This is a genomic window from Myxococcus sp. XM-1-1-1 (assembly GCF_020037095.1).
GTDB classification, from domain to species: Bacteria; Myxococcota; Myxococcia; order Myxococcales; family Myxococcaceae; genus Myxococcus; species Myxococcus fulvus.
In genome coordinates, this window is record NZ_JAIQDH010000017.1 from 115,343 (window position 1) to 172,679 (window position 57,337).

At 71.0% G+C, this 57,337-nt stretch carries 49 protein-coding genes (1 of these 49 only partly in view); 20 read left to right on the plus strand and 29 right to left on the minus strand.

Features of this window, described 5'->3' with window-relative positions; genetic code table 11:
* Positions 1–117: 117 nt before the first annotated feature.
* The 4 genes from K8640_RS28550 to K8640_RS28565 form a co-directional block, all read right to left on the minus strand.
* Entirely contained in the window at positions 118–1,602 is a 1,485-nt protein-coding gene (locus K8640_RS28550) for a DEAD/DEAH box helicase (protein WP_223749945.1), read from the minus strand.
* Between the two features lie 390 nt (positions 1,603–1,992).
* Positions 1,993–4,101 carry an elongation factor G gene (gene fusA, locus K8640_RS28555; protein ID WP_223749946.1) on the minus strand — a complete coding sequence of 703 codons (2,109 nt, stop codon included), beginning with the start codon at positions 4,099–4,101 and terminating at the stop codon, positions 1,993–1,995.
* 467 nt (positions 4,102–4,568) lie between these two features.
* On the minus strand, positions 4,569–5,765 hold the full coding sequence (locus K8640_RS28560; RefSeq protein WP_223749947.1) for a cyclic nucleotide-binding domain-containing protein: 1,197 nt from the start codon (positions 5,763–5,765) through the stop codon (positions 4,569–4,571).
* Between the two features lie 155 nt (positions 5,766–5,920).
* Positions 5,921–6,412 carry an FKBP-type peptidyl-prolyl cis-trans isomerase gene (locus K8640_RS28565; protein ID WP_223749948.1) on the minus strand — a complete coding sequence of 164 codons (492 nt, stop codon included), beginning with the start codon at positions 6,410–6,412 and terminating at the stop codon, positions 5,921–5,923.
* Between the two features lie 190 nt (positions 6,413–6,602).
* Between K8640_RS28565 and K8640_RS28570 the strand changes: the two genes are divergently transcribed.
* The 7 genes from K8640_RS28570 to K8640_RS28600 all read left to right on the plus strand — a co-directional run bounded on the left by K8640_RS28570 (position 6,603) and on the right by K8640_RS28600 (position 12,252).
* Entirely contained in the window at positions 6,603–7,799 is a 1,197-nt protein-coding gene (locus tag K8640_RS28570) for a metallophosphoesterase (RefSeq protein ID WP_223749949.1), read from the plus strand.
* Between the two features lie 124 nt (positions 7,800–7,923).
* On the plus strand, positions 7,924–8,469 hold the full coding sequence (locus tag K8640_RS28575) for an RNA polymerase sigma factor (protein ID WP_223750037.1): 546 nt from the start codon (positions 7,924–7,926) through the stop codon (positions 8,467–8,469).
* Entirely contained in the window at positions 8,466–9,134 is a 669-nt protein-coding gene (locus K8640_RS28580; RefSeq protein WP_223749950.1) for a DUF1109 domain-containing protein, read from the plus strand. Before K8640_RS28575 ends, K8640_RS28580 begins: the two co-directional genes overlap by 4 nt.
* On the plus strand, positions 9,131–9,460 hold the full coding sequence (locus K8640_RS28585; protein WP_223749951.1) for a Carotenogenesis protein CarS: 330 nt from the start codon (positions 9,131–9,133) through the stop codon (positions 9,458–9,460). The genes K8640_RS28580 and K8640_RS28585 overlap by 4 nt, the downstream gene beginning before the upstream one ends.
* A gap of 43 nt (positions 9,461–9,503) precedes the next feature.
* Entirely contained in the window at positions 9,504–10,262 is a 759-nt protein-coding gene (locus tag K8640_RS28590; protein WP_223749952.1) for an RNA ligase family protein, read from the plus strand.
* Positions 10,259–11,455 carry a non-canonical purine NTP pyrophosphatase gene (locus K8640_RS28595; RefSeq protein WP_223749953.1) on the plus strand — a complete coding sequence of 399 codons (1,197 nt, stop codon included), beginning with the start codon at positions 10,259–10,261 and terminating at the stop codon, positions 11,453–11,455. The genes K8640_RS28590 and K8640_RS28595 overlap by 4 nt, the downstream gene beginning before the upstream one ends.
* Positions 11,452–12,252, plus strand: a complete 801-nt coding sequence (locus K8640_RS28600; protein WP_223749954.1) for a nucleotidyl transferase AbiEii/AbiGii toxin family protein — start codon at positions 11,452–11,454, stop codon at positions 12,250–12,252. Before K8640_RS28595 ends, K8640_RS28600 begins: the two co-directional genes overlap by 4 nt.
* A 12-nt stretch (positions 12,253–12,264) precedes the next feature.
* On the opposite strand, the gene K8640_RS28605 is transcribed toward K8640_RS28600, so the two are convergent.
* Together K8640_RS28605 and K8640_RS28610 are read right to left on the minus strand one after the other, a co-directional pair.
* The gene (locus tag K8640_RS28605) at positions 12,265–14,022 is read right to left on the minus strand and encodes a hypothetical protein (protein ID WP_223749955.1); all 1,758 of its coding nucleotides are present in this window, start codon (positions 14,020–14,022) and stop codon (positions 12,265–12,267) included.
* 61 nt (positions 14,023–14,083) lie between these two features.
* On the minus strand, positions 14,084–15,253 hold the full coding sequence (locus K8640_RS28610) for an AI-2E family transporter (protein WP_223749956.1): 1,170 nt from the start codon (positions 15,251–15,253) through the stop codon (positions 14,084–14,086).
* Between the two features lie 102 nt (positions 15,254–15,355).
* On the opposite strand from K8640_RS28610, the gene K8640_RS28615 reads away from it, so the two are divergent.
* The gene (locus tag K8640_RS28615) at positions 15,356–15,841 is read left to right on the plus strand and encodes a hypothetical protein (protein WP_223749957.1); all 486 of its coding nucleotides are present in this window, start codon (positions 15,356–15,358) and stop codon (positions 15,839–15,841) included.
* A gap of 30 nt (positions 15,842–15,871) precedes the next feature.
* Here K8640_RS28615 and K8640_RS28620 read toward each other — a convergent pair whose 3' ends face one another.
* The 7 genes from K8640_RS28620 to K8640_RS28650 all read right to left on the minus strand — a co-directional run bounded on the left by K8640_RS28620 (position 15,872) and on the right by K8640_RS28650 (position 22,205).
* Complete coding sequence (locus K8640_RS28620) at positions 15,872–15,988, minus strand: hypothetical protein (protein ID WP_046713536.1); 117 nt, start codon at positions 15,986–15,988, stop codon at positions 15,872–15,874.
* A 43-nt stretch (positions 15,989–16,031) separates the two neighbouring features.
* On the minus strand, positions 16,032–17,411 hold the full coding sequence (locus K8640_RS28625; protein ID WP_223749958.1) for a P1 family peptidase: 1,380 nt from the start codon (positions 17,409–17,411) through the stop codon (positions 16,032–16,034).
* Between the two features lie 104 nt (positions 17,412–17,515).
* Positions 17,516–19,762, minus strand: a complete 2,247-nt coding sequence (locus K8640_RS28630) for an ATP-grasp domain-containing protein (RefSeq protein WP_223749959.1) — start codon at positions 19,760–19,762, stop codon at positions 17,516–17,518.
* A complete protein-coding gene (locus tag K8640_RS28635) occupies positions 19,747–20,361 on the minus strand; it encodes an RDD family protein (RefSeq protein ID WP_223750038.1) in 615 nt (204 codons plus the stop codon). The genes K8640_RS28630 and K8640_RS28635 overlap by 16 nt, the downstream gene beginning before the upstream one ends.
* A gap of 23 nt (positions 20,362–20,384) precedes the next feature.
* The gene (locus K8640_RS28640) at positions 20,385–20,888 is read right to left on the minus strand and encodes a hypothetical protein (RefSeq protein WP_223749960.1); all 504 of its coding nucleotides are present in this window, start codon (positions 20,886–20,888) and stop codon (positions 20,385–20,387) included.
* Between the two features lie 74 nt (positions 20,889–20,962).
* Complete coding sequence (gene hemB / locus K8640_RS28645) at positions 20,963–21,931, minus strand: porphobilinogen synthase (protein WP_223749961.1); 969 nt, start codon at positions 21,929–21,931, stop codon at positions 20,963–20,965.
* A gap of 64 nt (positions 21,932–21,995) precedes the next feature.
* On the minus strand, positions 21,996–22,205 hold the full coding sequence (locus K8640_RS28650; protein ID WP_141331311.1) for a hypothetical protein: 210 nt from the start codon (positions 22,203–22,205) through the stop codon (positions 21,996–21,998).
* 249 nt (positions 22,206–22,454) lie between these two features.
* Here K8640_RS28650 and K8640_RS28655 point away from each other — a divergent pair, with 249 nt between their 5' ends.
* The 4 genes from K8640_RS28655 (at position 22,455) to K8640_RS28670 (ending at position 28,796) form a co-directional block, all read left to right on the plus strand.
* The gene (locus tag K8640_RS28655) at positions 22,455–23,399 is read left to right on the plus strand and encodes an ABC transporter ATP-binding protein (protein WP_223749962.1); all 945 of its coding nucleotides are present in this window, start codon (positions 22,455–22,457) and stop codon (positions 23,397–23,399) included.
* Complete coding sequence (locus tag K8640_RS28660) at positions 23,396–24,232, plus strand: hypothetical protein (RefSeq protein ID WP_046713530.1); 837 nt, start codon at positions 23,396–23,398, stop codon at positions 24,230–24,232. Before K8640_RS28655 ends, K8640_RS28660 begins: the two co-directional genes overlap by 4 nt.
* Before the next feature lies 1 nt (position 24,233).
* Positions 24,234–25,397 carry a hypothetical protein gene (locus K8640_RS28665; RefSeq protein ID WP_223749963.1) on the plus strand — a complete coding sequence of 388 codons (1,164 nt, stop codon included), beginning with the start codon at positions 24,234–24,236 and terminating at the stop codon, positions 25,395–25,397.
* Positions 25,398–25,547: 150 nt separating this feature from the next.
* A complete protein-coding gene (locus K8640_RS28670) occupies positions 25,548–28,796 on the plus strand; it encodes a fused MFS/spermidine synthase (protein WP_223749964.1) in 3,249 nt (1,082 codons plus the stop codon).
* A gap of 37 nt (positions 28,797–28,833) precedes the next feature.
* Here the strand turns inward: K8640_RS28670 and K8640_RS28675 are convergent, their stop codons facing one another.
* The 3 genes from K8640_RS28675 to K8640_RS28685 form a co-directional block, all read right to left on the minus strand.
* Entirely contained in the window at positions 28,834–29,628 is a 795-nt protein-coding gene (locus K8640_RS28675; protein ID WP_223749965.1) for a tRNA1(Val) (adenine(37)-N6)-methyltransferase, read from the minus strand.
* Between the two features lie 9 nt (positions 29,629–29,637).
* Positions 29,638–30,783 (minus strand): DUF1015 family protein, encoded by a 1,146-nt coding sequence (locus K8640_RS28680; protein WP_223749966.1) that lies wholly within the window; start codon positions 30,781–30,783, stop codon positions 29,638–29,640.
* Between the two features lie 69 nt (positions 30,784–30,852).
* Entirely contained in the window at positions 30,853–32,082 is a 1,230-nt protein-coding gene (locus K8640_RS28685) for a hypothetical protein (RefSeq protein ID WP_223749967.1), read from the minus strand.
* Between the two features lie 182 nt (positions 32,083–32,264).
* Between K8640_RS28685 and K8640_RS28690 the strand changes: the two genes are divergently transcribed.
* Positions 32,265–33,728, plus strand: coding sequence for a deoxyribodipyrimidine photo-lyase (locus K8640_RS28690; protein ID WP_223750039.1), 1,464 nt, complete (start codon positions 32,265–32,267; stop codon positions 33,726–33,728).
* 107 nt (positions 33,729–33,835) lie between these two features.
* Positions 33,836–34,156 (plus strand): polyhydroxyalkanoic acid system family protein, encoded by a 321-nt coding sequence (locus tag K8640_RS28695; protein ID WP_046713526.1) that lies wholly within the window; start codon positions 33,836–33,838, stop codon positions 34,154–34,156.
* A gap of 24 nt (positions 34,157–34,180) precedes the next feature.
* Here the strand turns inward: K8640_RS28695 and K8640_RS28700 are convergent, their stop codons facing one another.
* From K8640_RS28700 to K8640_RS28725, 6 genes are read right to left on the minus strand one after another with little or no spacing between them, the layout of a single operon-like run.
* Positions 34,181–35,965 (minus strand): CheR family methyltransferase, encoded by a 1,785-nt coding sequence (locus K8640_RS28700; protein ID WP_223749968.1) that lies wholly within the window; start codon positions 35,963–35,965, stop codon positions 34,181–34,183.
* A complete protein-coding gene (locus tag K8640_RS28705; RefSeq protein WP_223750040.1) occupies positions 35,959–36,963 on the minus strand; it encodes a chemotaxis protein CheB in 1,005 nt (334 codons plus the stop codon). Before K8640_RS28705 ends, K8640_RS28700 begins: the two co-directional genes overlap by 7 nt.
* Before the next feature lie 34 nt (positions 36,964–36,997).
* Positions 36,998–39,274 (minus strand): hybrid sensor histidine kinase/response regulator, encoded by a 2,277-nt coding sequence (locus K8640_RS28710; RefSeq protein WP_223749969.1) that lies wholly within the window; start codon positions 39,272–39,274, stop codon positions 36,998–37,000.
* Positions 39,275–39,313: 39 nt separating this feature from the next.
* Entirely contained in the window at positions 39,314–40,570 is a 1,257-nt protein-coding gene (locus tag K8640_RS28715) for a methyl-accepting chemotaxis protein (RefSeq protein WP_223749970.1), read from the minus strand.
* Between the two features lie 5 nt (positions 40,571–40,575).
* Positions 40,576–40,965 carry a Frizzy aggregation protein FrzB gene (locus K8640_RS28720; RefSeq protein WP_223749971.1) on the minus strand — a complete coding sequence of 130 codons (390 nt, stop codon included), beginning with the start codon at positions 40,963–40,965 and terminating at the stop codon, positions 40,576–40,578.
* Positions 40,962–41,444 carry a chemotaxis protein CheW gene (locus K8640_RS28725; RefSeq protein WP_141332955.1) on the minus strand — a complete coding sequence of 161 codons (483 nt, stop codon included), beginning with the start codon at positions 41,442–41,444 and terminating at the stop codon, positions 40,962–40,964. The genes K8640_RS28720 and K8640_RS28725 overlap by 4 nt, the downstream gene beginning before the upstream one ends.
* A gap of 170 nt (positions 41,445–41,614) precedes the next feature.
* Here K8640_RS28725 and K8640_RS28730 point away from each other — a divergent pair, with 170 nt between their 5' ends.
* Positions 41,615–42,484, plus strand: coding sequence for a response regulator (locus tag K8640_RS28730; RefSeq protein WP_223749972.1), 870 nt, complete (start codon positions 41,615–41,617; stop codon positions 42,482–42,484).
* 76 nt (positions 42,485–42,560) lie between these two features.
* On the opposite strand, the gene K8640_RS28735 is transcribed toward K8640_RS28730, so the two are convergent.
* A complete protein-coding gene (locus K8640_RS28735) occupies positions 42,561–43,865 on the minus strand; it encodes a radical SAM protein (protein WP_223749973.1) in 1,305 nt (434 codons plus the stop codon).
* Between the two features lie 204 nt (positions 43,866–44,069).
* Here K8640_RS28735 and ald point away from each other — a divergent pair, with 204 nt between their 5' ends.
* From ald to K8640_RS28755, 4 genes are all read left to right on the plus strand, one after another.
* Positions 44,070–45,194, plus strand: a complete 1,125-nt coding sequence (ald, locus tag K8640_RS28740) for an alanine dehydrogenase (protein ID WP_223749974.1) — start codon at positions 44,070–44,072, stop codon at positions 45,192–45,194.
* 245 nt (positions 45,195–45,439) lie between these two features.
* On the plus strand, positions 45,440–46,081 hold the full coding sequence (locus K8640_RS28745; protein WP_141331222.1) for a sigma-70 family RNA polymerase sigma factor: 642 nt from the start codon (positions 45,440–45,442) through the stop codon (positions 46,079–46,081).
* Positions 46,082–46,104: 23 nt separating this feature from the next.
* On the plus strand, positions 46,105–46,986 hold the full coding sequence (locus tag K8640_RS28750) for an anti-sigma factor (protein WP_223749975.1): 882 nt from the start codon (positions 46,105–46,107) through the stop codon (positions 46,984–46,986).
* Between the two features lie 166 nt (positions 46,987–47,152).
* On the plus strand, positions 47,153–48,925 hold the full coding sequence (locus K8640_RS28755; protein ID WP_223749976.1) for a response regulator: 1,773 nt from the start codon (positions 47,153–47,155) through the stop codon (positions 48,923–48,925).
* Positions 48,926–49,034: 109 nt separating this feature from the next.
* On the opposite strand, the gene K8640_RS28760 is transcribed toward K8640_RS28755, so the two are convergent.
* From K8640_RS28760 to K8640_RS28785, 6 genes are all read right to left on the minus strand, one after another.
* A complete protein-coding gene (locus tag K8640_RS28760; protein ID WP_141331228.1) occupies positions 49,035–50,177 on the minus strand; it encodes a hypothetical protein in 1,143 nt (380 codons plus the stop codon).
* Positions 50,174–50,944, minus strand: coding sequence for a type III pantothenate kinase (locus tag K8640_RS28765; RefSeq protein ID WP_223749977.1), 771 nt, complete (start codon positions 50,942–50,944; stop codon positions 50,174–50,176). Before K8640_RS28765 ends, K8640_RS28760 begins: the two co-directional genes overlap by 4 nt.
* Positions 50,945–50,975: 31 nt before the next feature.
* Entirely contained in the window at positions 50,976–52,001 is a 1,026-nt protein-coding gene (locus K8640_RS28770) for a biotin--[acetyl-CoA-carboxylase] ligase (RefSeq protein WP_255653554.1), read from the minus strand.
* 108 nt (positions 52,002–52,109) lie between these two features.
* Positions 52,110–52,763 (minus strand): hypothetical protein, encoded by a 654-nt coding sequence (locus K8640_RS28775; RefSeq protein ID WP_223749979.1) that lies wholly within the window; start codon positions 52,761–52,763, stop codon positions 52,110–52,112.
* Positions 52,741–53,655 (minus strand): HEAT repeat domain-containing protein, encoded by a 915-nt coding sequence (locus tag K8640_RS28780; RefSeq protein ID WP_223749980.1) that lies wholly within the window; start codon positions 53,653–53,655, stop codon positions 52,741–52,743. Before K8640_RS28780 ends, K8640_RS28775 begins: the two co-directional genes overlap by 23 nt.
* A gap of 67 nt (positions 53,656–53,722) precedes the next feature.
* Positions 53,723–55,915: an HTH domain-containing protein gene (locus K8640_RS28785; RefSeq protein ID WP_223749981.1), complete on the minus strand. Its 2,193-nt coding sequence runs from the start codon at positions 55,913–55,915 to the stop codon at positions 53,723–53,725.
* A 98-nt stretch (positions 55,916–56,013) separates the two neighbouring features.
* Between K8640_RS28785 and K8640_RS28790 the strand changes: the two genes are divergently transcribed.
* Positions 56,014–57,337, plus strand: the 5' portion of a protein-coding gene (locus K8640_RS28790) for a PQQ-binding-like beta-propeller repeat protein (RefSeq protein WP_223749982.1). Its footprint extends 875 nt past the window's final position; only the first 1,324 of its 2,199 coding nucleotides appear in the window; it begins with the start codon at positions 56,014–56,016; the stop codon falls past the right edge of the window.

Consider the following 57,337-nt stretch of genomic DNA (forward strand, 5'->3'; position numbering starts at 1 on the left):
AGCGCTCGCACCGTTGCACGAGGAGGCGCCTCCAGCGCGATGACGCGGGAGGCGACGTTCCACGCGGGCACCCGTCGCCCCTCAGGAAGGAGTCACGGATGCCACGGAGCAACTACCTCACAGCCACTTCGGCGCTTCGCGACGCGCGGGAGGCGCGTCAGCGGGCTTCGACGGCCCCGCGGAGGCCGCGGGCCTGGGCGAGGAGCCACCCGGTCCACGCGGCGCCTGCGCATTGCCACGGTTCGGACCCGAGCCACCCGGACGCGCCGAGCGATTGCCGCCCTCGGACCGACCCTGGCCACCGCCGCCACCGCGGCCACCCCGACGACGACGCGAGGCACCACCGGGCGCGTTGCCACCCCGGCCACCACCGCCGCCCTGCCCGCCTCGCGCCTGCGCGCCAGGATTCGGACCGCGCGACACCGGCGCCTCCACCGTGGCCGAGGCCCCCGGACGCGGCGGCGCCATGCCCGAGCGGTACGGATGGTCCTCCACCACCGGCACGCTGCGCCGGATGGTCCGCTCGATGTCGCGCAGGAACGCGCGCTCCTCACCGTCGCAGAAGGACACCGCGGTGCCCGTCGCACCCGCCCGGCCCGTGCGGCCGATGCGGTGCACGTACTGCTCCGGCACGTTCGGCAGGTCGTAGTTGACGACGAAGCTCAGCCCGTCGATGTCGATTCCGCGCGCCGCGATGTCCGTGGCCACCAGCACCCGCAGCGTCCCGGAGCGGAACTCGTCCAGCGCGCGCTCACGCGCGTTCTGGCTCTTGTTGCCGTGAATCGCCGCGGCCGTCACACCCGAGCCCTCGAGCTGCTTGGCCACGCGGTTCGCGCCGTGCTTGGTGCGCGTGAAGACCAGCGCCCGCGAGATCTTTCCGTCCTTCAGCAGGTGCGTCAGCAGGCCGCGCTTCTGCTCGCGCTCCACGAAGTACACCTGCTGCGCCACCGTCTCCGCGGTGCTGGAGACAGGCGTCACCTCCACGCGCACCGGGTCCGTCAGCAGGTTGCGCGACAGGTCCACGATCTCGGGCGGCATCGTCGCGCTGAAGAACAGCGTCTGACGCTTCGCCGGCAGCGCCTTGATGACCTTGCGCACGTCGTGGATGAACCCCATGTCCAGCATGCGGTCCGCCTCGTCGAGCACGAACACCTCGAGCGAGCGCAGGGACACGTAGCCCTGGTCCATCAAATCCAACAGACGGCCCGGCGTCGCCACCAGCACGTCCAGACCCCGCTGGAGTGACTGCACCTGCGCCGCCTGCCCCACGCCGCCGAAGATGACCGCGTGCTTGAGCGGCAGGTTCTTGCCGTACGTCATGAAGCTCTCGCCCACCTGACCGGCGAGCTCGCGCGTCGGGGTGAGCACCAGGCAACGAATCGGTCGGTGCCCGCCCGCGGGCGCCTTCGCGGACAGCCGCTGGAGGATGGGCAGCGCGAACGCCGCCGTCTTCCCCGTGCCCGTCTGCGCCACGCCGAGGACGTCCTTGCCCAGCAATGCGTGGGGAATCGCCTTCGCCTGGATGGGCGTGGGGGTGGTGTAGCCCTCCGCCTTGACCGCGCGCAGGAGGGTGTCGTGAAGCTGCAGTTCGTCGAAAGTCATGTCTTCCTGGGAAACAGTGAGCTCACCGCCTTGCGGTGGTGAGCAAGCCCGCGCAGCGCGCTCTTCCGACCCATGCCGGAGGCGCCTGGCGGTGCGCGGCCGGACCTCACTGGGTCCGGACCACTCGGGGAACGTCAGGGAACAGGGAGGCTGACCCACCCATTCCGACGTCTTGGCGCGAGACCCTGCCCGCTCCCCGGGCCAAAGTCCCGCGGAATCAACGGCGGGGTGTACGTTTTGCGCCACTCCCCTCGGGGGCGCCAGGACGCCCGCCTGGTCTCCTGTCTGACGAGAAGGCTCGCGGCTTGTACCCACGTACAAGCAAGAGAAATCGCTCGCGCTCGAAAACAACGAGACCCCGGGCCGATACGAGCCCCGGGGCCTCCTGCATCATGCGTGAGTCACGGCCAAGGACGGCTGGAGCGCGTCCGGCAGAGGCTCGTACTCACCCAGGCGCATGCTCGCCTGGGCCCTGCCTTGAGTCCGACCACGCAGGCTCGTCACGTAGCCGAAGAGGCTGGCCATGGGGACGCGCGCAGAGACGACTCGCGCGTTGCCCCGCTCCTCCATCCCCAACACCCTGCCCCGCCGCGCGGCGAGGTCACCCAGCACGTCGCCCAGGTACGCCTCGGGCGTCGTCACCTCAACCGCCATCACGGGCTCGAGCACCCGCACGCCAGCGGCCCTCACCGCCTCCTGCAGCGCCAGGGAGCCGGCCGTGGAGAACGCCTGGGGTGTGGAGTCACGCACGTGCGTGTCTCCATCCACCAGCCGGACCTCCACGTCCACGAGCGCCACGCCGTCGCGCACGCCCTTCTCCATGGCCCCCGCCACGCCCTTCTGGATGGCCGGCACCAGCTCCCTCGGGATGGAGCCACCCTTCGTGTCGTCCACGAACACGAGCCCCGCGCCCCGCGCCGCCGGAGCCACGTCCAGCACCACGTACGCATACTGACCCGGCCCGCCCGATTGACGGACGTGGCGGTACTCCTGGCGCACCGCGCGCTGGAGCGTGTCGCGGTAGGCCACCTTGGGCTGTCCCACGCGCGCCTCCACGCCGTACTCCGTCCTCAAGCGGTCCACGACGACCTCCAGGTGAAGCTCACCCATTCCGGACAGCAGCACCTGGCCACTCTCCGGGTCCACGCCCACGCGCAGCGACGGATCCTCCGCCGCCAGACGATGCAGGCCCTCCTCCAGCTTCGGCAGCTCCGCCGGTGACTTCGCCTCCACGGCCAGGTGCACCACGGGCTCCGGGAAGCCGAGCGACTCGAGCACCACGGGGGCCTCCACGTCGCTCAGCGTGTCTCCGGTGCGCACGCCCTTCAGGCCGAGCGCCGCGGCGATGTCTCCCGCATGGACCTCCTCCACCTCCTCCCGGCGATTGGCATGCATGAACATCAGCCGGCCCACCCGTTCCCGCTTGCCGGTGGCGGAGTTGAGCAGGACGGTGCCCGCGCGCAGCGTGCCCGAGTACACGCGCAGGAAGACGATGTTCCCCACGTTCTTGTCACTCATCATCTTGAACGCCAGCGCGGCCGGAGGACTGTCGTCCGCGGGCTCACGCGTGGTCCGCTGCTCCGTGCCGTACACGGAGCCCTCCACCGCCGGCAGGTCCGACGGCGCGGGCAGGTAGTCGACGACAGCGTCCAGCAGCATCTGCACTCCCTTCTTCTTGAACGCCGCACCGGCGAGCACCGGCACCAGCACGCGCGACAGCGTCCCCGCGCGCAACGCACGCACGAGCTCCGCCTCGCCAATCTCCTCCAGCCGTCCGTCCACGAACTTCTCCATCACCGCGTCGTCCAGGTCCGCCGCGGCCTCGATGAGCCGCAGCCGCCAGCGCTCCACCTCCGCGCGCGCCTCCTCGGGAATGGGGAGGCCGTCGCGGTACTCACCGCCGTCGCCGTCGAAGAGGACCGTCTTCATCCGGACCAGGTCCACCAGCCCCTGGAACTCAGCGCCCGCGCCCATGAGCGGCCACTGCACCGCCACCGGGCGAGCGCCCAGCCGCTCCCGGATGGACTCCAGGCTCATGACGAAGTCCGCGCCCACCTTGTCCATCTTGTTGATGAACGCGATGCGCGGGACGCCGTAGCGGTCCGCCTGACGCCACACGGCCTCGGACTGGGGCTCCACGCCCTGGCTCGCGTCGAACACGGCCACCGCACCATCCAGCACGCGCAGGGAGCGCTCCACCTCGATGGTGAAGTCCACGTGTCCCGGCGTGTCCAGGATGTTGATGCGGTGGGGCAAACCCGCCGAGGGCCCCGTGCGAGGAGACCAGAACGCGGTGGTGGCCGCGGAGGTGATGGTGATGCCGCGCTGCTTCTCCTGCGGCAGCCAGTCCATCTCCGTGGAGCCGTCGTGCACCTCGCCCGTGGAGTGGATGCGACCGGTGAAGAACAGGACGCGCTCGGTGAGCGTCGTCTTGCCCGCGTCGATGTGGGCCATGATGCCGATGTTGCGATACCGCTCGATGCGAGTGCTGCGAGGCATGAAGGACTCCCGTTCCCGTCAGGCAGCGAGGCCCGCGGGGGGTGATGAAGTGAGGAGCCGGTTGGTGAGGGACGACGGACGAGGCGCCGTCGAGGTGCCCGTCCACGCGCGACGCGCCAGAGGGGCGTGAAAGCCCGCTCAGGGACGCATGGAACGAAGGCACACGACGGCCCTCATCGAGCCAGGGCGGAACCGGACTTCACGACACACGGGAACCAGCAAACCCGCGCGCCGGAAGGACTCCGGCCCGCCTGCTCAAATGTCGAGCAGAACCTCGTGACGGGGGGCAAGGCACACGTCCGCCGCCGGCGCGGGGACGCGCATCAGCAGGGCTGTGAAGGAGACGGGCCTCATGATGGGATTGAGATAAAGCAGACGACTGTGATTGTCAATTCGCCCCCCCTGATACACGCGTCCAGGCGGGCACGCGCAACGTCCCGAGGAGCAAGGCATCCGCGAGGGCGCCGTCAGGTGCTGAGGGCCCGCACGCGCGCGGCGAGGTTCTGCGTGAACAGCCGGAAGATGCGCAGCGCGGCGCCCTCGTGCGTGTCCAGGTAGTGCTGGAAGCCCGCCCGGGTGATGCGCAGCGCGCGCACCGACGTGCGCGCCTTCACCCGCGCCGACACGGGCGCGTCCTGGACCAGGGAGATCTCCCCCAGGTAGGCCCCCGGCCCCAGCGTGTTGAGCCGGCGCGCGTCGTCCTCCGTGCCGGTGTAGACGTCCACGGTGCCCTCCAGCAGCACGAAGAGGCCCACGCCCGCCGCGCCCTTCTCCAGCATGACGGCGCCCGCCGGGATGAGGACCTGACGCGCCACGCGGTAGAGGTCCTTCATGTCCTCCAGCGACAGCTCGCCGAAGATGGGGATGGCCTTGAGGTAGTTGTACCCGTTGGCCTCCGGCGACGAGCTCTGCGCGGGGAGCCGGGCGATGACGGCCTCTGCCTCCGCGTCCATGCCCATGCGGCGCAGCAGCCGCGCCTTCTCCGCGGCCAGCGCCGGGTCTCCACGCGCCGTCTCCGAGGCGCGCAGCGTGTCCGCGAGCAGCGCCAGCGCCCGACGCGTGAAGCCCTCCGCGTCCAGCAGCATGCACATGCGCAGCACCGACTCGATGTGGCGCGCGTCCCCCGCGGGCACGCACCCCAGCGCCTCCACCTCCGCGTGGGGCTGGCCCAGCTCGCGGTACAGGAGCGCGCCCTCGTGCGGACGCCCCAGGCGGACCAGGCAGTGCGCCACCTGCTCGCGCGAGCCGAGCCCCCGGTACACCTCCAGGGCCCGCTCCAGCGCGCCACCCCGCTCGAAGGCCGCGGCCGCGCGCTCCGGCTCGCCCGCGCGCAGGAACGCTTCCGCCGCGTCCACGTACTGGCCGCCCTGGACGTAGAGCGCCGCCATCCGCGACTCCTCGCCACAGCCCTGCAACAGCCGCGCGGCGCCCGCGAAGTCACGCGCCCACGACAGGACCTCCGACAGTTGCTGGCGCTCTCGCGCGGGGGCCAGCGCCGCGTCCCGCAGCAGCCGCTCGCGCTGGGCCGCGCTCAGCTCTTCATAGAGCCGGGCGGCCGTCGCGGCGGACTCCAGCCCCATCAGGGCCTGCAGCGCCTGGAGCGTTCCCTCCGCCCCGGCCTTCTCCCCATTCCCCTCGACCACTTCCGACTCGGAACCCGACATTGCGTCCCCCTCGCCGGAGGATGAAACCCCCAAGTCGGGACTCCTCCTCGGACGACCCGACTCCCCGGCAGACGTGGGGCGGCTATATCACCCCTTGTTTCACCGAGGAGCCTCCGGGGCGCCCGTCAAGTGGACGCGAGGACGAGGCGCGGCCTTCAGCGGACCGAGACGAGCTCCGTGTCGAAGATGAGCACCGCGTAGGGGGGAATCCTCGGCGGGTTGCCCTCCGCGCCGTAGGCCAGGTCATACGGGAGGATGAGGCGGCGCTTGCCCCCCACGCGCATGCCCACGATGCCCTGATCCCACCCCTTGATGACGTACCCCGCCCCCAGGTCGAAGGCCAGCGCGGGCCCGCCCTCGGAGGTCGTGAAGCGCGTGCCGTCCGGAAACCAGCCCGTGTAGTGCACCTGGACGCGCCTGCCCGCGACGGCCTCGGGGCCCGTGCCCACCTCCTGGTCCAGGAGGAACAGGCCGCTGTCCAGGCGCGTCATCGCCGCCAGGTCCACGTTCAGGCTCGCCGCGTACGTCACCTTCGTCGGATCACCGTCGTCCGGGTTGCCCACCGGCGGCGTGGGCTCCTTGGGGTCATCTCCACACCCCACCAGCGGGAGCACCAGGGCACAGAGCAGCACGAAGCGACGAAGCATTGGAGGTCCTCGGAAAGGAGCGCGGGCCGCGAGGCCGGCGATGAACGACCCCAAGCCTGCCCCGATGCGTCCTTTCGCGAAAGCGGAAGTGCGACCGCCTGCCTGCCGCCAGGGGCGTCTGGAGCCAGTGGAGAGACCCCTGGCGAAATGCACGGGCACCGGCCGAGGGCTTCCGCTATTCAGGAGCGCGATGCCCCGCTGGCTCAGCCTCCTCTTGTTCTTCGTCCCCGTGCTCGCGCTGATGGCGAGCGCCCATGTCTACCTGTACCGCCGGCTGGTGAGGGACCTCATCCCGCGCCAGGCGCCACGGCGCGCCGCGCAGGTGCTCTTCACGCTCGGCTTCTTCGGCGCGGTGGGCTTCCGCTTCCTGGGGAGCCTGTTCCCCTCGGACCTGATGCGCACGGTGGGCATCGGCCTGCTCGCGTGGATGGGCCTGGTGATGTACCTGCTCTTCTTCACGCTGGGGGCGGAGCTGCTCGAGCGTGGCAGGCGCAGGCTCGCGCGCCGTGCCGCACCGCCCGCCGAGCAGCCCTCCTCGGGTCCGCCCTCTCCCGAGCGCCGCGCCATCATCACCGGTGGCCTGGCCTTGGGCGCGGGCCTGGCGGGCGTGGCGACGACCTCGTTCGGCGCCTGGCGGGCCTTCCATCCGCCCGACGTACGCGACACCCCGGTGCGCCTGCCCCGGCTGCCTCGGGCGCTGGACGGCTTCACCCTGGTGCAGCTCACCGACATCCACGTGGGGGACGTGCTCCAGCGCCACTTCGTGGACGAGCTGGTGGCGCGCACCAACGCGCTGAAGCCGGACGTCATCGCCATCACCGGGGACCTGGTCGACGGCACCGTGGCGGACCTGGGGGCCTACGTGGCCGGCTTCGGCGCCCTGCGCGCGCGACATGGGGTGTACTTCGTCACCGGAAACCATGACTACTATTCGGGCGCATCGTCATGGGTCGCCTACCTGGAGCGTCTGGGCATCAACGTGTTGCGCAATCGCGCCGTGTCCATCGGCGACGCGAGCGCATCGTTCATGCTCGCGGGCGTGGACGACTGGAGCGCGGACCGGATGGGTCTGCCCGGATACGACCTGGACGCGGCGCTGCGCGAGGTGAGCCCGGACCAGGCCTCGGTGCTGCTGGCGCACCAGCCCTCCAACTTCGACGAGGTCGCCCGGCGAGGCGTGGGACTCCAGGTCTCCGGCCACACCCACGGTGGCCAGATGTTCCCGGGCAACGTGGTGGGAGACCTCATCTGGCGGGAGCGCAACGCGGGGCTCAGCCGCACGGGCGACTCGCAGATCTACGTCAGCCGCGGCTGCGGCTTCGTGGGCCCGCCGATGCGCGTGGGGGCCCCGCCCGAGATCGCCCGCCTGGTGCTGATGCCCGGATAGGCCCTGGCGGGCTGGCGCGCCGCCTCGTCGGGCATCCCTGCATCGGGTGCCCGACACAGGCTCTCCGAGGGGCCTGGGGGACTCCGGAAACACATTTCAGGGTGGGCCGTCCATGAGCCGGGTGATGGGGAGTCCCTCGGACGAAGAGCTCATGGAACGGTTCTGCGCTGGTGCACAAGACGCCTTCGAGGCCCTCTTCGCCCGTCACTCGGGGCGGGTGCAGGGCTTCCTGACGCGGATGGTGCGCGACGGCTCGCTCGCCGAGGACCTCTTGCAGACCACCTTCCTGTCCGTCGTCCGGGCCCGCGGCCGCTATGAGCGCGGCACCCGCTTCTCCCCCTGGTTGATGACCATCGCCGCCAACGCCGCGCGCGATGCACTGCGCCACCGTCAGCACGTGGACGCCTACTCCTCCGGAGAGGGCACAGGCGCTCCTACATCCGCGCCCCCACCCTCCGGGGACCCGTCGCTGCGCCGGCACCTGCTGGACGCGTTACAACAGCTTCCTCCCGACCACCGCGAGGCGGTGGTGCTGAGCAAGGTGGAGGGCTGGTCGTTCGAGGAGATTGCCGCGCTCCGAGGCATCAGCGCCGGCGCCGCGCGGCTGCGGGCGCATCGGGGATACGAGAAGCTCCGGGAGCTGCTCGGAGGGCTGGGAGAGGCGCGATGAAGACGCCCATGGACATCGACGCCCTGCTCCAGGAGGAGCCCCGCCCGCCGGACACCGCGGCGCTGGAGCGCGCCCTCGCGAGCGCCCGGAGCGAGCTGGCGCTGCGCAAGCCCGTGCGGAGCTGGCGCACCCTGGCCACGTGGATGATGGCGTCCTCGGGAGGCATCGCGCTGCTGGCCGCCGGGGTGATGCTGGCGGTGGGCGCGGTCAGCGCGGCGGCCCTGTGGACGCGTGCGCCGCTGTTGCTCCTGTTGCTCGTGACGAGCGGCGTGTGTGCCTGGGGCGCGCTGTCTCCGCGCGGACGGGATTTGCGTCGGGCCGCCGTGGGACTGGCCATGGCCTGCGCGGCGACGCTGGTGCTCGCGCGCGGCCCTCCGACGACGCCTCCATCCCTGCCCGGCTGGGTGTGCACCGCGAGCCACCTGGCCGTGGGCATCATCCCCCTGGTGATGGCCGTGGTGGTGCTGCGCGGGGCCGCGTTCCAGCCGCTGCGCGCCCTGTGCGCGGGGTTGTCCGTCGGCACGACGGGCGCCTTCGTCGGTGAGCTGGCCTGCGAGCAGGACTGGCGCCACGTCGCGGGCTACCACCTGTTCGCCTGGGGGCTCATCTGTGTGGTGGCCCTCGTCGTTTCACGCACCCTCAAGCCCCGCTCCTACGCCCCATGAACGACCCCTCTCTCATCGTGAGCACGAACGTGGACGGCGCGCCGGTGAGGATTGGCGAGCGCGTGAAGGTCGTCGCCCACTCGTCCGACGGCACCATCAGCGCCGGCTTCCTGGGCCACACCGGCGTCGTCGTGGCGCTCGTGTACGACGACCCCGTGGCCCAGTACCCCGCGGACCCGCTCATCCAGGTGCGCGTCGACGGCCTGGGCGAGGACCTGTTCTTCATGGACGAGCTCGTGCCGGAGTGGGCCTCCGCGCCCCTGCCGCGCCCGCCTCGCGAGAAGAAGGCCGAGCGGCCCCGCCCCACCGTGTGGCGCGTGCAGTGAGCGCCCGGCACGGCGCACCGGAGCAGGGCATGATTCCGGGGTGGTGACACCGCCCGACGCTCCACTCCGCCCGCTGGGTCGCAAGGCCTACGGCTCGATTCCCCACCTGCCCGGCTCGCGCACGGGTCCCGCCGACCACCACCTGAGCACCGCGCTGGCCCGCGTCTGCACCGAGCGCCTTCGCGACGAGAAGGACCGCGTCATCGTCCTGGAGAAGCTGGACGGCTCGTGTGTCGCCGCCGCGAGGCTCGGGGATGAAGTCGTCGCGCTCGGTCGCGAGGGGCGCCTCGCGGCGAGCTCCCCCAACGAGGCCCGTAGGATGTGGGCGGACTGGGTCTGCCTCCATGCCGAGCGCTTCAGGGCCGTGCTCCAACCCGGCGAGTGGATGGTCGGCGAGTGGCTCGCGCTCGCCCATGGCACCCGCTACGCGCTGCCGCACGAGCCGTTCGTCGTGTTCGACCTGATGCACCAGGGACAGCGCCTGCCGTGGGAGCAGCTCACCGCCCGAGTCGGTGCGGGCGGCTTCGTCACGCCAGGGCTCATCCACGAGGGCGGCCCGCTCGACATCGAGTCCGCCCTGGGCCGCCTCGCGTCGGGAGGCTTCCATGGGGCGGAGGACCCCGTGGAGGGCGCGGTGTGGCGCCTGGAGCGACAGGTCGGCAAGGGTGTCAGGGTGGAGCTGCTGACCAAGTATGTCCGTCGCGACAAGGTGGACGGGAGCCTCCTGCCCGAGAACACCGGGCGACCCGCCCACTGGAACTGGCGCCCGTCGGCGCCCTCTGCGCGGGAAGTGCTTCCATGAGCCGGGCCCTCTTCGTCACCGGGAACCGCTTCAAGGCCGACGAGGTCGGCCGACTGCTGGCGGGACTCGACGTCTCGCCCAGGAAGCTCGCGCTGCCCGGCCTCTCCGACGCGGAGCTCCAGGGCCCGGGCCCGTTGGACCTCGCGAGCATCGCGAAGCGCAAGGTGCTGGCGGCCTCCTCCGTGCTGGGCGCGCCATGCTTCGTGGAGACCACCGCCCTGGAGCTGGATGATGGCACCTGCTTCACCGGCGCGCGCTTCAAGAAGGAGCTGCTCGAGCGGGGCATGCAGGACTTCCTCTCCGAGCACGGTGGCCGTCGTGGGCGCACGCGCGTGGCCGTGGCCTTCAGCGAGGACGGGCATCCGGACCACGTCCGCATCTTCGAGGACGCCATCGAGGGCATGCTGCTCACCGAGCCGCGTGGCAGCGGCGGCTTCGGCTGGGACAACGCGTGGCTGCCGGATGGCTATCAGCGCACGCTCGCGGAGATGGAGCGCAACAAGTTCTTCCTCAACATGCGCCACCGGCCCTACCTGGAGCTGGCCGACCTGCTGCGCCCCGCGTCCCCGGGCGGCGCCTACGAGGCCCACCTCACCGTCTCCGCCCGCTCGGAGGAGGACCTGCGGCGCTTCCGCGCGTCCTGCGACGCGGCTTCCGTGAAGTGCATCTTCATCGAGCTGGGCCGAGGCGCCGAGCCGTTCCAACCCATGACGGCCTCGTACCACCACGGCACGCTCCGCCATGCGCTGGAGGAGGTCAGGGACATGGCGCGCGCTCTCGCCAGCGACGGCTTCGACGTGACGCGAATGAAGCTGGAGGCCCTGGGCAAGAACCGCGACATGCCGGAGGACGACGCCGCGGCGCTCGCCCAGCCGTCCAACTACTTCGAGTTCCACGTGAAGGTCCTGCTCCCCGCGCACGGCGCGGACCTGGAGGCCCTGCAGGCCCGCTGCGCGAGCCATGGTGCCCACCTGTCCCGCAACGCGCGCAAGGTGCGCGAGGACGGCGCCTCCGAGCGCTTCGTCACGCTCCGCGTCCACGGCCTGGGCAAGGTGAAGGCGGACGCGCGCTTCGACGCGCTCTTGGAGGACCTCGCGGGGCTGGGTCTGCCGCTGACGCAGCGGCTGCGCGAGTACACCGTCTACGACTCCAACCACGCGCTGGACCGGGGCTGGCTGGAGACCTCGACATGAGCCCCCTGCCCTTCCCGCTCCGCGCCAGCGCCGCCGCGCTCCGTCGGCTCGCGCGCACGTCCCAGGCCCCTCACCTCATCCTGCGGGGCGGGCTGATGATGCGACTGTGGAGCGGCCCCGTCCCGCGCCCGGTGGAGGACCTGGACTTCCTCGCGGCCTTCCCCTTCCACGAGGGCGACACGGTGGACCGGTTCGTGGACGTGCTGGGCGTGGACGTCGGAGATGGCTTCGTCTTCGGCGCCCTGCGCTCGGAGGTCATCTGGGCGGAGACACCATTCCCCGGCGTGCGCATCCACGTGGAGACGTGGCTGCCCGGCGAAGAGTCCCCTCAGCTGCTGCGCATCGACACCGGCTTCGGCGACCCGATGAATCCGCCGCCCGCCTGGTTGGACTACGCGACGGACGACGGCACCACCGCGCGCGTGCTCGCGTGTCGTCCCGAGACGTTGCTCGCGTGGAAGCTCCACGGCCTCTTCGAGCGAGGCAAGGGACGCTTCCGCCCCAAGGACCTGTTCGACGTGTACCTGCTCACGCGTCACGCGCCGCTGGAGTCCGCGCTGTTGCCCGCGGCGCTGCGGCTCGCGTTCGACTCGCGCGGAGACTCGCTGGACGTGATGGAGCGGCTGGTGTCCGGCGAGCTGGGCCAGAGTCCGTGGAGCCTGGAGAAGTGGGCGCGCTATCGGGCCAGTCAGGCCGAGGGACGCCCCGAGCGACTCTCGGAGGTGGTGACGGCGGTCTCCGTCGCCATCCGTCCGGTGTGGGCCGCGGCGCGAGCGCTTCCATCCTCGCGCCCGTGATCCGCTCGGTCGTCAATACGACGCCGTGAGTCCCCAGTGGATGCTGGAGTACGTGTCCTCGGCCACGCCTCCGTTGTCCCAGCCGATGCGCGCGCCCGGGCCACTGAAGGTATCCTTGTAATGCGACAGCTTGAAGCGCAGCTGGTAGCCGAACGGGCCCCACAGCTCGCCGGCGACGCCCAGCTCCGCCTCCCAGCCGAACGTCGACACTGACGTACCGTAGTCACTCACCTCCAGGTCCAGCGCGCCGCCCTCGTCATCGAACCCCTGGCCGGGCTTCGGGCTGATGAAGAGCTGCCCCGCGGCCTCCAGCCGCACCTGACGAAGCAGCGGCACGGAGACCTCCAGGCCCACCGCCGGGTACAAGCGATGCGTGCTGGACAGCGGACTGTCCGCGTCCTCCTCCACGTCGAACGCGCGCGTGAGCAGGCCCGCCTTCACCCCGGCGTAGCCCAGCAGCTGGCGCGACGAGCCGAAGCCGAAGAAGTAGCGGTACATCGCCTGCGCGGTGAGCACCGAGTCGGTGGCCACCACCTCACGCGTGGCGGACTGGCCCACGTCGTTGAACAGCGTCACGTTGGTGGAGGCATACCCGCGCCGGTAGCCCAGCACCGCGCCCAGGCCGCGCAACGCGGAGGGACGGCGCGCGAAGGGCAACAGCTCCAGCTCCGCGGAGATGCCCAGGTACGGCACGGAGGACTCGTAGTCGGCGCGATCGCCCACCTGCTCCTCCTCGGGCTTGCGGTCGAACTCGCCGCAGGACTTCACGCCCGGACGCGTGCAGTACTTCCGCCACGTCGTCGTGCCGCCCAGCGTGAGCCGGGCCAGCGGCGGACGCGGCGGCTCCTCGCCCACGGTGCCACCCGAGCCCGTGTCCAGCTCCACCTCGAGGAACGGGTCCGTCGTCGTGTGCGACTCGGGCTCCTCGTCCATCGGCGGAGGTCCGTCCTTCGGCTGGGGGCCGATGGCCACCATGTCGGGCGCCTTCGGAGCGGGCTTCGGGCGCTCGGGCTCCAGCGGCTTCGGGCTCTCCACGGGACGCTCCGCCACGGGCTCCAGCGGCTTCGGCGTCTCCATCGGCTTCTCGGACGGAGGCGTCGGCGTCCGGGGCGCCTCGGCGACGGGCGTCGGAGGCGTCACGGGCTCGACGGGAGCGAGCGGCTCGGACGGGGTGACGGGCTCCTCGAAGGGGCGCGTCGCGCCACTCAGCGCCTCGACCACCGCGGCCACCGCCAGCTTCACGTCCGCGGGCGCGAGCTTGCCCCGCGTCAGCTTCACGTCCTGCTCCCCCAGCACGGTGCCGCTCGCGTCCAGCACGCGCACCGTCAGGCTCGAGCCGCTCACGGTGCCCGTGACGGCCGCGTCCAGCTTCATCCTCGGCGCCACCCGGGCCAGGGGCGCGTCGGTGAACAGGGTGTTGCCCTTCAGGCCTTCCTTCTTGCCGAGGGTGGCGTACTGCTTCAGCGACGCCACCTTCACCGGCTTCGCGCGGCGCAGGGCCGACTCGAGCTGTGCCCGGACCTTCCCGCCGCGATCTCCCTCCACCGTCAACACGACGAGCTGCTTGGGGGCCTCCCTGGGCGTGGCCGTCTTCCTGGACTTCGCCTCCCGCGCCTTGGCCGGCTTCGCCTTCGCCTTGGGCGCCACCACCTGGGCGGGCACCGCGCGCTTCTTCTTGACGACCTGCGCCAGCGCTCCCGGGGAGGCCAGCGTCACCGCCGTGAAGAGCACCAGGCCCCAGCGGACCATCGCGTGTTGGGAGTTCATCATTCGGGACTGGAAGGTTCACCCAGCCCGCACGCGATGTCCAGGCTTGCCCGGCGGTCCGCTCTCAGGCGTTGAGGTGCGCCGGGGCTCCCACCACCGAGGGAGCGGACACGGGCCGCCCCTCCGACTCAGGCTCGTTCCCTTCGTCGTCGGTGGCCTGCCGCGCCGACCCGGTGGACTCCGCCACGTAGGCCGCGCGACCGATGCCCAGGAAGTCGCGACGGTAGATGCGCACCATCGCCATGAAGATGGACGCGATGAGCGGCCCCACCAGGAGCCCCATCATCCCGAACACGGCCAGACCGCCGAACATGGACAGGAAGACGAGCAGCGGGTGCAGTGCCATGCGCGAGCCGCACAGCCGGGGGCGGATGACGTTGTCGATGGTCCCCACCAGGAAGGTGCCCCACGCGAGAAGGAAGACGCCCTCGCTCACCTTGCCCATGGCGATGAACACCACGCCGATGGGGCCCCACACCAGCGCCGTGCCGCCCACGGGCACCAGCGCCACCAGCACCATGGCCGCGCCCCACACCCCCGCGTGCGGCACCCCGGCGATGAGCAACCCCACGAAGCCCACCGCGCCCTGGATGAGCGCCGTGACGGTGTTGCCGTAGACGATGGCGTACGCGACGTCGGTGAACTCGCGCGAGAAGGCCTCGAAGTAGCGGCGGTCCAACGGAATCAGCCGCGTCACCTCCGCGACGAGCCGGCGACCGTCGAGGAAGAAGTAGTACATGGCCACCGTCATCAGGAACATGTTGATGACCAGCTCCGTGCCCGCGCCCACCAGGTCCTTGAGCAGGGCCGCGCCGCCCGTCACCGCCGCCATCAGCGAGCGCTCCGTCTGCGCGCTCTCCAGGTCGAACCGGATGTAGCGACTCAGGCCGCGGGGCAGGCTGGAGGCGAACTGGTGACGCAGGTCCACCCGCTCGAGCAGGTCCTGCGCCTGGCCGACGAACTGGAACACCTCACGCGCCACCATCCACCCGACGAGGGCCAGCGGCGCGAGGATGAGGAGGAATACCGTGAGGGTGGACAACCCGGCGCACAAGGGCTTGCGGCCCCGCAGCTTCTGACACAGGTAGTCCTGCACCGGCATGAACAGGACGACCAGGAAGCCGCCCAGCAACACCGGCATCAGGAACGGCAACAGAATCCTGGAGAAGAGAATCAACGCCAGCGCAAACAGCGCCGCGAACACGTAGTTCGACCACCGCCGCGAATCAGCCACCGCCCCACCCCACCCCGCCCGACGAGCCCACTGCCCGCTTCCAACCTAGGAATCGCGCTTCCCGCCGGGAAGTCCGACATCCCCCACATGAGGACACCACCCATGACTACTGGACGTTTGACGCTGACGGGCCTCGCGGTACTGGCCACTGCCCTGGGACTCGGCGCCCCGGGCTGCGGAGACTCCGCCGCGCCGTGCACTGACTGTCCGGCGATGGAGGGCCGCTATCGCATGGCCTTCGGCGACGCGGGGGTGCCCGCCGAATGCCTCAACCTGGGTGTGGAGCTGCCGCGCAACAGGCCCCTGGACGTCACCCGCTCGGCGGACCGTCTCATCGGGAACCTGGAGGGCGTGGGACTGTTGGGGACCATCTCCGCCGAGGGCTCCTTCTCCATGGCCGGCACGGGCCCGGGACAGGACGGCGGGAGGATGGACACGCTGAGCCTCGCCGGTCGCTACACGTCCCCCGAGGGGGACGGCGGCACGGCGCGACTCGACGGGACGTTCACGGGGAACTTCTCGCGCCCGGGCGTGGAGCCGCCCCAGCGGTGCAGCTTCGTCACCCCGTTCTCGGCGACCCGGGAATAGCGCCACGGGCCGCCAACGGGGCGGACCTGCCTACTTCTTCTTCTCGGCGGCGGCCTTGGCCTCCGCCTTGTTCTTCTTGGCCCGCTTCTTCCAGGCCTGCTTGATCTTCATCTGCACGCGGCGGTGCTTGCTCTTGCTGCGGGCCATCGTTGACTCCTGTGCTCCATGACGGAGACGTGAAAAGAGGCGCTTAACTATCAGAACCTGAAGGGCTCCCGGAAGAGGAACCCTCCGGAGGGGGTCCGGAGGCCGTTTCGGGGCCAGGGGCCGCCCCCTCGGCCACCTCGGGAGCGGGGCGCGTCGGGTAGGGAATGCCCTCCGCCCCCCGGACCTGGGTGGGTCTGGCGGCGGACACCGTCACCTCCCCCTCCCGGTCCTCGTCGGTGGGCTTCTCCCGGGAGGCGGGGGCGCTGCTCTGCTGGGGGCGCTTCTTGACCGAGGCGAAGATGGGCTTGAACGCGTCCAGGAAGCGGCGGACCTCGTCCAGGGGGAGCGCCGGGCAGTGGTTGCCGTTGGCGCCCGTCATGGAGGTGGCCATGCACATGGCGTTGAGGATGGCCTCCTCGGTGGCCTCCATCACCGCCTCGTAGAGGGGGTCCAGGCGCTGATCCAGCAGCAGCTTCAGCTTGTAGACCATCTTCTGCGTGCGGCGCGGGATGATGTTCGCGGTGGAGAAGCCCACCACGATTTCGCCCGAGCCGTGCGCCGCATAGCTGCCCACCCGGCCGATGCCCAGGCCCACGCGCTTGCACAGGCGGTTGATCTGATGGCTGAGCAGCGGCGCGTCCGTGGCCACCACCGCGATGATGGAGCCGTAGGTGGTGCCGCGCTTGGGAGCGCCCTTGAACTTCTCCGCCAGCACCTCGCCCATGGGCAGGCCGCCCACGCGCAGGTTGTGCATCTTCCCGAAGTTGGACATCACCAGCACGCCCAGCGTGTAGCCGCCCAGCACCTCCGGCAGCTTGCGGGACGACGTGCCGATGCCGCCCTTGAAGTCGCACGTCACCATGCCGGTGCCGCCGCCCACGTTGCCCTCGGCCACCGGGCCGGACGCCGCGTTGCGGATGGCCTCGAAGACGTGCTCCTCGCGCACGTGCCGGCCGGAGATGTCGTTGAGCCACGAGTCGTCGCACTCGCCGACGACGGGGATGATGACGTCGTGCTCGTCGCCGATGCCCGGGTAGCGCTCCACCAGGTGGCGGGCCACGCCGTCGGACACCGCGCCCACCGCCATGGTGTTGGTGAGCAGGATGGGCGTCTCGATGAGGCCCCACTCCATGAGCTGCGTCATGCCGGAGACCTCGCCCGCGCCGTTGAGCACGAAGCCGCCTCCCGTCATCCGCTCCATGAAGATGTTGCCCTTGTTGGGCATGATGGCCGTCACGCCCGTGCGCACCGGGCCGTGCCCCGGCCTCAGCGGACCGTCGCCCTGGATGAGCGTGCAGTGGCCGACGAGCACGCCCTCCACGTCGGTGATGGCGTTGTATTTGCCGGGCTTGAACCGGCCCAACGGAAGTCCCAGCTCGCGGGCGCGAACCCGCGGTCCCATGTACTCGGGGATGTGCACCATGCCGGGCACACTAGCGGACCATCACCCACCGTCAACCACTCCGACCGCGTAATATCTTCAGGCGCTCGAAAGGCCCTCCTCGGAGGGCCCCTCGAGGCCGCGCATCACGCCTTGGCTTCGATGCGCGGCACGCCGTCCGTCGACGCGGGCGCGGTGCTGGCATCATTCACGGGAGTGTTCGAGCCATTCGGCGCAGCGCTGCTCCCGGGCGCGACCGGAGCCGAGGTGGCGACAGACGCGGCGTGCTCGTCGAGCGCGGGGCCCTTGTGCAGCCCTGGCTGCACGACGGGATGCGGGTGCTCGCTGGCGGCGCGGCGCGACGCGCGCTCCTTGTAGCGGCGGATGGCGGGGGCCATGATCTCACCGATGAGCGCGCGGTAGTCCATGCCCGCGCCCTGCGCGATGAGCACCAGGTCGCTCCACCCGGGAGTGAGGCCAGGCAGCGGGTTGCACTCGATGAAGTAGATGCGCCCCTTGTCGTCCATGCGGAAGTCGATGCGCGCGACGTCGCGGCATCCCAGCGCCATGAACGAGCTGCGCGCGGCCGTGCGCAGCTTCTCCAGCAGCGCGGGCTCCAGCTTGGCCGGCGCGTCGTAGCGGATGCGGTCCGTCCAATCCAGCTTGTGCTGGAAGCTGTACACGGGGTTCTTCTCCCCCTTGTCCAGGAAGACGATCTCCATGGGCGGCAGCACGCGCGGGCGCCGCTCGCCGAGCAGGCCCACCGTGAACTCTCGCCCGCCGATGTACTCCTCGATGAGCGCGGGCTGCTGGTACTTGCTGGCGATCTCCCGCACCACCTCGCGCAGCTCCGCCTCGCTGTGGCAGACGCTCTTGGTGACGACGCCCTTGGAGCTGCCCTCCGCCACCGGCTTCACGATGAGCGGGAAGGTGGTGAACTCCTTGTTGAGCCGCTCCTTGCCCGTGGCCATCAGCTGGAAGTTGGGCGTGAGGATGCCCGCCTGACGGACGATCTTCTTCGCCAGCGCCTTGTCCAACGCAATGGAGAGCGTGGCCGGATCGCTGCCCGTGTATGGGATGTCCAGGAGCTCCAGCATGGCCGGCACCTGGCTCTCGCGGTTGCGGCCCTTGAAGCCCTCGGCGATGTTGAAGACGATGTCCAGCGGCGTGCTCGACAGCACCGTGGGCAGCTCCGCGGTGGCCTCCAGGTCGATGACCTCGTGGCCCCAGGACGCGATCGCCTCGCGGATGGCCTGCAGCGTGTTGGGCGAGTCGTACTCGGCCTCGCTGTCCTCCACCGCCTCGCCGTGGGCGCTCGGCTTGACGCGCTTGACGTTGTACGTGAAGCCGACGCGCAAGGGCCCCGTCTTGCGCGCGGGCTTGCCCTGGCGCCGGGAGGAGTCCTTGATCTTGTAGCGCTTGGCCGCGCTCTGGATGATGGAGTTGATGACCCCGTCCAGGTGCAGGCCGTCGAGCTCCGCGGAGGCGTAGATGCCCGCGCCCGGCTCCAGGCTGGGCAGCGCGTTGATCTCCAGGAAGTACGGCACGCCCGCGTCGCTCAGGCGGAAGTCGATGCGGCCCAGATCCCGGCAGTCGAGCGCCTGGTAGATCTTCTGCGCCATCTTCCGCACGTCCTCGGCGGTGCGCGCCGGGATGCGCGCGGGCGCGAGCACCGAGACGGCGCTCTCCTTCTTCGTCTTCAGCTCGTAGTCGTAGATGGCGTAGCGCCGGCCCGCCGTCACCGCCGGGTCCACCACGTACTCCACGGGCGTGAGCACGCCGTCGTAGTCGTTGTCCACCGCGGCCAGGAACGGCACCGTCAGATCACGCCCCGGGATGTACTCCTCCACCAGCACGCCGGCGGGGTACTTCTCCAGCGCGGCGGACACCTTGGCGCGCACCTCGTCCAGCGTCTCCGCGATGGAGTCCTGGGTGATGCCCTTGGAGGAGCCCTCGAAGTTGGGCTTCACGATGACGGGGAAGCGCAGGTTCTCCGCGGTCAGCTCGCTGAGCTTCTCCACGTACTGCCAGCCCGGGGTGCGGATGCCCTGCTTGGACAACACGAGCTTGGTGAGCTGCTTGTCCAGCGTCACCGCCAGCGCGTACGCGTCCGAGCCCGTGTACGGGAAGCCCAGCTCGTCGAAGAGCGCGGGATAGAACGCCTCGCGGAAGCGGCCGCGGCGGCCCTCGGCGGTGTTGAAGATGAGGTCGGGGCTGTACGCCTCCAGCCGCGCCACGGTGCGCGAGGCGGGACCGCTGACCTCGAAGCGCTCCAGCCGGTGGCCCAGCCGCTCGATGGCCGCCGCCAGCGCGTTGACCGTCTCCTGGGTGTCGAACTCCGCTTCTTCTTCCGAATCAGACAACCTGAGATTGTGGGTCAGCGCGATGCGCACGGTAGCCCCCTTCTCTTCTTGAGCGAGCGACCGCGGCGCACCTTCGCCGCGGACATGAGTCTGCCCGGCGCGCGCTGATGCGCCACCGGGTCGCGGGCTGCAACGGTTGCGCCCGCCACAACCTTCCCGTCCACCACCTGCGTCTGCGCCCAGGTGTCGCCGAGCCGCCAGCCGAGCGGATCCCTCACCACGCGCCACGCCTCGATGCCGCCGATGACGACCAGCCCCGCCACCGCGGCCACCGGCCCCAGCGGCTCCGGCATCATCCCCAACAAGACGATGAGCGACAGCGGCGCGTTGCGCAGCGTGCTGTCGCGGTGTCGCGCCGCCGAGCGCGTGGGCAGGTGCATCACCTTCACGCCGAAGATGCGCTTGCCCACGCTCTGGCCCTGGATCATCCCGTCCGCGAGCAGGAGGAACAGCAGCGCGACGACGGAGCCCGCGCGGCCGCACACGACATACAGGCCCCACGCCACCGCCACGTCCACCGCGCGCGCGCCAAGGCGCAGCCACAGCGACGCCTTCGGGTACGGCGAGCCCGGCTCGCTGTCCTCGACGACGAGCCTCAACGCGCGGCCACCGCCACGGCTGGCCGCCATCAGGATGCGCTCTGGGGGCGCGCTCACTCCTCGGGCTCCAACGTGAGACCCTCCTCGGGTGGCTCCGGCTCGTCCAACCCCGCCAGCCGCGCCAGCCGCTCATGCGCGCTCAAGGGATGGAACGGAGGATGGGAACCCTCGCCCGGCGTCCACGCATTCCCCGCCGACGTCGACCCCGACTCGGACAGGCGCAAGAGCTTCGCCCGCGCGGCGTCCTCGTCCGGCGCCGCCGCCACGCCTTCCCGGGTGAAGAAGATGAACGCCATGGCCGGCCGCTTGGAGGACTCGCGCATCGCGAACTGCACGCCGTCCAGGTTCCAGCCCTTCGCCGTCCACTCGTTCAGGGTGCGCTCCAGCGCCCCCTCGTCCACCGTGGACAGCTCGACCACTTTGTACTGCAACGAAGCCCCGGTACGAATCACGGGGGCGCGCCGGGTGCCGGAGCGCTTCGGCTTCGCCGGACCGCGCCGACGTTGGGGCGGGGGCTTCTCCGACTTGCGTCTGGGACGCTTCTTCTTGGTGGGCATCGTGCGCCGGCTATTTGGACGCAACGCCCGCGGCGGATCAAGCGCAACCCGCGCGCGGGCCCTGGTGGTGTTGGCTACAGGAGCTTCGCGGCTTCCAGCGCGTGGTAGGTGATGATGAGGTCGGCGCCCGCGCGCTTGATGCCGGTGAGCGTCTCCAGCATCACCCGTTCGTAGTCAATCCAACCATTCTGGCCGGCGGCCTTGAGCATGGCGTACTCGCCGGAGACGTTGTAGGCGGCCAGCGGCAGGTCGAAGCGCTCGCGCACGGCGCGGATGACGTCCAGGTAGGCCAGGGCGGGCTTCACCATCAGCATGTCGGCGCCCTCCTCCACGTCCAGCGCGGCCTCCTTGAGCGCCTCGCGCACGTTGCCCGGGTCCATCTGGTAGCCGCGGCGGTCTCCAGACTTGGGCGTGCTCTGGGCGGCCTCGCGGAAGGGGCCGTAGTAGCCGGAGGCGTACTTCACCGCGTAGGACATGATGGGGACGTCGATGAGGCGCACCTCGTCCAGCGCCTTGCGGATGGCGCCCACGCGGCCGTCCATCATGTCCGAGGGGGCGATGATGTCCGCGCCCGCCTGGGCGCAGGTGACGGCCATCTGCGCGAGCAGCGGCAGTGTGGCGTCGTTGACCACGTGGCCGTCCTCCAGCACCCCGCAGTGGCCGTGGTCCGTGTACTCGCACAGGCACACGTCCGCGATGACCTGGAGGTCGGGCTCGGCCGCCTTGATTTCACGAATGGCGCGCTGGACGATTCCGTCGCGCGCGTAGCCCTGGGTGCCCTGAGCGTCCTTGTGGTCGGGGATGCCGAAGAGGATGACCGAGGGGACGCCCAGGGACTTCGCCAGGCGGGCCTCGGCCACGGCGTGCTCGAGCGAGAGGTTGAAGATGCCCGGCATGGAGGCGATGGGACGGCGCACGTCCCGGCCCTCCACGACGAAGAGGGGGTAGATGAAGTTCCCCGGGTCGAGGCGCGTCTCGCGCACCATCTCGCGCAGGACGGGCGAACGACGGAGGCGGCGGGGGCGGTGGACGGGATGGGCCATGGTGCTCGCCGGTATAAACCGGCGCGCCCACGCCTTCATCGTTTCCGTCCGGGCGCCCGCCCGCTCACCCTGCGACGAGCCTCCAGCTGTGCTGATGACGCCGGCCTTCCCGGGCGTGGCGCTGGGCGCGGGCCTCCGCGAGGTCCGCCTCGTGCAGCGCCCGGGCGTAGCGCACGCGCGCCGCCTCCCCGCCGGACGCCAGCTCCTGCTCGGCGGCCGCCAGCTCCCGACGGGCCTCTTCACGCTGCTGCTCGACGCGTTCCGCGTACGTCATCCACTTCCTCCTGCCTTGGGGTGTGCCGGCGGGGATTGCACGGGACGGACCAGCGGAGGGCCACATCGCAAGGGGGCGAAACGACGAGGTGTCGCGGCGCGGCAGCGACCTCGGGCGTGCGAAACCGATTTCCCAGGGCCGCGAAAACGAGGTCGCGGGGATTCGAAGCGGGTGCACGGCCGCACGCCCCTCCCCCGGAGGACCGACACAGGCAATCGCCGCACGGCTGGCTCGTCTACAGTTTCGACCGTGACATCCCAGACGCCCGCCATCGAAGTGACGAACCTGCGCAAGACGTACCAGCGCGCCTTCCGCAGGACGGGGAACATCGCCCTGCGGGGCATGGACCTGTCGGTTCCCCAAGGAAGTGCCTTCGGCCTCATCGGCCCCAACGGCGCGGGGAAGACGACGTTCATCAAGAGCCTGCTCGGCATCGTCCAGCCCACCGAGGGCACCGTGCGCGTCCTGGGCGGCACGCCCGAGGATGCCCGCATCCGCGCGCGCATCGGCTACCTGCCCGAGCGCCTGCACCTGCCCGGCTCGTGGACGCCCACCGCGTTCCTCGCGACGGTGCGCCAGCTCAAGGGCCTGAAGCCGGACGCGCCGGGCCACCTGAAGCTGCTCGAGCGCGTGGGCCTCTCGGACGCCGTGGGCCGGAAGATTGGTGGGTACTCCAAGGGCATGCGTCAGCGCTTGGGGCTGGCGGCGGCGCTCGTGGGGGAGCCGGAGCTGCTCATCCTGGACGAGCCCACGGACGGCATCGACCCGATGGGGCGCATGGAGGTGCGGCGCATCCTCCAGGAGGAGGTCCGGCGCGGCACGACGCTCTTCCTGAACTCGCACCTCTTGGCGGAGACGGAGCGCGTGTGCGATCGCGTGGCCATCCTCGCGGACGGCCGCGTGGTGCGCGAGGGGCGGCTGGAGGAGCTGGTGCGCGGCGGCTCGCGGTGGGTGGTGCGCTTCGCGCCGGGCACGAGCGCCGAGGCGCTGGCCGTCGCGGGCTTCACCCAGGCGCGGGCGGACGGCGTGTACCACGTGGAGGCCGAGGACCCGGCGGCGCTCAACGGCGCGCTGGACCGGGCGCGGGCCACCGGGGCGTTGCTGGTCGAGCTGCGGCGGGACGGGATGGATCTGGAGTCGGTGCTGCTGGGGACGATGGGCGCCGGCGCGGGGCGGGCGGAGGTGGCGGCATGAGGCCGGTGGTGGGAATCGCGGGTTACGTGCTGCGCGAGGCGGTGTCGCGCAAGTTCATCCTCGCCTTCATGGTGGGCATCACCCTGGTGCTGGCGGTGGTGGCGCTGAGCCTGAGGCTGGAGGTCATCGACGGGGCGCTGGCGGCGTCGCGGCTGTTCGGTCAGGACATCCGCGCGAACATCCAGTCCGTCGACGTGGCGTTGCGGCCGGTGTACCAGGCGGCGGCGTTCATCGTGTTCTACGGGGGCATCCTGTTCGGCATCGTCGCGTGCTCGGACTTCGCGCCCAGCCTGATGTCGCCGGGGAGAATCGAGCACCTGCTCGCGCTGCCCATCCAGCGCTGGCACCTGCTCGCGGGGACGTTCCTGGGGGTGATGACGCTGGCGCTGGGCGGGACGCTGTATGGCACCACGGGGCTGGTGCTCATCTTCGGGGTGAAGGCGGGGTACTGGACGGTGGGGCCGCTCGTCGCGGGGTTGATGGCGTGCGTGGGCTTCGCGGCGGTGTACGCGGTGATGTTGACCACGGCGACGCTGGTGCGCAGCGCGGCCTTGTGCGCGGCGGCGGGCTTCGCCTTCATGGTGGGCGGCATCATCGCGGGCAACCGGCAGCAGATCGCCCGGTTCTTCGAGGAGGGGCTGAGCCGCGACGCGTTCCTGGGGGTGACGCTGCTGCTCCCCCGGCTGTCCGCGCTGGCGGAGGCCGCCGGGGACCTGGCCGCGTCGCTGCCCCTGGAGGTGAGCTCGCTGGGGACGCTGCTGCTGGGCGTCTTCGTCTTCGGGATGGCGGCGCTGGTGGTGGGATTCTGGCGGTTCGAGGGAAAGGACTACTGAGATGGAGAGGCGCCAGAAGCGAGGGGCGTGGTTGGCGATGGCGGCGCTGCTGTTCGTGGCCGCGGCGGTGTTGATGTTCCTGGGTCAGGGCGACAAGACCGAGACCGAGGAGCCCAAGGTGGAGTTCCCCCGACGGATGCGCGCGCCGGAGCGTGAGCGCGCGGAGCGGCGCAGGACGCAGCCGACGCCCGTCGCGCCGGACGCGGGCGAGCAGGCCGCGGTGCCCGCGAAGCCGAGGGATCCACTGCTCGCGGCGCTGCCCCGGGGTCCGGGCAAGACGGCGGTGGTCATCGAGGCCAACGCGCTGAGGCACTCGCCCATCGGCGCGCTGCTGCTGGACTGCATGATGCGCGACGGCGGCAAGCAGTTGGAGCAGTTCCGCCAGAAGAGCGGCGTGGATCCGCTCCAGGACCTGGACCGGCTGGTCATCACCGACGAGGGGATGATGCTGTCGGGCAACTTCAGCAACGCGCGCTACCAGGAGCTGTTGGGCGACCGCGTGTCCGCGGACTACGGCCAGGGCGCGCGCGTGTACGAGCCGGGCGAGTCCACCGACACGCTGAAGGACGGCACCACCGTCACGCGACGGGGTGGGCCCTCCATCGGGACGTGGAACAACCAGCTGCTCGTCATGGGCAGGTCCCCCGACGAGGTGAAGGCCGCCATCGACCGCGTCGAGGGGCGCGGGCCGGACGAGCCGCCCGCCATCTCCGAGAACAGCACGTACGGAGAGATGTACGGTGTGCTGTCCGTGGAGCACATCGCCCGGCTGCTGCCGAAGGAGCAGGCGGCGCTCGCGCAACGGCTGCGTGACGTGGCCCAGAACGTGGAACTGCACCTGGACGCCAGCTCGGACGTGGCGCTGGTGGCGGAGATCCAGGGCGCCAACGCGGACGACGTGACGGACCTGGGCAAGTCCCTCGGCGCCGCGCTGTCACTGGCGCGCATCAAGGCCCAGGCGGGCGAGGACAAGGACCTGGCCCAGCTGCTCGACTTCGCCAAGGTGAAGCCGGATGGCAACTCCTTCACCCTGGAGATGGCCGTCCCCCTGGCCGTCATCCAGGAGCGGCTGGCCTTCTGCAAGGAGGAGCGCCGCGCCGCCGAGGCCGCGGCCCCCACCGGGAGCGAGGCCAAGGTGGGGGTCGAGCAGGCCCCAGCGCCCTGATCCACGGCCGGACGCCCGGTGGGTGCATGCTCTCCGAGCGTCCGGAGGGCCGAGCGCCATGGCCAAGTCGCGGGGATCTCTGCGACACTCTCGCGCCGTAAGGCCTGTCTCACCCCCCTCGAGACAGTCCCCCGACGAGAGAACCGATTGATGATTTCACGTGTGTCGAGGGTCGCCCCGTTGCTGTTCGGCTCGGGGCTCTGCGCCCTTGTCTACCAGACGGTGTGGCTGCGGGAGTTCCGTCTCATCTTCGGCGCCAGCACCGCGGCGTCGGCGGCCGTGCTGGCCATCTTCATGGCGGGGCTGGGACTGGGCGGTGTGCTCCTCGGCGCGCGCGCGGACCGGAACCCACGCCCGCTGAACTACTACGCCAACCTGGAGCTGCTCATCGCGGCCAGCGCGGGCCTGAGCCCGTTCCTGGTGGAGCTGGCGCGCGCGGCCTACATCGGCGTCGGCGGCACGCCCAGCCTGGGGCTCTTCGGCGGCAGCGTGGCGCGGCTGGTGCTCTCCACGCTCGTGCTCGCCGTGCCGACGGTGCTGATGGGCGGCACGCTGCCGGCCGCCGCGCGCGCGGTGCAGTCGGATGAGGACCCCGCGCGTCGACACCTCGCCATCCTCTACGGCGTCAACACGCTGGGCGCCGTCACCGGCGCGACGCTGTCCACCTTCTTCATGCTGGAGGTGTACGGCAACCGCACCACGCTGTGGATCGCCTGCCTCCTCAACGCGGCCGTCGCCATCTGCGCGCGCAGCGTGAGCCGCTCCATGGAGCCGGAGGCCGCGACGGCGAAGCCCCAGGCCGCGTCCGAGCCCTCCGCCGTCGCGCAGGAGCCCGCGGCTCCGCTCGCGACGCCGTCCGCCCAGGCCACGCCCACCTCCCGCTTCGCCCTGGTGGCGGCGTTGCTCGTGGGCTTCGCGTTCCTGCTGATGGAGCTCGTGTGGTACCGGATGCTGGGCCCCATCCTGGGTGGCAGCACCTTCACCTTCGGCCTCATCCTCGCCATGGCCCTGCTGGGCATCGGCCTGGGTGGCGCGGCCTACTCGTTCTTCTTCCGCCACCGGCCGGCCACGTTGTCGGGCTTCGCCCTGACGTGCGCCGCGGAGGCCGCGTTCATCGCCCTGCCCTTCGCGCTCGGAGACCGGCTCGCCGTCTTCGCCGCGCTGCTGCGCCCGCTGGGCGGAGTCGGCTTCGGCGGGATGATGCTGGCCTGGGCCCTGGTGGCCTCGGTGGTCATCCTGCCCGCGGCGTTCATCTCCGGCGTCCAGTTCCCGCTGCTGCTCGCGCTCGTGGGCAAGGGCAGCAAGGACGTGGGCAAGCAGGTGGGCCAGATCTACGCCTGGAACACGGTGGGCTCCATCGTGGGCTCGCTGGCGGGTGGCTTCGGGGTGATTCCGCTGATGACGGCGCCCGTCACCTGGCAGCTCGTCGCGGGGCTGCTCGCCGTGCTGGGGCTCGCGTCGGCCGCGCTGTCGATGAAGGTGGAGCAGCGGATGTCCGCGCTGTTCGTGCCGGCTTCCGTCGGAGCGCTCGCGCTGGTGCTGCTGTCGGCCCAGGGCCCCTCGGCGGTGTGGCGACACGGCGGCGTGGGCGCCGGACGCGACATGCTCAACCAGTCGAGCATCAACCACATCGAGGCCTGGGAGCGGAACCGTGCCCGCGGCATGGTCTGGGAGAAGGACGGAGTGGAGAGCAGCGTCGCGCTCAACTCGAGCGTCGGCCTGTCCTTCATCGTCAACGGAAAGACGGACGGCAACACCATCGGCGACGCGCCGACCCAGGTGATGAGCGGCCTGCTCGGCGCGCTGCTCCACGAGGACCCCAAGAACTCGCTCGTCATCGGCCTGGGCACTGGCAGCACGGCGGGCTGGCTGGGCGCCATTCCCGGCATGGAGCGGGTGGACGTGGTGGAGATCGAATCCGCCATCCTGGAGGTCGCCCGGCAGTGCTCCGCCGTCAACCAGAACGTGATGGACAACCCGAAGGTCCACACCTTCGTCGCCGACGCGCGCGAGGTGCTGCTGACCACGCGGCAGCGCTACGACATCATCTTCTCCGAGCCCTCCAACCCGTACCGCGCGGGCATCGCCAGCCTCTTCACGCGCGACTTCTACCAGGCCGTGAAGCAGCGGATGGCGGATGGCGGCATCTTCGTGCAGTGGCTGCAGGCTTACGAGGTCGACGCGCTCACCGTGCAGAGCGCCTTCGCCACGATCGCCTCGGAGTTCGAGTCCGTGGAGACGTGGCAGGTCCACACCGGAGACCTGTTGCTCGTGGCGACGCACAAGCCCCTGGTCCATGACGTGGACAAGCTGCGGGCGCGCATCGCCGAGGTGCCCTACCGCGACGCGCTGCGCACCACCTGGCGCACGGACGAGGTGGAGGGCGTGCTCGCGCGCTTCGTGGCGGGCCCCGACTTCACCGCGAAGGTGGCGGAGCAGAGCCAGGAGTTCATCAACACGGATGACGTGTCGTTCATGGAGTTCGCCTTCGCCCGCAGCCTGGGACGCGACACCGGCTTCTCCATCCAGACGCTGCGGGAAGTCGCGAACGCGCTCGGCATGGGCCGCCCCGCCATCCGGGGGCAGGTGGACTGGAACCGGGTGACGCTCAACCGCGCGTGGAGCGCGATTCCGCTCTCGAACGAGGAGCGGCTCGGCGCCCCCGTGCAGGCAGTGGCCCCGACCATCGACGCCTACTACCGCAAGCAGTGGCCCGCCATCCGCGCACGCTGGCAGAAGGAGCCCTGGGAGCCTCGTGGCCCCCGAGAGCAGCTCGCGCTCACCCACGCTCTCGCGAACCAGGGCGATGACGCGGCCCTCAAGTACCTGGAGCCACTGCGCGCGACGCTGCCGGTGGAGGCGGACCTGCTGGAGGGGCTGCTGCGACTGCGCCAGCGCAAGATTCCGGAGGCCGCCGCGCTGTTCGAGCGAGGCTTCATCGCCCACCGGACGAATCCCTGGCCCGACCGCGACGTGGTCTCCGCCATCCTTCCCCAGCTGCACATCATCGCCCGCGCGGACAAGGCGCTCGGCCGCAGGCTGGTGGACGTCCTCGCCCAGCCGTTCGCCTCCCACGCGCTGACGATGGCGCGCGAGGAGACGCGCATCGAGCTGGCCCACGTGGTGGACTGGCTGGGCCTGTGCGTCTCCGTCCTGGAGCCGGTGGAGCCCAACACCGTCTGGGACAGCAAGCAGCTGGATGACCGCCGACGCTGCTACGAACACCACAAGCATGCCCTGGCGGAGCGGGCCAGCACCGAGTTGGAGCGCCTGCTCGCCAACGCTCCCTCCGTGTTCATGGCGGAGACGGTCGAATCGCTCCCGACCGCGCGCCCGACCGCCCCCGCCATGCCCGCGGCGCCCACCGCCCCGGGTCAGGCCACCGAGACGGCGCCGTAGCACGGACGCACCGAGGGCGGCCCACACCGGGCCGCCCTCACACCACCATGGCGCGCACCTCGTCCGTGAAGGCGTGCTCGTCCTCGGTGTGCACCACCAACGGTGGCAGGACGGTCAGCTCCGCGGGTCCCCCCTTCACCGCGTGCAGCAGCACCAGCTTCGCGGGCCGGTCCGCGCGCGGATGGACCCACCGCACCACGCGCGGCTCCAGCCCGAAGACGCGCAGCACCGTCACCAGCTCCGCGAAGCGTGACGCCGGGTACACCATGCACAGCCCTCCCCGGGGTTCGAGCAGGTGCGCAGCGGCCCTCGACACGTCCGACAGCTCGCACGCGAGCTCATGCCTCGCCAGCGCCTTCTCCGTGGACAGGCTGGTGTGCCCCGTCGCCCGCGCGCGGTAGGGCGGATTGCACAGCACCTGCGCGAAGCCGCCCGCCGGGAACTGCTCGTCCACGCGCCGCAAATCCCCCAACACCAGCGACACCTCGCGCTCGCAGTGGTTGAGCAGCACGTTGCGTCGGGCCAGGGAGAACAGGCCCGGCTGCAGTTCGAGCCCGAGGAGGTCCTTGCCGCGCCACCGACAGGCGAGCACCAGCGGGATGATGCCGCAGCCCGTGCCCAGGTCCATCAGCCGCCCGCGCCCCGCGCCGCCCACCGACACCGCGAAGTGCACCAGCAACAGCGGGTCCAACGTGAAGCGATAGCCCAGCCGGCGCTGGAGCACCCGCACCGCTCCGCCACAGATGGCGTCCAACGTCTCGCCGGGCCCCACCTGTAGCTCCGGCGCCGAGCGCCCCGACTCGTCCGGCGCGCTGTGCGTCAGCACCCTCACGCGGGCGGACTACGCTTCCGTGTCGAGGAACAGCAGGCCCGCCGGAGGCAACGGCTCCACCCGGAGCGTCCTCGGCGGCAGCGTGGCCTGGGCCTCCATCACCGCGCGCACCTCCCAGATGGGCGGCGGATTGAGCGCGAAGCCCACCTGGAACGTGCCCGACTCCACCCCCTTCACCAGCGTCTCCAGCCCCTGCACCGGGAACACCTGGGGATGTCCCGCCGCCTCGGGCTCGCGGATGCCCAGCACCGTCCTCAGCACCAGCGCGTTGAGCAGCGCCAGGTCCAGGCTGCGCAGCGTCGGGTTGCGCGGCGCGCCCTTCAGGTGAGCCAGGTCCAACCCCTGTCGGAAGCGCAGGATGCGCCCCCTGCCGCCCGGCAACACCAGCAGCACCGCGTGGTGCCCGGTGATGAGCGTCGCCAGCCGCTCCCGCGCGGCGACGAGCCCTCGAGGTGTGTCGAGCGGCTCGTCCAGTTCGTACACCCGCGCGTACGCGGTGACGAGGGTGAGGAAGGTCTCCTCCTTGAACGTGTCCACGCCCTTGAGCGCGCGGTGGATGGGGAGCACCTCCAGCCCCGGGTCCGACAGGGGCACCACCGCGGCCAGCGTGGGCCCGCCTTCCGCCAGCGCGCTGAGCGGGCGCATGGGGGCCTCGTCCAGCACGGCCTGGATGCGCTTGGAGACGGGCGAAGGTTCGATGCGGCGCAGCGACAGCGGGTGGCCGTCGTAGTCCCCCTCCCACACCAGGGTCGAGCGCTCGCTCGCCTCGGCCAGCAGGCCCCGGAAGACACCATGGTCGTCCGCGGTCAGCGTGACGGCGGGCTCGGCCTCCCACGCACGGGGCCGGTACGGGTCATCCTCCAGCGGGGTGCCCGCGTCCGGCCGCAGCGAGCAGAGCAGGTAGCGGACCGGTGGGCCGCCCAGCTTGCCCGCCGGGCTGTGGACCTCCACCACGTAGAGCGCGGGCCGGGCGTCGCGCAGCAACGTGCCCGACTCCCGCTGGCGTCGCAGTTCCGCCGAGGGGTTGGCGGCCTCCAGCAGGGGCCGGACGTGGGAAGGCTGGGGCACCGCGTTGCTGCGCGGCACGTAGCCGCTGGGCTCGAGGGTCCGAGCCAGCGGGGTCAGCAGGGCCGTGAAGGGATGGACGCGCGCCATGTCGCGAGGAAAGGTGGTGTCTGCCTCCCCTCGGTGCCACGACGCATGCTCGCCCGCCCCCCGGGCCGTCTACCACCAGACGTTGCGGTAGGGCCGGTCCTTGGCGGACTTCAGCGCGGAGCGGTCCACGCTCTCCTCCCACAGCAGGCTCACCGTGGTGATGGCGCCCGCGGAGCCGAGGAAGGACAGCACGTACGGCGTGGACTGGTCGAAGCCGCCCAGCACCAGGCCGGAGATGAGCAGCACCGCCGCGCCCACGCCCGCGCCGAACAGGTCCGCGCGCAGAATCTGCGAGGGCGTCGGGTTGTAGCGCATGGTGGCCAGCGCCAGCGCGCCCGCGCCGATGCCCGGCGCGAGCAGCAGCGTGTCCCGCCACGTCTTCGAGGAGATGTCCGTTCCGGAGAAGTGGATGACGGCCAGCAGCAGCGCCGCGTAGGCCGCGCCCCACCCCGCGCCGGAGGAGATCAACAGGCCGTCGTTCAGCGGGAGCTGCCCGCCGCCGAGCCCCGCCGTCAGCCACGCGCCCAGCTCCGCGCCCAGGAACGCGGACCAGGTGAGCACCCCCGCGTCCTGGGTGAAGAGGTCCATGAAGCCGGCCATGAAGGCGCCGCCCACGCCCGAGTTGATGATGGTGAAGGACGCCATGGGCTTGTCCACCCAGTTGTTGAATTGCCACCAGGAGGACGCGCCGAAGCCCAGGCCCGCGCCAATCAACGTGCCGGCCAGCATCGCCTCGCGCGAGCTCTGGTCGAAGTCGAAGTCATTGGCGAACGCCTGCGTGAAGAAGCCACCCAGCGCGCCCAGCGCGGTGTGATGCGCGATGAAGCGGAAGCTGCCCGGCCCCGACAGGAAGGGCCCCAGGCGCTGACGCCCATCCAGGATGGCGCCGCTGTCCACATACGGCGGCGGCGTGGCCGAGGCCGACGGCGTCAGCGACGCGGGCGTGCCGTCCTGCGTCAGCGGTGACTGGCGCAGGTCCGGCGCGTCCGCGCGCGGCACGTCTGACGTTTGTGGAGGGTTGTCCACGCGAGGCATCGTCGCCGGGTCCGGAGGAGTGGCCGGCACGATGTTCGACGGCGGCGGCTCGGCCATCCGAGGGTCGGCGTACGGGTCCACGGGCGGCAGCGGCGACGGCTCCGGCGGAGTCGAGGGCGCGGGATCCTGCGGAGGATACGCGGGCTGCGCCGGAGCCGGCTCCGACGGGTACGACGAGCCCACCTGGGCGCGCGCGCCTTCGGGCGTCGCGAGCAGCAGCGTGAAGACGGAGCAGAGACAGAGCCAGTTTCGCAGAGGTGACACGCAAGGACTCCTTGGGTCCAAACGACACAAGACCACAACCCAGGCCTGGGTGGTGTTTTTTGCGCGCACCTGGGCGGGTGGAAGTGTGTCTCGGTGGCTCGAAGCGTCACGGGCACGGCATTCGTGCACGGCTGCTTCAATTCCCTCGCGACCCGGAGCGACCTCGGGCATCCGTGCACATCATGCCCAACGGGTTCTCGTGGTCCGAGCTCGATGTCGACTCCGCTCGTGTGGTCGTCATCAAGGATGTCCCCCTGCCCTCCTCACGTCGGGACTTCGTCCTGTACTGGTGCATGGTCAACCATCGCGCCGAGGAGAACCACGCGCTCGATGCGGCCATCGCGCTGGGCAACCACCTGGGGTTGCCCGTCGTCGTGTATCAAGCGCTGCGTCCGGACTACCCCCATGCATCGGACCGGCTCCACGCGTGGGCGCTGGAGGGCATGGCGGACCTCGCGTCGGCCTTCGCGTCGCGCGGCCTGCCCTACTGGCTGGAGCTGCCGCGCACGACGAAGCAGCATCGCCCCCGACTGGCGGAGCTGGGACGGCGCGCGGCGGCGGTGGTGTCCGACCTCTTCCCCACGTACATCATCCCCGGCCACTTGCGAGGCGCGGCCAAGGCCCTGGATGTGCCGCTGTTCGCGGTGGACGCCTCGTGCGTGGTGCCCATGCAGCGCATCCCCACGGTGCAGGCCGGCGCGTACACGCTGCGCCCCAAGCTCCAGAAGCTGTGGCCCGAGTACCTTGGACGGACGTTGCGCGCGCGTCCGGTGAAGGCCGCGGCCGCGGGGCGCGCCCTGGAGCCGGACTTCGAGCTGGCCGACGCGAAGCAGGCCCGGCAGGAGCTGTCCGCCTTCCACATCGACCACAAGGTGGCGGCGCTCGAGGAGCGCGGTGGACGCAAGGCGGCGCTCAAGACGCTGGAGGCCTTCCTCCACGGCAAGCTCGACGGCTACGACACCGAGCGCAATGACCCCGGCCGCGCGCACCAGTCCGGCCTGTCCCCCTTCTTCCACTGGGGCAACCTCTTCGCGGGCGAGGCGGCCCGGGCGGCCATCCGCGCGCGTGGCACGGACCACCCCGCGGTGAGGAGCTTCCTCGAGGAGCTGCTGGTGCGGCGCGAGCTGGGCTTCAACTTCTGCTTCCACACGCCCGAGGACAAGCAGCTCTCCGTGGAGTCCCTGCCGGGCTGGGCGCGCGAGACGCTGTCCACCCACCAGAAGGACCCGCGCGAGCACCTGTACTCCCTGGAGCAGTTGGAGCACGCGCGCACGGCGGACGGCCTGTGGAACGCGGCGCAGCGCGAGCTCTTGGAGCGCGGCCGCATCCACAACTACCTGCGCATGCTGTGGGGCAAGAAGATCCTCGAGTGGAGCGCCACGCCCGACGAGGGCCTGAAGCGCATCGCCCACCTCAATGACAAGTACGCGGTGGACGGCAGGGACCCCGCGAGCGTGGCCAACTTCATGTGGGTCCTGGGGCTGCACGACAGGCCGTTCCAGGAGCGCAAGGTGCTGGGCAAGGTGCGGCCGATGAGCTCGCCGCGCACGGCGGAGAAGTTCAACCTGGCGCCTTACATGACGCGCTGGGGCCGGCCGGGAGATCCGCCGGTGAAGCTCAAGCGCTCACGCCGCGTCCAGGAGTGATGCGCCGGGCCGTTGACATTCGTGCGCTCAAGGGTGACTCGGCGGTTCCCTTCTCGGCCCGGCGTCGATAAACGAATGGCCAGGACACTGAAATCAGGAGCCGTGCCATGGGCATGCTGAAGTTCGATATCCCCCACTCCCTGCCGAAGGACCAGGTGAAGCAGCGCGTCGAGGAGCTCCTCCGGTACTGGGGTGGCAAGTACGGAGTGAAGGCCGACTGGCAGGGCGAGGGCGCCAAGATTGTCGGCAAGGTGATGGGCATCCAGTTGGACGCCTCGTTCGTCATCACCGACAAGGCCGTCGAGGGCGAGGGCACGGACCCGGGCATGCTCCTGCGCGGGCAGGCCAAGTCCTACCTCCAGAAGAAGTTCGGCGCCGTGCTGGACCCCAGCAAGTCGCTGGACCAGGTGAAGTCCTCGCTGGACTGAGGGCCCTCGGCCTCCGCGCGACACTCAGTGCGGAGGCTGCTCCTCCAGCGCGGCGAGCGCATAGCGCGCCGCGCGGGAGATGGCCTCGGCCGAGTCCAGCATCTCCGGGTAGTGCCCCGCCAGCGTGCGCTGGGGGAAGCGCAGCTGCGCAATCGCGTTGCGGTAGCTGCGACGGGCCGCCTCGGAGTCGTGGCTGCGCTCCTGCACCTGTGCCAGCAGGTAGTGGCCGATGGCGAGCGTGGGCTCCAGGAAGAGCGCCTTGCCCAGCTCCGAGCGCGCCTCCCGCAGCTCCCCGGCCTGCAGCGCGGCCACGCCACCGAACACGCGCGCCTCCACGCACAGCGGCTCGCGCTGGATGGCCTGGGCGAACGCCTCCCGCGCCTCGGTGATGCGGCCGGTGAGCGAGTAGAGATTGCCCAGCGTGAGCAGCGCGTCGAGATCACTCGGCTCGTCCACCAGCAGGCGCTGCACGCCCTGGATGGCGGCGGGGAAGTCCCCCTGCGTCATCTTCCGCACCGCCATGGCCAGCCGCTCCGCGGGAGGCAGCAGCTTGGGCCACGCGGTGGCGGCGGGAAGCTCACCGGTGACGGTGCGCGCGGGCGCGGACACCGCCGGCAGCTCCACGGTGGGACGCGTGCGGACCGCGTCCGCGGCGCTCACCGCCGGCAGCTCCACGGTGACGCGGGGACGGCCCAGGTCGTTGGTCTTCGTCGTCGCGGGCGGATGCGTGCCGGAGGCCTGCGTCGTGGACGCGGCGGGCAGCGGGCGCACGGCCGGGAAGGCACCGGAGAGCGCGCCGGGACCTCGGGTGGACGCGGTGTCCGGGGTGCTCGCGCGAGGACGGGCGCCCTGGGCCAGCTCGACCGCGGGGCGGGCGTAGACGGCCGGGGAGAAGGGCTCGGGCTCCGGCGCGCGGGCCGGCGGCTCGGTGGAGACGGGGTACGGGTGGATGCGCAGCGGCGGCGGACGGTAGCCCTTGTCGCTGGGCGGGCGCCGGTACACGAAGGCGCCGTCGACCTCGATCATCTCGAAGCGGTCATAGACCTTGAAGAGGCTCTCCGAGTACCCGAGGAACAAGAGCCCCCCGGGCCGGAGCGCGCTCAGGAAGCGGTCCATCAGCCCGCGGATGGTGGGCAGGTCGAAGTAGATGATGACGTTGCGGCAGAGGATGAGGTCCAGCGAGTTCAGCGCGACCTTGTCGAAGACGGGGACCGCCAGGTTCTGTCCATCGAAGCGGATGTACTCACGCAGCGCGGGCAGCGCCTCGTGGCCATCCTCGACGGGGCGGAAGAAGCGGGCCAGCCGCTCCGGATGGATGCTGATGCTCCGGCGCGTGGAGAACCTCCCCTGCCGGGCGGCCTCCACCGCGGCCAGGTTCAGGTCGGTGGCCCACAGGTCCACCTCCGCGGACAGCGCCCCCAGCTCCGCCAGCACCATGGCCATGCTGTAGGGCTCCTCGCCCGTCGCACAGCCCGCGGACCAGATGGACACCTTGCGCATCTCCCGCCGCGCGCGGGCGAGCAGGTCCGGCAGCACGCTCTTCTCCAGCGCGCGGAACTGCTTGGCGTCGCGGAAGAACTCCGTGTGCCCCACCGTCACCAGGGGCAACAGCGAGCGCAGCTCCTCCTCGCCCCCCACGCCCGTCAGCCTCTGGAGGTAGCGCTCCGGCTCCTCGATGCCGAGCACGGGCATCCGGGTGGACAGGGCCAGCCGCAGGCTGTGGAACCCATCCGGGGTGATCTTCAGCCCCGCGCGCTCCAGGAGGAGCGCGGCGAGCTGCTGAAGCACTTTGTTGCTCACGTTCAGCACGCTTCCACCCACTGCACCAACGTGGGGCCGATGCGCTCCAGCGGCAGCACCTCCTGCGCCGCCCCAAGCAACACCGCCTCGCGAGGCATGCCCCACACCGCGGACGTGCTCTCATCCTGGGCGATGGTCCGCCCTCCCCGCTCCCGGATCTCCTTCATCCCCCGAGCCCCATCCCGCCCCATTCCCGTCAGGATGACTCCGACACAGCGCGAGCCGAAGGACTCCCCGGCCGAAGTGAGCAGCATGTCACACGAGGGCCGGAATCCACGGAGCGCGGGCCCCGAGTCCAGCTCCAACCTGCCCTCCGGTCGCACCAACAGGTGACTGCCCGACGGGGCGATGTACACCGTCCCGGGAACCATCACCATGCCGTGCTCCGCCTCCGTCACTCCCAGCGCCGTCTCCATCGTCAGCCAGTGCGCGAGGCCCTCCGTGAAGCCCTCGCTGATGTGCTGGCAGTAGGCGATGGGCGCGGGAAAGTCTCGTGGAATCTTCCGCAGTACCTGTGCGACCGCCTTGGGCCCCCCCAGGGAGGCGGCTATGGCCACCAGGGGATAGGGCGGCGCGGGCAGGTCCTCCTTGGGCAGCTTCGCCGAGGGGCGCGTCTGGGTCTGCCGCACGGCCTTCACCTGGGCCAGCATCACCAGCTTGCGCGACACGTGGGCCCAGAACTCCGGGCCGGGAATCGCCGGGCGCTCCATCACGTCCAGCGCGCCCAGGGCCATGGCCTGGAAGGCCTCCTGGCCGGTGAGGGCCCCGGGGTGGAGCGCCAGCACGGGCACGGGCCGCCCCGCCATCACCTGCTCGATGGCCTCCAGCGCCTCCAGGCCGGTGAGGTCCACCAGCGCCACGTCCGGGAAGTGGCGCTGCACGGCGACGAGCGCGCCGGGGAAGTCGACCTCGGCGGGCCCCACCGGGACGAGCGACTCGCCGTCGAACAGGCCCCGGGCCGCGAGCGCGCGCAGCCCCTTGCCCACCATGAGCACCCTGAACGCCATCGCCGCCGCGACCGGTCCGCCCAAACGCCGCTCCTCAGGTCAGCCGATCGATGGCCTGGGCGAGCACTTCCACGCCCAGCTCTCCCTTGACGAGGTACGCGTCAGCGCCCGCATCCAGGCCGCGCCGCTTGTCCTCGGGCGAGGCGAGCGACGACAGGATGATGACGGGGATGCGTGCCACGGCGGGGGTCGACTTCAGCCTGCGCGCGAGCGAGAAGCCGTCCATCTTCGGCATCTGCACGTCGGTGAGGATGAGGTCGTAGGTGTTGTTCTGCACCTTGCCGTAGGCCTCCTCGCCGTCCTGCGCCTCCTCCACCATGTGCCCCAGCGCCTTGACGAGCGCGCCCTCGGTGGCGCGGGCAATGGGCGAGTCGTCCACCAGCAACACCCGGAGCCGCTTGGCGGCCGGAGCCTGGGTGACGGGCCGCGCCATGCGGCGCACCTCCGCCATGATGTCCGGGACGTGCAGCAGCACGGCGATGCGGCCGTCCTCCAGCGCGGCGGTGCCCGCGATGAAGGGCGCGCCCTTGAGGAACTCACCGCCGCACGGCTTCACCGCCACCTCGCGCTCGTCCACGAAGCCGTCGACGACCAGCGCCGCGTGGTCCTCGCCGTGGCGCACGACGACGGCCGGCGGCTTGTCGAAGCGGTTGCCGCCGTTGAGGCCGAGCAGCGGCCCCAGCGCGACGAGCGCCGTGGGCTTGCCCCGGTGGCGCACCGCGAGGGTGCCGAAGATCTCCAGCCGGTCCTCCGGCTTGACGCGCATCACGGCCTCGACGTCCGCGGCGGGCATGCCGTAGACGTCGTCGCCCAGGCGCACCAGCAGCACCTTCATCAACGCGAGCGACTGGGGCAGCCGCAGGGTGATGGTGGTGCCACGGCCGATGCGGCTGTTGACGCCGACGGAGCCGCCGAGCGTCTCCACCTTGCGCTTCACCACGTCCATGCCCACGCCGCGGCCGGACAGCTCGCTGACCTGCTCGCGGGTGGAGAAGCCCGGACGGAAGATGAGCTCGATGGCCTCGCGCTCCGACAGCGAGGCGGCCTGCACCGCGGTGATGAGGCGCTTGTTGATGGCCACCTGGCGCAGGCGCTCCGGGTCGATGCCGCGCCCGTCGTCCTCCACCTCGATGTGCAGCATGTCGCCGTCCACGCGCACGCGGATGCGGATGCGGCCCGTCTGCGGCTTGCCCAGCGCCTGGCGCGTGTCCGGGGACTCCAGGCCGTGGTCCACCGAGTTGCGCAAGAGGTGCACCAGCGCGTCGCGCACGTCGCCCAGCATGGACCGGTCCACGCCGATGTCGGCGTTCTCGATGAGCAGGTCCACTTCCTTCGTCTGCGTGCGCGCCATGTCGCGCACCGCGCGCGGGAAGGCGTCGAACACCGTGGAAAGCGGCACCAGCCGGGCCTCGGCCACGTGGTCCGCCATCTTCGACAGGTTGCCGTGCAGCGTGTTGATGCCGTCGTCGTTGCGCCGCACGAAGCGGAACGCATCGTCGCGCAGCATGTGCAGGTCGCTCTCGACGCGGTCCAGCTGCGCGCGCACCTCCAGCGGGATGTCCAGCGCCTCCGCCAGGCGCAGGAACCGGTCGCCCATGCGGCTGAAGCGCTCGAACAGCTCCTCCGTCTCGGAGCTGCGCAGCCGCCCCCGGGCGCTCTCCACCAGCAGGTCGCCGGCGAGCAGCCCCAGCGAGTCCAGCACCTCCACGTTGACGCGGATGGTGCGGTCGGCGATGGCCGACTTGGCGGCGCTCGGGGCCTCCTCCTCCGCGCGGCCCGACGCGGGCGCGGGAGCATGCGCCACGGGCGCCGCGGCGACGGGCGCCTCCACCACCGGAGCCCGGACCACGGGCGCCTGCACCGGCGCGGCCACCACGGGGGCGGGCGCGGGCGGCGGGGGCTTCGCGCCGGGGATGGCGGGCGCGGCCTGACCGGAGACCTCCGCCAGCGCGCGGACCATGTCCTCGCTGGCGGGCGTGCCGGTGTTGGCACCGGACAGGTCCTCGATGAGGTCCGACAGGACGTCGCAGGCACGGAGCATGACGTCCGTGGCGATCTCCGTGGCCGTGCGTCCCTCGCGCTCGGCGCGCAGGACGTCCTCCGCCGCGTGGGCGAGCTGACCGATGGCGGCGAGGCCCAGCATGCGGGCCTCTCCCTTCATCGTGTGCAGCTCGCGCGCGACGTCGTCCGCGGCCTGGTCCGCGGTTTCCTTCTCCAGGTCCAACACGCCCAGCTGAATCTTCTGGAGGCGGTCGGCCGTGACCTCCTGGAACTTCTTCAGGAGGGATTTCTTGAGAGCCTCGGTGTCCATGGGCGGTGAGTGCTGCGCACCCTCCCCTTCCCGGAAGAGCTAGTCGGCCTTGAAGCGCTTGATGAGCTCCGCGAGACGAGCGGCCAGCTGCGTGAGCTCCGCGGCCGCGCCCGTCGCCTGCTTCGACGCCTGCGTCGTCTGACGCGTCACGTCCTCGATCTCCGCCATGGACGCCACCACCTGCTCGGTGGCCGTGCGCTGCTGCTGCGTGGCGAGGTTGATGACGCGAGCGGCGTCGCTCGTCTCCTGCACGCCGGCGAGGATGCCCTCGACGGCCTGCGCGGCGACGGCGCCCAGCTTCTCACCGGACTCGGTGGCGGACTTGGACGCCTCGGCGGCGCCCGCGGCCGCGGCGGTGGCCTCACGGATCTCCGTGATGAGGTTCTTGATCTCCTTGGTGGAGTCCAGGACGTTCTCCGCCAGGCGGCGCATCTCCGCCGCGACGATGGAGAAGCCCTTGCCCGCCTCACCGGCGCGGCTGCCCTCGAGCGCCGCGTTCAGCGCGAGCAGGTCCGAGCGGTCGGCGATCTCGTCGATGACCTCCACCACGGTGCCGATGCGCTCCACGCGCTTGGACAGCTTGGCGATGGAGTCCGCCACCGCGACGCCGTCGCTGCGGATCTGCTGCATCGCCTGGATCAACTCACCGATGGCGCCCCGGCCCGCGCGCGCCGCGCCCAGCGTCTCCTCGGCCACGCGCGCCACGCTGCCCGCGTTCTCGGCGATCTGCGCGGAGGCGTGCTTGAGCTCCTCCATGGTCGCCGTCGTCTCGTGGATGGCGGCGGCCTGCTCCGTGGAGGACGTCTCGTGCTGCGTGGACGCCGCGAGCACCTGGTTGGCGGACGAGGACAGCCTCAGCGCCGCCTCGTTGATCTCCCGCACGAACGTGCGCAGCGTCTCGATGACCTTGCCGAAGCCCTCGAGCAGCGGCCCCAGCTGGGGGTCCTCGGTCGTGGTGTTCCACCGGGACAAATCGCCCTCGCGCACCAGGCTGATGAGCGCGTCCAGGGCCTGGTCGATCTCCTGCGCCGCCACGTGCTTGCGGTGCTCGGAGCTGGCGAAGTTGTCCAGCACCTGGTTGAGCAGGTGGGCCAGCTCCTCGCCGCCCTCGCCCACCAGCTCCTTGGGGACGCGGGCCTGGAGGTTGCCGGCGAGCACCGTCAACAGCGTGTCGGTGAAGGCCTTGTGGGGGATGGGGGCCGCGGGCGCGGCGGCACCGGCCGCCTTGGAGGCAGGGGCCTTCCGGGCGGAACGGGCCTTGGACGTGGGCTTCTCGTTGGGGGTGTCCAGGGACATTGCGGTCAGTGCCTTCCTTGAGTTCCTCGGGTCCTGGCGGTCTCCACCAGGTCAATCAGCAACACGGTGCGGGCTTCTTCCAGGCACACACCGACGGCATAAGCGGCCGCGCCCGCCGTGGGGGGCATGCGGCGAAGTTGAGTCACGGGGATGGGGCGCACGCCCCGGACGGCGTCCACCTTCAGGTGGCCCTCGCCCTCCGGCGTGTCGAACACCAGCGCGCGGTTGCCCCGGTGCAACAGGCCCAGCTCCGGCAGGGTGATGTCCTCCGGCAACGAGCGATCGATCCGCAGCACCTGCGACGCGTCCGTGCCGAACACGCCCCCGCCGATCTCGAAGAAGAGGATGTCCACCTCCTCCACCTTCTCCTCCAGGTCGAGCGACTCGTCGTTCATCGGGCCACCGCGCGCTGCCTGGCCGTCTGCAAGAGCTTGGAGAAGTTGAGCAGGTTGATGCTGTCCTGCGGCGTGGCGCCCGGCACCACGCCCATCAGGTGCTCGGCCGCCGCGTCACCGCCCAGCGGCGGTGGGAGGATGTCCGCCACGGGGATGCGGCGCAGGCCCAGCACCGTGTCGGCGACGACCCCGGCGACGATGCTCCCGGTGATGCCGATGAACAGGCGCGTGCGGGGACCGATGCGCGCCTCGCCCTTGGAGAGGAAGCGCAGGAGGTCCACCACAGGCAGCACCTCGCCGCGGTGGCCCGTGACGCCCATGATGAAGGAGGGCGTCCTCGGCAGGGGGGTGAGCAGGCCGGCGCGGAACACCTCGAGGACGTTCTCGCTGGGCACGCCGAGCCGCAGGTCTCCCACCCGGAAGCAGAAGAACTCCTGCTCCGGTCGGGCTTGGACGGCCACGGCGCGGTCCGGAGCCATCCGGAGTGCTCGCTGGAGGGGAGTCGAGGTCGTGGTCAAGGCGTCCGAGTATCCGGAGGGGACGAAAACCGGTCAAGTGTCGGCATCAAGCTGGCCGGCCGCTCGCCGTTTCGATGGTCCGCGCTGAACCAAAGGTGTAGGGTTCCACCCCGAATCCTTTGAGGAGGACGATGTCGCGCGTACTGGTCATTGATGACAGCCCGATGCTGGTGGAGCTCACCGTCCGGGCCCTCACCGCCGCCGGCTATCAGGTGAGCGGGGCCCAGGACCTGACGAGCCTCAACCAGAAGCTCTCCGAGGGGCCGTTCGCGCTCATCCTCATGGACGTGAACATGCCGGAGATGTTCGGCGACGACGTCGTCGAGTACCTCCGGAGCCAGAAGAAGGTCACCTCCAAGCTGGTGCTCTACTCCGACATCTCGGAGGCGGAGCTGGCCGGCAAGACGAAGGCCTCCGGCGCGGACGGCTACATCCTCAAGAGCGGCGGCCTGGAGGCCGTCATCAGCGGCGTGATGAACCTCATCGGCGCCCCCGCCCTGGGTGTCCCCGCCGCCGTCCCCGCTCCCGCCGCGCCCGCCCCCACGGAGGCCCCCCAGGCGGCCCCCGCCGCGCCCGCGCCCATCGCCTCCACGGGCCTCAAGGCCGCGCCCAGCACGGGCGGCCGCAAGCCGCGCATCCTCATCGTCGACGACAGTGAGATGACCGCGCGGATCATCGAGGCGGACCTGGTCGCCAAGGGCTTCGAGGTCCACGTCGCGGACACCGCGGACAAGGCCACGAAGATCATCCTCAAGAAGCAGACGCGTCCGGACCTGGTGCTGCTGGACGTGCGCATGCCCAACGTGAACGGCGAGCAGTTCTGCCGCTTCATCAAGAGCAACAGCCTCTTCAAGGGCATCAAGGTGCTCTTGTGCTCCGGCGAGAATGTCGAGGAGCTCCAGCGCATCTGCCGCGAGGCTGGCGCCGACGGCTACATCCCCAAGGACGCCGTGATGGGCAACCTGGTGGCCAAGGAGCTGATGCCCCCCGGCGGCGAGTAGCCCTCCGCCCACGTCGTCCCGTCCTGCTGGATGAAGGGCCCTCCTCACCGGGCCCCATCCTCCCGAGTCGAGCGCCCTACCCGCGCCCCGCGGCGTTCTCGCGCTCCTCGAGTCCCCGCGCGAAGTTGCCGATGATGATGCCGGGCCGCGCCGCCTTCAGTCGCTGCAGCAGCGTGCGCACGCCCACCGGCTCTCCGCCCGCGCCCACGTCGCGCGCGGCCTCCAGGTACTGGAGCGGGTCGATGGCCAGGGAGCGCGTCTGCACCTGGTCCACGCGGTACTTCTTCACCAGCCGCTCCAGCGCCTTCACCTCGCCCTCGCGGTCCGTGACGCCGGGGAACAGGAGCAGGTTGAGCGCCAGGTACGCGCCGCGCTCGCGCGCGAGGGCGATGGACGCCTCCACGTCCTCCCAGCCGTACTTCACCGGCTTGTAGTACGCCTCGTAGAGGCCCTTGGTCGCCGCGTTGAGCGACACGCGCACGGCGTCCAGGCCCGCGTCGAGCAGCGCCTCCAGGCCCTGGGTGAGGCTGGCGTTGGTGTTGATGTTGATGGAGCCCTTCTGCGTGCGCGCACGCATGTAGCGGATGGACTCCGCGATGAACTTCCAGCGCGTGAGCGGCTCGCCCTCGCAGCCCTGGCCGAAGCTCACCATGGTGCGGCCCTGCGCGTTCTCCAGATGGAACAGGCCGATGGCGCCCATCTCCTCCGCGGTGGGCCCGTCATCCATGCGCTCGTGCGACGCGGGAGGTCCGTCCGCCGGCTGGTCGGAGATGCAGCCCACGCAGCGCGCGTTGCACATCACGGACGCGGGGATGGCCGCCTCGTCGCGGACATAGAACGTGTTCTGCGACGTGAAGCACCGGTACAACAGCGCGCACGTCTTGAGCTGCTTGAGCACGCGGTTGTCCGGGAAGCGCTTCATGTGCGCGTCCACGAGCGCCTTCATGTCCGGCGTGGAGTAGCGCTCCGGATCCCAATGCGAGCGGCGGTCCGTGTGGATGGCCCACGCCACCGGCCCATCCTTCCCCCACGCCGCCGCCGTGTATGCCCACTGCGGCAGCACCGGCCCGTCTCCCTTCACCTCGCCCGGAAGGAACGTGCGCGTGTAGCCCGGGGGCAGCAGCGCGCCCACCGCGTTGGGGACGAACGACTTGCCGCCCACGTTCATCTGCCGCACCAGCTCCAGCTCCCCCGTGTCGGGGTGCAGGCCGACGGGCAGCCTGCCCGGCAGGTGCACCAGCCTGCCTGCGGACGGCAGCGGGATGGGCTTGTCCTGGGGAGGAACGAGCTCTTCTCCGCTGCGCAGCGTGGCCAGCAGGTAGGGATGCTCCATCACCCGGCCCTTGGGGTCGGCGAACAGCAGCTTCGGCGCGGACGTCATGGGGACGCTAACTACCACCGGCCCCCCTTCTGTTTCGATGCCGAACCGTCATCGGACGCACTGCATTCAACGCCGCGCGTCATCCCTCCGAGGTAACAAAGGCTCACCGGTGACATGTGCACCGCTTGGGCGGACGCCTTGATTCCCTCTGGGGGCCCCGTTAGGGTCCGCGCGCTTTTTCAGTCCCCCTCTCGGAGGCAAGTCGTGATCGTCGGAGTTCCCAAGGAGATCAAAACCCGTGAGTACCGCGTCGGCATGGTGCCTGCGGGCGTGCGCGCGCTCACGAGCGCGGGCCACACGGTGTTGGTCGAGACGAACGCCGGCGTCGGCTCTGGCATCCCCGACTCGGAGTACCAGCGCGTGGGCGCGACGCTCGTCGCCAGCGCGGACGAGGTCTGGAAGCGCGCGGAGATGATCGTCAAGGTGAAGGAGCCCATCGCGCCGGAGTACGAGCGCATCCAGCCCGGGCAGATCATCTACACGTACTTCCATCTGGCCGGTGTGGACCCGGAGCTGACGAAGACGCTGGTGAAGAAGAAGGCGGCGGCCGTCGCGTACGAGACGCTGCAGCTGGATGACGGCAGCCTGCCCCTGCTCAAGCCCATGTCCGAGGTGGCCGGGAAGATGGCCATCCAGGTGGGCGCCGCGTGCCTGGAGAAGGCGCACGGTGGCAAGGGCATCCTGCTGGGCGGCGTGCCCGGCGTGCGCCGCGGCCGCGTCACCGTCATCGGTGGCGGCGTCGTCGGCCTGTGCGCCGCGAAGGTCGCCGTGGGCATGGGCGCCGAGGTCACCATCCTCGACGTCAACCTGGAGCGCCTGACCTACCTGGACGACGTGTTCCTCGGCCGCGTCAGCGTGCTCGCCTCCGACACGGAGAGCATCGCCGCCTCCGTGCGCGAGGCCGACCTGGTCGTGGGCGCGGTGCTCATCCCCGGCGGCAAGGCCCCCAAGCTCGTCTCCGAGTCGCTCATCTCCGAGATGACCCCGGGCTCCGTCGTCGTCGACGTCGCGGTGGACCAGGGCGGCTGCATCGAGACCTGCAAGCCCACCACGCACGACAACCCGACGTTCGAGGTGCACGGCGTCGTCCACTACTGCGTCGCCAACATGCCCGGCGCCGTCCCCCAGACGTCCACGTACGCCCTCACCAACACCACCCGTCCCTACTCGCGGAAGATCGCCGACATGGGCCTGGTGGAGGCCGTGAAGTCGGACCGCGCCCTGGCCCGTGCGATGAACACCTACAACGGCCACGTCACCTACGAGGCCGTCGCCAAGGACCTGGGGTACGAGTACCTCTCCATCTCCGAGGCGCTCGCGCGCAAGTAGCCCGCCCAGCAGCCTGACAGGCAGGGCACTTCCCGAGGGGGGAGGCGTGGATGGCGACATCCCGTCTCCCCTTCGTTATTGAAAATGGGGAATAAAGTTCCCCGTCGGGAGTCTGGCGTACCCGAAGCGACCGGACGGGCGGGTGTGACTGGGAAGCCGTTGTTGCCAGTTCTGTTCCCGTGCATACATTGATGGGCAGGCGACAACTCATTCCCCAATTGTTTCGGGCCTCTGGAAGGCGGGACATGTTGGATTTCAGACAACCCAACCGGACGAAGCAGGAATTCGAGGAACTGGCGCTGGCCCACCTGGACCCGCTCTATTCGGCGGCCCTGCGCCTGACGAAGAACGAGCGCGATGCCGAGGACCTGGTGCAGGACACCTGCATGAGGGCCTACCGCTTCTTCGACAAGTTCGAGCGGGGCACCAACATCAAGGCCTGGCTCTTCAAGATCCTCACCAACACGTTCATCAACCGCTACCGGCGCAAGGTGAAGGAGCGCACGGTGGTGGAGGGCGTCGAGCGCGAGGCGGTGCACGAGCGCTTCGTGAGCCGGGACGCGACGGACTTCGCGGCCAACCCGGAGCAGTACTTCTTCGACCGGCTCCTGTCGGACGACGTGCTGCGCGCCATCGACTCCTTGCCCATCGACTTCAGGCTGGTGGTCATCCTCGCGGACCTGCAGGAGTTCTCCTACAAGGAGATCGCCGAGATCCTCGAGTGCCCTGTCGGCACCGTGATGAGCCGCCTGTTCCGAGGCCGCAAGCTCCTGCAGAAGACGCTGCGCGAGTACGCGGTGGGCCAGGGTGTCTTCCGCCACGAGGGAGAGGGCGCGGAGACCCCGGCGAACCTCGAAGAGTATCGTCAAAGGAAGAAGACGGGGTAGAAACAGGTTCCTACCGCGCGCCCATGACCTGCCAGGAACTCGAACGGCTTCTGTATCCGTACCTCGACGGCGAATTCCAGCCGGAGGAGCGGGTCGACCTCGAATCCCACCTCTCCGCGTGCGCTGGATGTCAGCGCCGCGTGGAGGAAGAGCGGAACATGCAGCTCGCCCTGCGGCGGGCCGCCAGACACTCCGTGCAGCGGATGCAAGCCCCGGCCTCGCTCCGCGCGGGCATCGCCCAGGGGCTCCACCAGGAGCACCGCCGCGCGCAATATGGGGTCTGGCTGCGCGCGGGCGCCGTCGCCCTGGTGGTGGTGACGGTGACGAGCGGCTGGTCCGCGTATCAGGCGGGCAAGCGGGAGCGTCTGGCGAAGGAAGAGCTGGTCCTGCGCTTCAAGCGTCCGCTGCCGTACGAAGTCACCGCGTCCAACTCCGAGCAGTTGGAGACGTGGTTCAAGGGCACGGTGGACCCTCGCGTCGCGCTGCCGCAGCTGCCTCGCGCCAAGCCGCTGGGCGGCCGCATCTCCATCCTCAACGGCCGCGAAGTGGCGTACATCAGCTACGAGACGCTCCCCGACGAGGGTGGCCCCAGCCGGCGGCTCGGCGTGTTCGTGGTGCCGGACGAGGCGAGCCCCCGTCCCCAGGCGCTGCCCGCGGTGGAGGTCGACTCCGCGCAGGGCTTCAACATCGTGACCTGGCGGGACCACGAGGTCGTCTACGAGATGGTCACCGACATGGACGAGCGTGACATCCTGCGCATGCTCGAGGAGCGCGAGCACGGCGCCGCGTTGGCCAGCACGCCCCGGGCGATGGAGTCCGCGGACGGGAATTACTCGTACCAGACACTCCCGATGCCCGCGCGCTCGCGCCCCGCCGTCTCCGTCGAGCCCGCGTCGTTTCCCTGAAGCGCGCCGTGGCGCCTGCCCGACTGCCCTGCGGGCGGAGTTTCGTACGGCCCGAACATTTGACGGTCCCTGACATGGCCGATAGCCTCGACGGCGCTTCTTTCCTCGCGCGCCACCGTCACCCGTGGCGCCCGCGCGCGCCGCACCCAGGTCGGGCCGTTCCTACATGTCCAAGAAAATCCTGATCGTCGAAAAGAGCGACACCGCCCTCGCAGCCACCCTGAGGCCCGTCCTGGAGGGACGGGGCTTCACCGTGGAGGACACCGCGGACGGCAAGGGCAGCGTGGAGCAGATTCGCCGCGACAGGCCCGACCTCGTCGTGCTGGCGGTGGAGCTGTCCGCCGGACAGAACGGCTACCTCATCTGCGGCAAGCTGAAGAAGGACGACGACCTCAAGAACGTCCCCATCGTCATCGTCGGCAACCCGGATGGCTTCGCGCAGCACCGCAAGCTGAAGGCGCACGCGGACGAGTACGTGCCCATGCCGGTGGACGCCAACCTGCTCACCGAGCGCGTGGGCGCCATCATCGGCTTCCCCGAAGTGGCCGTCTCCGAGGACGTGGTCGACGAGAGCCTCACGCTGGACGCGCTCGGCGACGAGCCGATGACGGCGGACTTCGGTGAGGAGATCTCCGTCGACACCGGCGAGGACGAGGAGCCCGCGGTCGCCGGCGAGGAGCTGGACCTGGACGCGGCGTTCAGCGACATGTCGTCGCCGGAGCCCGAGCCCGCCGCCATCGTCGAGGAGCCCGTGGAGGCCCCGCCCGACGCCGTCGTCGAGGGCGTGGAGGAGGACTTCTCCGGCCTGGACGCGCTCGGCTCGGACGCGGACGACGCGCTGGACTCGCTGGACGACTCGGAGAAGACGGTCGTGGGCTTCATGCCCGTCGCCACCGCGCCGGTGGCGCCCGCCCCGCTGAAGGTCATCGAGCCGCCCAAGGCCACCACCCCGCCCCCCGCGCGCACGCCGACGCCGCCCGCGCGCACGCCCGCGGTGGCCACCAGCGCGCCCGTGGCCGCGGCGCCTGTCACCTCCGCCGCGGACGCCGCCGAACTGCGCAGCCTGCGCGCGAAGGTGGCCGAGCTGCAGGCCGCGTTGGAGGACTCGCGCGGCACCGCCGCCCAGGCCGAGGACCGGGTGCGTGAGCTGGAGGCCGAGCTGGAGGGCAAGGCCACCGAGCTGGAGACGGCCCGCGCCGCCACCGGCAAGAACGACAAGGACACCTTCGCGCTGCGCGACGCCGTCAACAAGCGCGACAAGGAGATCCTCCGCCTCAAGACGGAGCTGAACCAGAAGGACCAGGAGATCGTCGAGCTCAAGGACCAGCACCTGGAGCTCGAGCAGGCGTCCAGCACGACCGAGTCGGAGATGGCCCGGCGCGACGCGCAGATCAAGACGCTCACCACCCGCGTGGACACGCTGACGGCGGAGCGCAAGCGCGTGGACCAGCAGCTCGCCACCTCCAAGGAGGAGGCGCGTGGCGCCGCCGCCCAGGTGACGACGCTCCAGGAGGAGCTGGATCAGCAGGCCGCGCAGACGGCGGGCCTCAACGCGGAGCTGGAGGAGCTGCGCAACCGCACCGGTCAGCTCGAGGTCGACGTGCAGACGGCGCGCGAGGAGGCCGACACCCTGCGCGGCCAGGTGGAGAGCGCCCAGCGCGAGGCCGAGGAGCTGCGCTCCCAGCTGGAGCAGACGCAGACAGAGCTGTCCGAGCAGGGCACCCGCGCGGCCGAGGAGGCCGACGAGCTGCGCCGCCGCATCGCCGAGCTGGAGGCCTCCGCCGTGCGCAACGAGGAGCGGGTCACCAAGCTCTACGCGCGCATCAAGAACGACGAGAAGCTGCGCGAGAAGACGAAGAAGGCGCTCGCCATCGCCCAGCAGCTGCTCGAGGAGAACGCCTCCTCCGTGGCCGACGACGCCGACGAAGCGGCGGCCTGAGGCAGCCTCCACGCCGCTCCCGCCACTGGCTCGACGCGAGGCGCTGGAGCGGCGGTGGAACCCGGGGTCGAAGCCCTCTTTGAAAGAGGGCTCCCCCACCCCGCCCCGCCTACTTGTCGTCGGTCTTCTTGGGGGCGGTCTTCTTCTCCAGCAGCTTCTTGGCGAACGTCTGCACCGCGGCCGGCACGTTCTTGTCGCGGCTCAGGTCCTTGAGCTCGCCGTCGCGCAGGGCGTTGAGGAACTTCATCGTGACGGTGAGCGGCACCTTGGGGTTCTTCACCAGGGCCAACTTCACCTTCATGTTCTTGGTCCACTCGCGGTTGTTGTAGATGACGCGCAGGACGTCATCCATCATCGCGCGGTTGGAGGCGCACGCGAGCACCTCGCCGTCCGTGATTCGCGGGCTGCGGATGACGGCCACGGCGACCAGCTTGTTCGTCTCGCGGATGAGCGCGCCGCGGGCCTCCTTGTTGCCCAGCGTGGCCAGCTTGATCTTCTCCGCGATGGACATCTTCATCAGCCGCTGGGCCAGCGTCAGGCGCTTGCCCTCCTCCATGGGCGCGGCGTTCTCGTCCGCCACCTCGCCGCCCATCTCCTGGAGCACCTCCTGCGCGGTGGGGCCCGGGTCCGGCGGCGCCTCGGCGGCCTCGGGGCCGAACAGGCGCACGCGCGCGGCCTTCATCTGCGGCACGTCCGTCAGCTGCAGGCCGCTGCGCACCGCGAAGTCACAGACGCTGTCGATGAGGGACACCGGCGCCTGGGCGTTGGCGCACAGGCCGCGCAGGATGTCCTCGTAGCGCAACAGGCGCAGCTGATTCTGCCCGATGATCTCCGCCAGCTTCGGTCCACACTCGCGCGCCACCTGGGCCACGGCCTCGTCGGGCGTGTTCGAGTTGAGGACGAGCATCTCCGCGTAGGCATCCTTGTCCTTGAGCAGCCCGAGGAAGTAGCCCAGCACCTGGGGCTGCACCTCCTCGTCGCGCAGCGCGGAGCCGAGGATCTTCTCGGGCAGGCCCGCGGACGTCTTCGCCGCCGTCTCGCGCACGCCCGCGTCCGGGTCGTACGTCAGCATGTACAGCGCGCCCAGCATGTCGGACGGGCTGAGCGGCACGAGCGACTTGGCGGCCATCATCCGCAGCGGCACCGGCGCGGCCGGGTCCACGTGCTTGCGCAGGTTGGGCGGGAGGAACTCCGCGTTGAAGGGGCAGCCCGGGGGAGGCGCCGGGACGTTGCTGGGGGCGGCGGTGGTCATGTCGCGTGGTTCCTTCCGTAGATGATGCGCAGGCCCTCGAGCGTGAGGAACTCGTCCACTTCGTGGATGGCCTTGGATTCACTGGCCACCAGCGGCGCGAGCCCTCCGGTGGCGACGACCCTCACGGGGTGGCCCAGGTCGGCCTGCATGCGCGCGCAGATGCCGTCCACCATCCCGACGTAGCCGTACACGAGCCCCGACTGCATCGAGTGCACCGTGTTGCGGCCGATGACATGCGGCGGCCGCGCGAACTCCACGCGCGGCAGCTTGGAGGCGTTCTGGAACAAGGCCTCCATGGAGATGTTGATGCCCGGGCAGATGCAGCCGCCCAGGTACTCGCCCCGCGCGGACACCGCGTCGAACGTGGTGGCGGTGCCGAAGTCCACGACGATGAGCGCCGAGCGGTGCTTCTCGTACGCGGACACCGCGTTGACGATGCGGTCCGCGCCCACCTCGCGAGGGTTGTCGTAGAGGATGGGCATGCCCGTCTTCACGCCAGGCCCCACGAACATGGGCCGCATGCGGAAGTAGCGCTCGCTCATCTTCTCCAGGCTGAACTGGAGCGGCGGCACCACGCTGGACACCGCCACCGCGCCCACCTTCGCCGCGTCGATGCCGCTGTGCGAGAAGAGCTGGCGCACCAGGATGCCGTACTCATCCGAGGTGCGCCGGGTGCTCGTCTCCACGCGCCAGTGGTCGAGCAGCCGTCGGCCCTCGAACACCCCGAGGGCGGTGTTGGTGTTGCCAACGTCGATGGCCAGGAGCATCACCCCGCGCACTCTACTCCGAAGGCGCCGCTCAGCGGGGCGTCTGGCGCGAGCGCGGCGACTGCCTGGGGCGCAGCTGCTCCACGTCTCCGGCCAGCACGCGCTCCAGCTGTCCGCCCTCCGTGCGCACCAGCAACGCGCCGGACGGGTCGATGTCCTCGGCCAGGCCCCGCAACTCGCTGCGGTCCGTGCGCACCAGCACGTCCTGCCCCAGGGTGGACGACAGCTCCTTCCACCGGGCGCGCACCGCGTCGAACCCCGTCTCCAGGTACAGGTCCAGCCACTCCTCCATGCGCGTCCACAGGGAGGCGGCGAACCGGGCGCGGTGCACCTTCTCGCCCCGGGCCAGCGACAGCGAGGTGGCCACCCCGCGCAGCTCCTCGGGGAAGTGCTCGTCCTGGCAGTTGAGGTTGACCCCCACCCCGACGATGACGAAGTGCACCCGCTCCGGCTCGGCCGACAGCTCCGTGAGGATGCCCGCCACCTTGCGCCCGTCGATGTGCACGTCGTTGGGCCACTTGATGGCGGCGTCCACCCCGCACTCGCGCAGCGTCTCCGCCAGCGCGACGGCGGCCACCAGCGTCAGCTCCGGCGCGCGCTGGGGCGGCAGCTCCGGGCGGAGGATGGCGGAGAAGTACAGGTTCAGCCCCGGCGGCGACACCCAGGCGCGGCCCCGGCGGCCCTTGCCAGAGGTCTGCTGCTCGGCCACCACCACCTCGCCGTGCTCGGCGCCGTCCTGCGCCAGCCGGAACGCCACCTCGTTGGTGGAGCCCAGCACCGCGTGGTGATGGACCGTCCGGCCCAGGTCATGGGTCTCCAGCAGCGGCGCGACCTCCAGCGCGGTGAGGCGGTCCGGGACCTCCACCAGGCGGTAGCCCCGGGCGGGGACGGCCTCGATGCGATAGCCCTTGGTGCGCAGGGCCTCCACCCGCTTCCAGACCGCCGTGCGGGACAGCCCCAGCTTGCCCGACAGGGCCTCCCCGGAGGTGTAGTCCTCACCACTCTCGGAGAGGAACCCGAGGATGAGTTCCTCCTGCGTCTGCTCGGTCGATTCCAGGGCCACGGCGACACCTCACGAGAGCGCAAGGGTACGGAGCGGCGGCCGGGCTTTCAACTCGCCGGGCCGGGGCCCTCGGCGGCCCCTCCTCGCCCTCCGTCCCGGCCTTCAGCCGGCCGGTGGGGTGCTCGCCCCGGGGGCACGACTCCCACCCACCTCGTAGGCGGTGAGCTCCAGGTGCGTCTGGGGGATGCGCTGCTGGCTCGCCGTCTCCAGGAAGATCTCCATGCGCACCATCCCGACGCCCGGCGCGAACGTCATCGCGTTGACGAGCGTGGCCTGGGCATCCACCCGGTTGCGCCCCTCCACCTGCACGCAGGACGGGAAGGTGCCCGCGAGGGTGTCACACGCGCTGCCCGCCTGGACGATGCGATAGCGCTCGGTGGACGACACCGACACCACGTTCGTCCACGCGTGCCCGGTCTCCAGGGGGCCCCGCAGCAGGTAGCGCTTGGGGTCCCTCAGCCCGTAGGCATCCACGGCGAGCTGGCCGCCCTGGTTGTCGTGGAAGAAGCCCTCCTCCTGCTTGAGGATCTCCACCGTGACGAGCTTGTCGGCGCGGCCGTTCTGCCGGTACGTCCAGCTGTTGCCCACCGCGAGCGGGTAGTAGTCCGCCACGCTCCCGGCCACGGCCGACGTCTGCGACTCCGACTCCACGCGCTTGGAGCAGCCGCTCCCCAGCATCATCGTGGCCAGCAGGGCGGCGGCGCCCACTCCGAACGAACGGTTCATCTCGATGTCAGTCCGCGTGGTCCCGGCCACGCGCCTCCGCGGTGATGTGCTTGCGTGAAGCGTAGAGCGTCTCCAGGGCCTGCTGCGCCGCGGCCTGCACGGCGGGCGCGTCATGCCCCTGGGCCACCGTATACAGGTACGCCTCCGCCTCCGGGCCACCAATCTCGCCCACCGCGAAGACGAGCTCCTGCACGAAGCCATTGTCCTTGCCGCGCGCCAGGTCGATGAGCGCCGGCACCGCCACGCGCGCCTTCATCTCCACCAGCGCGCCAATCGTCTTGCGCAGCACGTCCCCGTCCGAGGACTCCTTGAGCCGCTCGATGAGCAGCGGCGCCGCGGCGGGGTGCTGGCGCTCGGCCAGCGTGCGCAGCGCGAACTCACGCAGCCGCGCATCGTCCGCGCGCAGCTCCTGCACCAGCACGTCGTCCGTGCGCTCCAGCGCGTTGAGCTGCATCACCGCGGAGTCCGTCACCTGCTTGAGCACGGCGTCCAGCGCGGCGCGCATGGCGGCCTGCCGGCCCGCGGGCGAGTCCTCCATCACCGGCGCCTCGCCCAGTCCCACCACCTCGTAGTGCTGGGGCAGCTCCCCTCCGAAGCGCTCCAGCACGAGGTTGGCGCCCACCTCGGCGAAGCTGCGCGGATCCCCGTCCTTCAGGACCTCGCGCGTGAAGGGCACGTCCAACGTCAGGCGCCAGGGCCGGACGTCCTTCGTCACCTCGTCGCCCTTCAGCTCGAAGCGGCCGGAGGACTTCAGGGACTGGGTGAACAACGTCGCCACGCCCTCGGGCGCCAGGCCCAGGAGGGCGTTGTCCTTCACCGTCGCTCCGGAGACATCCACCGGAGAGACGGGGTAGCGCGGCGCCTGCGAGCGGCAGGCGCCGAGGAGGACGGCGCAGAAGGCGAGAATCAGGGCCGGCTTCATCGCCCCCTCAGGGTAACACCCGAAGCGGGCCCGCGCCGGCCATTCCCACCCTCCGCGCCAGACGGTGTCAGCCCTCTCCCCCTTCGGACGGGCTCTTCGCGGGACGGTGCGCATCCTCTCGCACCTCGTGCGACTCCGCTTCCGGACCGGACACGGACGGGACGACCGCCTCCGGCTGGACCTGCGCCTCGCGGACCGGCGCCTCGGGCTCGGTGATGCCCTCGGTCCGGGTGCTGGCCTCCAGCGCCTCGGCCAGGGAACCCGCCACGGGGACGGCCTCCGGGCTCGGCGCGGTGGCCTCGCTCACGTTGACCTCGGGCGCGGCCGCCAGGTCCTGGTGCTTCGCGATGCCCGCCTCACCGTCGGGAGAGGGGGTGCCCTCCGCCTGGGGCTGGGGCGCGGCGATGCTCGCCTCACCCTCGGGAGCGAGAGCGCCCTCCGCCTGCGCCTGGGGCGCGCTCGCGGCCTCGCCCGTGGGAGCGGCGCCGCTCGCGGCCTCCGCCGGAGTGCCACCCGCCGGAGTGGCGCCAGCCTCGGCGCCCCGGTTCCCACGACCCCGACGTCCACGACGGCGACGGCGGCGGCGCTTGCGGTCGCCCTGGCCGGGCTCGCCGTTCGCTTCGGCGCCCTCCGGACGGGCCCCCACGAAGGCGCTCGCGGCCTCCAGGTCGTCGTCATCACCCTCGTCGTCGTCCTCGCCCTCCTCGTCCTCGGAGCCCGTATTCTGCGGCGCGGGCGCGGACACGGCGGGAGCGGCCTCGACCGCGACGTCGCCCTGGGCGCGAGCCTCACCGCCCTCGGAGGAGACCTCCACCTCGTCGGACGAAGGCGAAGCGGACGCGCGCTTCTCGCCACGCTCGCGGCGACGCTTCTCGCGCGGGCGCTCCGACGACGCGGCGACCTCGGGGGACTCGTCCTCGCGGGACTGCTTCTCGCGCTGACGCTCCTCGCGGCGCTTCTGGGCCTCCTCGGCGTCCAGCTTGGCGGCCTCGAAGAAGCGCTCGTCGATCTCGTACAGCTCCACCCGGGTGACGGTGACGGCCGTCTCGGCCTCCAGGAACTTCTCACCCAGCGCGTCGCCGCACCACAGCATCACCAGCGAGCCGCTGGCCTGCGCCTCGGTGCGCGCGTCGCCGCGCACGTCGCCCGCGCTCACCAGCAGGCCCACCTGCGCCGAGTAGTGGCTCAGGTCGCGCCGCAGCTCCTGCACGCACTTGCGGTCGATGCCGGGCGTGCCCTTGAGCATCCGCACCGCGTAGCGCAGCTCCACGCTGCCCTCGCGCTTGCGCGCGGTGAGCAGGGGGCCTTCCTTGGAGCGCTTGGCCACCTTCAGCTCGCGGAAGCCCAGCCCGTGCATCATCTTCACGACGGACTTCTCGAACGTGCCCACGTCCGCGTCGCCCAGGCGCTTGCGCAGCCCTCGCGCCACCGCGCGGCGCGCGTCCTTGAGCGACGTGCGCAGCGTGGTGAGCAGCGCCGCGTCCACCACCGGCTCGCCCGCGACCGCCGCGGCCGAGGAGCGCGCCAGCACCGGCCGGCCCGCCTCCAGCGGAATCCCGAGCGCCTGCGCGAACGCGGCCTGCAGCTCCAGCGACGGCGCCTCGCTCGGCGAGCCCGCGCGCTCCAGCGTCACCTCGCCGGAGTCCTTGTTGAACGCGTACTGCGGCCGGCGACCCGCGTCGATGCGACGCTGGTTGTCCTCCAGGAGCGCCGTGAGCACCGCCTCCACCGTGAGGTCCTCGGCGCACAGCTCCTTGCTCCGGGCGCGCTCGATGATGGCCTCCGTGCGCAGCCCACCGTCGGCGTCGCTGAGGATCTCGAACACCACCTCCGGCAGCGGCGGGAAGCGCTTGCGCTTTCCACCCCGATCCTCGTCCTCGTCCCGGCGGCGCTTGCGCTCACTGCCCCGGCCCGCCGCTCGCACGTTGTCCGTGCGCGGCTCCGGGTGGCGCTCCGCCGGCCTGAGCGGCGGCAGGTCCTCTTCCGGATTCGGCTCGATTACGCCTGTCTGCGCCAGCGCCTCCACGTCCTCGGGAATCGACCAGTCCACCAGGGCGAAGGTGTCCTTCGCCGTCACAATCACCTTGCGATCCCTCGTGCGACGCGCCATGGCGGCCAGGCGCGAGAGCATCGTCACCTCGGGCGTCTTGCCGACGTGGGAGAGCAGGCTTTGTTGGATGGACTTCTCGGTGATTTCAAGGAAGTGGAGGGGACGTCCTTCGCTCTCCAGGATGCGGAGCGCGGCCTCGTAAAATGTCATCGAGTATTCCCCAAGAATTCCGAACGGTTACAAAAATGTAGGTCCGTATGGGCGGCGGATGCTAGCCATCGCTAAACTGGCTTGTCAACGAACGGAAGATGACCCGCATACGCATCGGACAGCGCTGGAAACGCGAACCCTCGGCCTCCCCGCTGGATTCCATCGCACTGGAACTGGACGGCGTGGACCTGCTGTCCGGAGCGGTGGAGGAGTCCTTAGCAGAAGTGGTGCCCGCTTTGGTGCGCGCAGTGGCCTCTCTTCGCACGGGGGGCCGGCCCATGGCCCAGGTCTCCCTGGCGGAGGCCCACCTGGAGCTGGTCCTGAGACGGGTGGGCGCCGAGGTGGAGCTGCTCGTGGTGAGCCTGGCCCGCCCCGCCCGGCTGATGCGGCCCCCCGTGAGGGTGGACGCCGAGGAGCTGACCGAGGCCGTGAAGGCCACCGGCGCGCGCTTCCTCGCGGACGTCACCCAGGTGGCCCCCAAGAGCGTCTCCGCCCCCCTCGCCCAGGCGCTGGCGGAGCCGCTCAAGCAGCTCGCGAGGCCTTCGCGGCCCCCGGATGAGGAGCCCGCCCGCCCCTCGGTGAAGCGCGTGGAGCCGCCCGAGACGCCCGGCTTCGGCTTCGAGCTCCGGGACGCCGGCGCCCGGGGGCATCGCTCCGGAGGCAAGCGGAGCCCGTCCGGGACGCTGGCCCCCCTGCTGGGCCCAGGCGAGGTGTGGCTCGCCCTGCCCGGCAAGCCGGAGGCGTGGAAGGTCCAGGCGCCGCCGTTCCTCACGGTGCTGGAGCTGTCGCGCCAGGCGGTGGAGCTGGCTCGGGCGGTGGAGCTCAAGGAGCCCCGGTTCCAGCTGGAGCCCGCGGGCACCCGCTCCCCGCTGCTGCTCGACCTGGAGGCCGGCAAGGCGCGGGTGGGCCGCGCGGGCGTGCCCTTCCCGCTCACCGGCATGCAGCTCGCGGCGAGCCTCTTCCACCTGGGCGAGGCGCTCGCGGCCACCTTCGCGGAGGAGGACCGGACGCAGGTGGGCAACCCCTACCTGGTGGAGCTGGCGGAGCGCTGCCGGGAGGGCCTCTCCCATCTGCGCGGCCCCGTGGAGCCCCCCGAGCAGTCCGGCGCGGCGAGGGAGAAGCGCACCCGGACGACGGAGAGCGCCTCCAAGCCGCTCAAGGTCCCCGGCCGGCTGAGGCGACTGCGCTTCGAGCGGCTGTGGGAGCAGCGCGGACTCGAGGACACGGAGGAGTCGCGGCTGCTGCTCGGACGTCACGGGCCGGTGTGCTGCTCGCCTCAAGCCGCGGTGGCCTTCTCGCGCAAGGACGGGTCTCGGCTGTGGCGCCGCGCCGCGGCGCTGGGCGTGGCGGCCTCGGCGGACGGCCACGCGGTGGCGGCGGACCTCTCCCGCGTGTACGGCTTCACGGGCCGGGGCGCGGGGG

Coding starts and splice junctions, on each gene's coding strand:
- K8640_RS28670 (WP_223749964.1), top strand. CDS start 25,548: ATGATTTCACGTGTGTCGAGGGTCGCCCCGTTGCTGTTCGGCTCGGGG.
- K8640_RS28635 (WP_223750038.1), bottom strand. CDS start 20,361: ATGGCGGCCAGCCGTGGCGGTGGCCGCGCGTTGAGGCTCGTCGTCGAG.
- K8640_RS28625 (WP_223749958.1), bottom strand. CDS start 17,411: ATGGTGCACATCCCCGAGTACATGGGACCGCGGGTTCGCGCCCGCGAG.
- K8640_RS28570 (WP_223749949.1), top strand. CDS start 6,603: ATGCCCCGCTGGCTCAGCCTCCTCTTGTTCTTCGTCCCCGTGCTCGCG.
- K8640_RS28665 (WP_223749963.1), top strand. CDS start 24,234: ATGGAGAGGCGCCAGAAGCGAGGGGCGTGGTTGGCGATGGCGGCGCTG.
- K8640_RS28575 (WP_223750037.1), top strand. CDS start 7,924: ATGGGGAGTCCCTCGGACGAAGAGCTCATGGAACGGTTCTGCGCTGGT.
- K8640_RS28765 (WP_223749977.1), bottom strand. CDS start 50,944: ATGCTCCTGGCCATCGACGTTGGCAACACCAACACCGCCCTCGGGGTG.
- K8640_RS28695 (WP_046713526.1), top strand. CDS start 33,836: ATGGGCATGCTGAAGTTCGATATCCCCCACTCCCTGCCGAAGGACCAG.
- K8640_RS28735 (WP_223749973.1), bottom strand. CDS start 43,865: ATGACGTCCGCGCCGAAGCTGCTGTTCGCCGACCCCAAGGGCCGGGTG.
- hemB (WP_223749961.1), bottom strand. CDS start 21,931: ATGGCCCATCCCGTCCACCGCCCCCGCCGCCTCCGTCGTTCGCCCGTC.
- K8640_RS28595 (WP_223749953.1), top strand. CDS start 10,259: ATGAGCCGGGCCCTCTTCGTCACCGGGAACCGCTTCAAGGCCGACGAG.
- K8640_RS28605 (WP_223749955.1), bottom strand. CDS start 14,022: ATGATGAACTCCCAACACGCGATGGTCCGCTGGGGCCTGGTGCTCTTC.
- K8640_RS28780 (WP_223749980.1), bottom strand. CDS start 53,655: ATGAAGCCGGCCCTGATTCTCGCCTTCTGCGCCGTCCTCCTCGGCGCC.
- K8640_RS28750 (WP_223749975.1), top strand. CDS start 46,105: ATGACCTGCCAGGAACTCGAACGGCTTCTGTATCCGTACCTCGACGGC.
- K8640_RS28550 (WP_223749945.1), bottom strand. CDS start 1,602: ATGACTTTCGACGAACTGCAGCTTCACGACACCCTCCTGCGCGCGGTC.
- K8640_RS28600 (WP_223749954.1), top strand. CDS start 11,452: ATGAGCCCCCTGCCCTTCCCGCTCCGCGCCAGCGCCGCCGCGCTCCGT.
- K8640_RS28620 (WP_046713536.1), bottom strand. CDS start 15,988: ATGGCCCGCAGCAAGAGCAAGCACCGCCGCGTGCAGATGAAGATCAAG.
- K8640_RS28690 (WP_223750039.1), top strand. CDS start 32,265: ATGCCCAACGGGTTCTCGTGGTCCGAGCTCGATGTCGACTCCGCTCGT.
- K8640_RS28745 (WP_141331222.1), top strand. CDS start 45,440: ATGTTGGATTTCAGACAACCCAACCGGACGAAGCAGGAATTCGAGGAA.
- fusA (WP_223749946.1), bottom strand. CDS start 4,101: ATGCCTCGCAGCACTCGCATCGAGCGGTATCGCAACATCGGCATCATG.
- K8640_RS28755 (WP_223749976.1), top strand. CDS start 47,153: ATGTCCAAGAAAATCCTGATCGTCGAAAAGAGCGACACCGCCCTCGCA.
- K8640_RS28730 (WP_223749972.1), top strand. CDS start 41,615: ATGTCGCGCGTACTGGTCATTGATGACAGCCCGATGCTGGTGGAGCTC.
- K8640_RS28725 (WP_141332955.1), bottom strand. CDS start 41,444: ATGGCTCCGGACCGCGCCGTGGCCGTCCAAGCCCGACCGGAGCAGGAG.
- K8640_RS28660 (WP_046713530.1), top strand. CDS start 23,396: ATGAGGCCGGTGGTGGGAATCGCGGGTTACGTGCTGCGCGAGGCGGTG.
- K8640_RS28580 (WP_223749950.1), top strand. CDS start 8,466: ATGAAGACGCCCATGGACATCGACGCCCTGCTCCAGGAGGAGCCCCGC.
- K8640_RS28710 (WP_223749969.1), bottom strand. CDS start 39,274: ATGGACACCGAGGCTCTCAAGAAATCCCTCCTGAAGAAGTTCCAGGAG.
- K8640_RS28785 (WP_223749981.1), bottom strand. CDS start 55,915: ATGACATTTTACGAGGCCGCGCTCCGCATCCTGGAGAGCGAAGGACGT.
- K8640_RS28760 (WP_141331228.1), bottom strand. CDS start 50,177: ATGACCACCGCCGCCCCCAGCAACGTCCCGGCGCCTCCCCCGGGCTGC.
- K8640_RS28585 (WP_223749951.1), top strand. CDS start 9,131: ATGAACGACCCCTCTCTCATCGTGAGCACGAACGTGGACGGCGCGCCG.
- K8640_RS28720 (WP_223749971.1), bottom strand. CDS start 40,965: ATGAACGACGAGTCGCTCGACCTGGAGGAGAAGGTGGAGGAGGTGGAC.
- K8640_RS28705 (WP_223750040.1), bottom strand. CDS start 36,963: ATGGCGTTCAGGGTGCTCATGGTGGGCAAGGGGCTGCGCGCGCTCGCG.
- K8640_RS28565 (WP_223749948.1), bottom strand. CDS start 6,412: ATGCTTCGTCGCTTCGTGCTGCTCTGTGCCCTGGTGCTCCCGCTGGTG.
- K8640_RS28715 (WP_223749970.1), bottom strand. CDS start 40,570: ATGTCCCTGGACACCCCCAACGAGAAGCCCACGTCCAAGGCCCGTTCC.
- K8640_RS28560 (WP_223749947.1), bottom strand. CDS start 5,765: ATGTCGGGTTCCGAGTCGGAAGTGGTCGAGGGGAATGGGGAGAAGGCC.
- K8640_RS28680 (WP_223749966.1), bottom strand. CDS start 30,783: ATGGCGCGCGTCCATCCCTTCACGGCCCTGCTGACCCCGCTGGCTCGG.
- K8640_RS28640 (WP_223749960.1), bottom strand. CDS start 20,888: ATGCCCACCAAGAAGAAGCGTCCCAGACGCAAGTCGGAGAAGCCCCCG.
- K8640_RS28650 (WP_141331311.1), bottom strand. CDS start 22,205: ATGACGTACGCGGAACGCGTCGAGCAGCAGCGTGAAGAGGCCCGTCGG.
- K8640_RS28615 (WP_223749957.1), top strand. CDS start 15,356: ATGACTACTGGACGTTTGACGCTGACGGGCCTCGCGGTACTGGCCACT.